This window comes from Capsulimonas sp., assembly GCF_039929585.1.
GTDB lineage: Bacteria > Armatimonadota > Armatimonadia > Armatimonadales > Capsulimonadaceae > Capsulimonas.
The window spans coordinates 1-44,085 of the sequence record NZ_JBDSQY010000279.1 but is presented as its reverse complement, the minus strand read 5'-3'; the positions used below and the strand labels follow the sequence as shown (position 1 = coordinate 44,085).

Genomic DNA, 44,085 nt, shown 5'->3' with positions numbered 1-44,085 from the left:
TTCCAGGCCGTTGCGCCGCATCCACAGCGGCGCGCGCCGCACCCGTCCCGCCGCCATCTCGAACGAGCCGCCGACGCCGATCGAAACCGGAACCTGAAGCATATCACGGTTGGCGGCAATCCATTTTTCCTGCTTGGGCGCGCCGAAGGCGACCATAAGGATATCGGGCGCGGCCGCACAGACGGTCTCCCGAATTCGCGCCTGCTCCTCTTCCGTTCCAAACGTTTCGAACGGAGGACAATAAGTTCCGCAGATGTTCGCTTTAGGGTATCTCGCCAGCACCGCCTGCTTGGCTCGGTCGGCGACGCCGGGCACGCCGCCGAGGAAGAACAACTTCAATCCCTGCTCGTGCGACGCCTTGGACAGCTCCCAGAACAGATCGCTGCCGGCGACGCGCTCCTGGATCGGACGCCCACTCTTCCCAGAGTATAAGCGAGAGAGCCAGACGACCGGAGCTCCGTCCGCGAGAACAAGATCTGCGGCATGATAAACTTCGGCGAAGGCGGGATCCCGGTCCAGCATGACCAAATGGTCAAGGTTTCCGGTGCAGACGAACCGCGCTTTATCGTGCTTGCGCGCCATCGCCACCACTTGCTCTACCGCCTGAGACATCGTTACATTATCAAAAAGTACGTTTGCGATTGGCACTTTCATGTCTTTGAGACCTTCTGCTTCAAGCTCTCCCACATATCCTTGGCAAAAGCCTGCATAGAGGCGTGGTTCGCCTCCGCATTGGCTTCATTCGTATCGAGAGGGCACATGAATCGGAGGAAATATACGGGCGTCCCCTGCTGTCCGATCAGCGCGCTTTTCAGCATCGCGAAACGGATCTGCGTGGGCGAATCGATGATCTTGCCGTCGACGACATACACATAAAGCATATCTTGCGACGGACCATTGGGATTGCCGACAGCGCGGCACGATCGGGCGGCGATGTTCGCGCCGGGAATTGCCTCGGTATGGTCGTTCTCCAAACGCCACCCGGCGCCGACCAGGCAGGAGCGAGGATCGTGAAGGGCGCTGCGATCCGTTCCGCCGATCAGGACAAAGTCGATGGGAACGGCGCCGCCTCCCTCATAAGCTCGTTCGATGACATCTCCGCTGCCGAGCGCCTTCGTGACTTCCGGCGGCATGACGAGATCCTTGCCAGCCGTGTAGCCGGCGACGGAATGCGGCACCTCGGCGGACGCGACGCCGATGAACTTGGGCGGCCGCGGCACGCTCCACACCTTGCTGGTGAGCAGAGCAGCCGCGAAGATTATTACTAGAAGATAGGCCATCCGGCGAACTTGCGACATCCCAGTACCTTTGCCAGCGAAAACAGGACGATAAAGCCCAAAACGAGGGTAATCATTCCACTCCAATCGTGAAATGTGTGCGCGGCGTCCGCGCTAATGCACTCGCCGACAACTCCGATCAAGGCGATCCGCACGGAGTTAATTACCAGACTGAGCGGCAGGCTCAGCAGGAAGATGCCGGCGCGCTTGATCGGCGAGCCATCCACGAGATAGGCGAAGGCTCCACTGAATGTCAAAAGGGCGAGAAGTGTTTTGAACCCCGAACAAGGAACGTCGACGAACAGAGAAAAATTCTCCATCTCAATGACACTCCCATCCAAATGGGTGTTAAACGTCAGCAGGTGCAAAATCTTGTTCGCAAAAACCGTCGACATCATCTGAATGCGCAGGGTGGCGTCATTCAGGACTGGCCCAGGCAGAGGCGCCATGAAGGCGAGAAAGGCCATCGGAATGGCGACCACCTTGACTAACGCGTTGCCGCAAACGAGCCAGATGGAGCTCCAAACACAAAGCAGGAAGGCGCTCGACATGATCGCGAACATATCGCGTTTGATTGCAAAAACCAATAAGAATAGCGACGGCAGCAGCACCACGAAAGCGAAGTAATTCGGCTTCTTGGGAGCGGCGGCGATCGCCTCGCGATGATGCCAGAGCATCAGGGCGACGAAAAAGGGGATGATAGGGGCGTGGGCGTAATAGGATTCCGGCTTAGTGAACTCATAAGCCCACCAGGACAGCAGAGGCCACGCCAGCCAGGCAAGCAGGGCTGCGGCGGCGGCGAACGGCGCGACCGTGCGCCAATCGATTTTGCGCCAGTCCAGCGAAGGCGCTCCGGAGGAGCCGCCGTCGACTGCTTTCAACGGACCATCATTCGGTTGTTCAAAAATTGTTGACATTCCACTAGCCTATACGCAATTTCTGTGCCAAGCGTCACAGAAAATAGCAATCTTACCAGGCAGGGACTAAAAAGCGAGGCAACGACTGCATTTTGACTACACCGTTGCCCCGCGCAGTGTTCACTCCGACAGGCGAAAAACGCCTCGCGCCTTTTGTTGTGCGCGTGGCGTTCCCAAGCCAGGAGCAAGACTTACGCCGAGAGGCGGGACGCCTTGCGGCCACGGAAGGCCAGAAGCGCCAGACCCATGCCGCCGATCAGGAACGCAGCCACGGGGGCCGGTTCGGGGGATGGAAGCAGAGGAGCCGGATCACTGTCGAACGTGCCCGTGCCCGAGGTGGAGAAGGGAACAAAGTTGCCCTTGCCACTCGCGAGGTTACCAGAGGTCTTGACGGCCAGCGCGCCACCACCTGTAAGGTTCGTCAACGATGTGAACGAGAAGTTGAAGTCTTGCTCAATCGTGTGGGTGAAGTTCAGGAAGTCCGAGCTGTAGTTGACGGAGTCGCCAAGACCGGTGTCGCCACCGAAGCTCAGCGTGCGTCCGCCGATGCGGCCCGTGAGGGCGCCGGTGGAAGCCGTTGTCGTCAGCAGGTTCGTGCCGGGGATATTGCCAGCGGTGATTGCCGTGAACGTGAACGTGACGTTCTTAAGCTTCTGCATGACGGAAACGCCAGCCGGGCTGCCGACGAGGGCAGTGCCGTCCGCCTTGGTGACAACGCCATTAACCTGCCCCGAGAACGACAGCAACGCTTTGATTGACGTGCCAGACGCGCCGTAAGCATTCGGAACCTGGTACGTGAACGTCACAGGGATCGTCGCAGATACGAGCGTGAAGGTGCTGTTCGGACCCGCCGAGTTGGTGTACCGGAACGGATTCGCAGTTCCGCCACGGAGACTAAAATCCGCAAACGTAACGGGAGTCGCAGTTGCGGGCGCAACACAGGCGGCCATGACAGCGGTAGCTGCAAAGACGCCGGAAGCGATTTTCTTGAGATTCATAGTTGTTTTCACCCCCCCTCAGTTGTGGATGCAATGCCGGCTCGTGAGAGCGGTGACGGACTTTTCAGCCCATCCGGCATTTCAGCAGGCGATGCGAGGGTAACATCGCCCGATTATTTAGATAGCAATATTCATGCCAATCTTCCTTAGAAACGCCCGAATCAAAATAAGTTTATATTAAATTTTATTTGGTTCGAAACGCTCGCCAGTCAGATCCACTAATAATATACACCATGTTTCTGGGAATCAAGCGTTAATATCGGCTAGCTTACATAAAACTCGCACAACTAGCAGGGAAACATAGGGTTACTTGCCGGCGTTGGCCATTTCGGCTTCCCGGAAGTACGCCTTGTACCGCTCGATGTTGAATTTCGGCTTCGCTTCTTTGTACAGGCGGAGGATCATCTCCTGGGGACCAGGCGCTTTCGCCAGCCGCGCCTGGCGCTCCACCTCGGCGTGGATCTTCGACAACGGCGGAACGGCGGTCGCTTCGCTTTTATTCACCTTGAACGTAATGAAGTTCTTTCCCAGCTGAATGGACTTGATTTCACCCGGCTTCATGCGAAATACGGTCGCGCTGATCGCATTCTTGTACTGCAGGGGCAGCGCATCCATGTTGACCTTGAAACCATTGACACCGACCACATGCAGCCCTGGCTGCCGCGCGATCACGTCCTCGCCCAAACCTTGCTTGAGGTCGGCTTCGGCGGTGCTGGCGTCCTGAGAATTGTCGGTGACGACCATGGTCGTCCCAACCTGCATCGGCAGGGTGAACTGCTTTTTGTTCTTCTGGTAAAACGCCTGGATCTCGGACTCATCTACGGTGACGCCCTTGAGACGCAGGTTCTCCAGAGAAATATCCGTCCCCAGATCCTGTTTGAAGACCTGGAACTTCTCCGGCTCGGACTTCTCATCGGGCAGCAACTGAGGCGAACGGCGCTGCAGCTCCACTAACCGAGCGGCGATGTCGGCGTCCGTCGCCGCAAGGCCGGCGCGTTTCGCGGCCTGCCCAACGATCTTTGAGTAAACCATCTTCGTCAGGACCGGCTTGCCGGACTGGAATTCCAGCGCATCCTGGAATTCTTTCTTGGTTATGGATGCGCCATCGAACGAGACGACGGGACGAGATGTCGAATACCGAGAATAGAGAAGACCATTGGCGATGAGCGACGCCACGAGAAGAACGGCGAGAATGCCCGTAAGGTACTGCTTCATTGGAGGATATACCTAACCTTGTTTGAAATGATCCAGCCCTGAGGCTGGCGGCGCGTCAACGTACATACGTCGGCGATTATTAGTTCGTTCCCTTGCTCCGCGCCGGCGCGGGGAAGGCGCCTTCGGACTGCGCCGAGGAAACGCCTTCGCGCAGGGAGCTGGCGATGCTGTCGGCCCACCGGTCCAGGCTGGCGTTGTCTTCCAGCCAGCGGCGGCCCGCTTTGGCGAGACGCGTTCGCAGCGGTTCGTCTTCACGCAGACGCATGATAGCTTCGCGCCAGCCGGCGACGTCTCCGGGGGCGACGTAGAGGCCGGTTTCACCGTCGATGATGACGTCGGTCTGGCCGGTGGTGCGCGTGGCGATCACGGCTTTGCCCATGGACATGGCTTCCAGAATGGTGGTGACACCAGCCTGGAAGTCGTTCTCGTACAGCGGAACGACGACGAAGAGGGACTGCGCGTACAGGGTCCGCAGGTCGCCGTATTCGTAGCGGCGGGCGTCTACATTGGACGGCAGCGTCCGGTTTTCCGTCTCGTTCTGGTGCTTGGACCAGGGCGAGGACGCCGCGAGCTTCACTGAAAGATCGGGCATGGTCGAAACGGCTTCGATTAGGGTCGGATAGTCGCGCCATTCCAGACCCGCCGAGGAAATTTGGTTCTCGATCACCGGAACGTCTGCGAGCGGGCGATAGAACTGATCGTCGGCATGAAACGGAATCAGGCGCAGCGCCGAGCCGGGAACGCCGAGCGTCTGCAGCGCGAAATCGTACTGCGTCTGCGCGTAAACAAAGATGCGGTCGATCTGCTTATGCGCCTTCGCCGTGGTAAAGAAGATCCGCTTCTTGCCGGTCGAAAGGCGATGCCCAATCGTCACATGCCACGGACGGCTCGGCGCCGTCTTGAGCAGCAGAGCTAGCGGGATTGAGATGTTCTCCCCGTTGGTGAACACAGCGCCGTAGGCGGAGCGACGCACGAACCCGGCCATCGCCATCCCCGCGTCGCGTCCGCCCTTGAGCGCGGCCTTGACCAGCGGATTTGTGTCCGCATCCAGTTCGGCGTATCCGTAGAGTTCCGCCGTATCGCCCTGGGCCTCCAGACGGTCGGCCAGGGCGTAATAATCCATCGTCGGATGCCGGTCCACCGTCTCTGGACGCGCCTTCAGCACGCTCGGGATCAGCAAAAGTATCTTCATGCGCTCAAGCCGCCTTGCGGGCGACCCCTTTCACCACATCCACCAGTTTTCGATAATTCGTCGCCGCGTCGAAGCGCGAGAGCGCGGATTCCCGCGCGCGCACACTCATCGCGGCCCGCTTTTCATGGTCGGTCGCAAGTTCCGTGATCGCGGCGGCCAGCGCATCGGCGTCGTCCATCGGCACGATCAAGCCCGTCTCGCCATGGCGCACCGCTTCACTCAGAGCGCCGACGTCGGTCGCGATCACCGGCAATCCAGCGGCCAGCGCCTCCATGACGGCCAGCGGCAGGCAGTCCCCCCGTGATGGGAAGACAAACAGATCCGCCTCGGCGAACCGCTCCAGCAGCTCCGGCGTATTAGGTTTGACTCCCCGGTAAACATCGACGCCGTCCACGCCGTCGCCGACGCCCTCGGTGATCGTCACGATCTTCAGGCGGGCGTTCACCTCGGCGGGCAGGCGCTTGAACGCCTCCAGCAGCGTATCTCCACCCTTGCGCGGGAAATCGCCGCCGACGAACAGCAGGTTGATCGGCCGTCCCTCGACCGAAGCGCGCTTCGGAAAATCCCAGCGCGCGGTGTCGATCCCGGGCGGGATCACCGTGACTTTGTTCGCCGGTACGCCATAATCGTCCACCAGGGATTGTTTGGCCCACTCGGACCATGTCACCAGCGCCTTGGCGGCATGGAAGGCGCGCTCATTGAGCTGCTTTTTCAGCGCCTCCACGCGCGCGTTGCCGCTGGGAACGTGACCGTAAAACGCGCCCAGGGCGTCGTATTGCAAAGGCGTCGCGTCCAGAGAAACAACCGAAGGCGCGCGCCGCATCAGCGATTCCGAGAACAGCGACGTCACCTGCGTGTGAAACAAAATGGCGTCGATCTTGCCGATGTGCGGCCGCAGTCCCAGCAGCGCCCCCAGCGAAGCGCGGGCGGACCAGTTCGATTTGATGAACGGCAGTTTCGTCCACCACCCAGGCGTATCGTGATAAGGCAGGTCGATGTAAATCGGTGTAACGTCACGGTCATCCTCAAGAATACGTTTGAGGTTTTGGGCGTGCGTGACGTGACCGAGCGAATATTCGAGAGCAAATGCAAGGTTCATAAAAAGGCAGTCGATGGGCGAGTGGGAGCGGTGTTCAGCGCGCTTTCATTATAGCGCAAGAGTGCGGGATTTCAGCGGCGAGGAGATCCTCGGCCACTTCATCCCAGTAATGACTGCAAGACTCGTGCCAAAAGCATTCGATCCGAGCATGGGGCCTTTCAAGACAAATCGCCGGAAGCGGCTGCTTCCAGCGATTTGTTCGCGAGCTTATTGCCCGTCTTGTCGTCGATCCGAAGTTACTTCGGGAACGCCGTCAGGACTTCGAAGCCCATGTTATCCCAGTGCCGCTCATCCGAGAACGGGCGGTAGTTGTACCAGTACGGGTCGAGCTGCTGGCAGATCAGCTCCGGACGATCGTTGCCGGTGTGGTACACCTGATGCACGAAGTAAACCTGCATTTTGCTGAACGGGATCGGGGTCGTGATCGGTCCGTCCCACTCCACGACGCCGTTCTCCACGAGCCGGTAGCGATTCTGCGTCAAGTACAGGTCGAACTTGTGCCGCTTGTCCAGATCCCTCATGTCGCCGTTGATGCCCGCCACATGATTGATGTTGACACGGACATTGGACTGCAGGATGCTGGTATAGGTGTTCAGCACCGTCTCCACACCCTGCACGCACTGCTTGGCGTCGCTCCGTTCCTTGCCAATTTCCCAGCGGAAGCGGTCGCCTGATACTGTCGGCCACAGTCCGCCATCCAGCTTCGCGGGATGGATCAGCGGGTCGCCCGCCGCGCCGATCTGCACTTCACACCATCGCCGTCCATCGAAGTGCGCGTCAACCTCGAAGGTCACATGCAGCACCCGGCCGCCGGAGATGTCTGCGGTCGCCTTGGGGATCATGGCGAGCGTGGCGTTGTTGTTGTGCAGTACGTCCGTCTTGTGCGCCGTGCCTCCGTCATAGACCGTATCCATGAAGTGGTTGCTCATGAAGAACATCTTTGTGTAATCCATGTCGGCGTCGTAGTTACGGATCGTCCACTTGTCGTTGGCGTATTCCTTCACGTACTGATTGGTGGCGTTCGCGGGGCCGTCATGATTGGCGGCTGCGATCGCCGGGTCGATGGTCTGCATTTGGACCAGCGGCTTGGCGTTCCGGAAGTTATCGAAGAACACCTGCGAGCCCGTCAGCACGACCGCCTTCGGCGTGGCGTGGAAGACTGCGGAGCGAGCGATGACGCGAGGCAGGTTTGACGGATCGCCCTGGCCGTTGATCGCGACACTCATAACGCCGTTCATCGCCATGGCGCCCGGCCCCATCGCGCCGTCCATGATCTGGAACGGTCCGAGCTTGTCGACCGCTTCGACCACGAGATCGGCTCCGGCGACAGGGTCCAGACCGTTCATCTCGATGCTCAGGCCGCCGCCGCTGTACTTCATGGAGCCGCTGTTCGCCGCGTTGTAGATGCGATAGTCCACCGCGCCGGGAACGGCGTTGAAGAAGATCACTGCGCTGTCGTCATTGGCTTTGACCGACGTGACTTGCACGACGCCGGGAATCACCGGCAGAGTATTGGCCGCGACCGTCACCGAGACGGGAGTGCTGCCGCTGGTTTCAGGATAATCGATGACCGCGCTATAGGCGCTGATTTGATATTTATGGACCTGACCGATGCTTACGTCCTCGTCGAAATATGACAGCGACCAGATGCCCGAAGCGATCGCGACACCGTCACGATACACATTATAGAAATCGTCCGCGCCGTTGCCAAGCCAGGTCAAAGCAACGCGGGGTTTGCTGTTGTTCCATTGGGAAACAGCCTTCACCGACGTCGGAACGACCAGAGGCTTCGGAATGTAGTTCAGCGCCACGCCGGGCGCTTTCGCGCCATAGGAGAAGGAGAGCGAGCTCGGAATGCTTTCCATGCCCAGCATATCCACCGCAGTCACGGTATAGGTCAGGCCCTTGCTGAACTCGCTGGTCGCCAGCTGATAGCTGGTTCCGCTCACGCCAGCCGCGATCAGATCGCCGTACTGATAGATGTTGTAAGCAAGCGCGCCGGCGACGGGAGACCAGGCGAGAGAGTCGGTCGGCGCGCCGACCCACATGTTCTTCACCGCAACATTGGCGGGCGGAAGCAGAACGTTGCCGGGTCCAGCGTTCGCGGTCAGCGGCGGCGACGGGGCTACGGCGATCGCGGCGTTCGAGTTGGCGCTCTGGCCATACTTGCCGTTGGTTCGCACCGTATAGGTGTAGGTATTTCCGCTCTCGGTGCTCATATCGATGAGGCTGGAGCCGGAAAGCGCATCTTTCAGCAGTACGTTATTGCGGTAGACCGAGTAGGAAACAGCGTTATCGACGGTGTTCCAGCTCAGGATCATATGCGGCATCGGCTGACCAGTGGTGGAGCAGCTCACGGCCCAGCGGGGCTGAGCGGTAAGGGACGCTGGAACTTCGGTCACCGGGTTGAACAGAGCGGCGACGATGTTTGAGAAGGCGGTCTCCTTCGTGGCGTCCACATAAGCGCTGATCTTGTAGTAGTGGACTTTGCCAGGCTCGGCGTTGCGATCCAAAAACGTCAGTGGAGACTGGCAGGCAACGCGGACATCATCACGGTAGATATTATAGTACGCCGCATTGTTGACTGTCGACCAATTCACGCGAACGCCGATGCCCGCCGGAGTATCCTCCAGCGCGGCGGTCAGTGAGGCCGGCCCAGCGACCAAAGCTCCCCCGGTCAAGTTAGTCTTTGCCACTGGCGCTATATATTGCGCATAAACGATGCTCGAATAGTTGCTGGGCTTGTCGCCGACGAACGCGGTAACCTTGTAAGCATGACGGGTCTTCGGATCGGAAGTCGTGTCCAGTAACGTGGTCGTGGTGGATGTGGGGCAGGCAATGCGAAAATCATCCCGGTAGACGTTGTAGTACTTTACGTCCTTGACGGCCGCCCACTTCACACGGATGCCCTTGGTTGTCGTAGTGGTTTCCGACTGTGCGCTGATGGACGCAGGGCCAGCAACACGAATAATGGTTGTATTTGCGGCAATCGGCGCCGCCAATGTCGATAAGGAAAACGTGGACGCTCCCCATGTTAACCCTGTGAGGACCAGGGCGCTTCGCAATTTCATTTATATCTCCAGCGCGTCTTATGGATGCGCTATAGCTTCGATTTTAAAGGAGGCGATGAGGCCTCCAAAAAGATCATCGGAGCTTGTGGGGAGATTTTTAATGGTATGAATACAAAACCAGTATAATTGCGTACAGTAATTAAATCAGGGTGAACGGAGGGGCGTTTAGTCGCACTAAAAAAGATTGCAAACATTTAATTTGCATGCTTGCTCTCTTTTAATTAACCAACTCATGTTACGCACAGACTGCCCGGCGATTAAAATCGCGGCTAGAAGTGCACGATGTCGCCCTCCGGCGACCCCAGAAACGCATTCGAAGACGTTCTGCTGGAGTGCCCGGAGGGGCACATCGTGCACTTCTAGCCGCGATTTTAATCGCCGGGCGCAGTTTGCGTAACATGAATAACTAAGGCTGGGCGTGAGGGGAGAGCAGACGGCGCATCGGCTTGGCGCCAAGCTCCTGCTGCGCGCTCTCCAGGTAGCGGACGTTGTAGATGATGCTGAGGGCGCCGATCGCCGGACCGGCGCGGCCGGCGCGGTACGCCATCGCGGCCCCGGAACGGAGCAGAGAACGGATCATTGGGCCAAGCGGAGGAGCCGTCATTACGACCGAAGCGATCAAGCGAGTCGGAAGACTGCGGCCGTGATAGCTCTTACGCACCACGTTCCAGTCGACATCGCCCGCGCGCGCGCGCACCACGTCCAGCTGCCCGTACGACGCCGCGACATTGAGCCAGCTGTCGAACGTTCGGAAGGGACGATGCACGCCGTCCGCCTTGGGATCGAAGACAAAACGAACGCCGCGCTCGCGCCGCATCCGGTGAGCCAGCTCCACGTCTTCCTGGCGCTTGAAGTTGACATCGAACCCACCCACCGCCGTCAGATGCTCGCGGAGCAGCGATGCGTTTCCGGTATAGAAATGCTGAGGGCCGGCGGATTTCCAGACGCCAGTCACCAGATTGGTGTACTGCTTCTGCAGCATCGCATGCTCCCACGCGATCCACGGCGGCTCCGCCCGGCGGCGTTCCGGGTCGGGGGACATCGGACCGATCACCACGACCTTTTCGTCCTGAGCGTGGTGCGCCATATGCGCGGCGAGAAATTCCGAGATCGGCTCGACATCGTCATCGATAAAGACTATGATTCGGCCGTGCGCCTCCTGAATTCCCCGGTTACGCGCGCGCGCCGGCCCGCCGTTTTCCTGGGTAATCGGGCGCAGCGCATAAGGCGCCGTGCGCGCGTACTCTTCCAGAAACACGTCGGTGCCGTCGGTCGATCCGTCGGAAACGACGACGACTTCGAAATCGTCTACTGGATGGGTCTGCCGAGCGAGGCCGTCCAGAGTGACTTTCAGACTGGCTTTTCGGTTGTATGTGGGAATAACGACGGAAATCGTGGGCATGGGTATTGCAGTTCGTTTTTAGATTTGAGAGGCGCGTCTAGCCGAGATGACGGCCGACCGTCGCGGCAAGGTCCGCGTAGGACTTAACGCCCGTCATCTCCTCCATGGAGAGCGTCAGGCCAAAGGCCTCCTCCACGGCGGACATCAGCGTCAGATGGTTGAATGAGGTCCAGGAGGGCAGCGTCGCGGGCGACGCCGTACCCTCAATCTCTTCGGCGTCCACGCCCAGGGTCTCGGCCACAATGTCTTTCAGTTTTGTCTCGTTATCGATGGTCAGCATGGTGGTCTCCCTTTGGTGTCTCGTAGTGCTATCGGTTAGCGGATGAGCGGATCGAACCGCTCCATCGTTTCCACGCCATCCGGCGCTGGTTCGCTGAAACGGCGGATGACGGCGGCGGCGGCGGCCTCCACGGGCATGGCGTCCATACGGCCCATCGGCGTATTGGTCTGGTCGGTCAGCAGGCGCGGCGGGCGGACGATGAGCGACTGCACGGAGGGCTGCTGCGCCTGAATGGCGCGCGTCATTCCCTCAATCGCGTATTTCGCGGCGACATAGTGCGGCCATTCCGCCGGGACCGTGCGCACGAACTCAGAGGAAATCACCACATTCCAGCCCTTACGCTCGGCGAGCAAGTCGATAAACGCTCCCGCAGGGGCGCTCACCAGCGCCACGCTCTGCGTGATAAACTCCTGAAACCGGCCCAGCGCCTCCGGGGCGAAGGCCAGCGCCCGGATCGGAGGGCAGGCATTGCAGATCAACATGTCCAGCCCGCCTCCATCTTCCTGGATTTGGGAGCACAGCGTTTGCAGCCAGGTAATGTCGGTGGCGTCGCCCTGCACGAGTTCGATCTTGCCGGGCGCTTCTCCTGCTTGACTTCGCACGGCTTCCGCCTCAACGGCGCTATGCTGGTATGCAAGAAGGACCCGCGCGCCCTGCAGCGCCAAGCCCAGCGACAGGGCAGCCCCGAAGCCCCGGCTGCCTCCAATGACCAAGGCCGTTTGCCCCAGCAGGCGCGGCTCATTCGGAAGAAGAGCGCGCAGACTATCCGCCGAAGATACGGGCGACTCGGGGCGGATCAGCGATGCGGCCTGGCCGCTCGCCAACGTCAGCCCACCAGCCTCCACATCGAGCGCAATCTTCAGGAGCTGAAAGCGCGGATCAAGAACCAGAGTTCTGGCCCGGTAAACAAGCGGAAATGACGGCGTTTCGGCTGGAGTCTCGAATGTCAGTCGAAGACGAGAGAATAACGCCGTCTTCCCCGGCAGTTCCATTCCGATCAGATAGCTCGACCATACCAGGATGGCGATCTGCAAGGGCGAAACGCCTTTGCGCCGCAGTCCCCAGCGATCGATCAATGCGCGCAGTTTGGCGAGGGCGGGCGTGTAATTCCCAGCCACCACGATTCCCCCCGCAAGCACGGCTTCGGTCCACTCCGACGGCTCGGAGCGATGGACGCCTGGCCTCTCAGCCGGCCACTCTTCGCTCTCCTGTTCGGAGGGCTGAAATGTAAAAACGGCAGTGAGAACCATACGGCCGGCGTCGAACACGTCCACCGTCGTCTTCTCAGAGGACTTTTCCGTGACGACTGTCTGATATTCGATATCGCGCAGCAGAGGACTATGGAACGTAAATAGCACGCCGGCAAGACACTCGCCGTTCCGGTCGCGCGTGTGGCCGAGCGCCGCCAGCGCGCCCAGGATTCCAAAGACGACCGGCTCGCCGAACGCAGTTTTGCGCGCATAATCCGCGTCCATGTGCATCGGGTTGACGTCATGGCTCGCCGCGCTGAAGAGATCGAGATCGCTTTGGGTGATTTTCATGAGATTTACCTCCCCTGAAATCACGCACGAGAAATCGTCAGCCACTCAGGATACGCATATGCGCTCGCGTCTGAGTTTACCGCAGTCTCCCATGCGCTTACGTTTTCGTCGCCGGCGATCACGCCGCTCGGCGTCCAGCCCTGTTTATCATAAAAGCCGGCGGCGGGGGCGTTTTTCGCCGTGGGCGCAAACAGTCCGCGCATCATGGACGCGCCGGCGGACGCCGCTTCCGACAGAAGATATGTCAGCAGAGCGTCTTCGACCCCGCGTCCCAGCACACGGCAGCTCAGCAGAAACGAGTCGATCTCCCAAACGTCTACGCCCTTTCGGACCAGAGCGACGCCGGTCAGGCCGCTGTCGCCGAACCGGTCCGAGACAGTGCTGGAATAGACGCCCCACCCCGCCGTGTCCTCGGACATCGCCGCGACCTGCTGCTCGGTGTAACGACGCGTGGTCATGTTGAATTGATTGGTTTTGTTGATCAGCTGCGCGATGCGCGGAACCGTAAACGGCGTCGCGGGCGACAGCGCCGCGACGATCTCCAGGCTCCGCAGGTAAGCGGTAACGTCGCCGCCCTCGGCGGTCGCCGTTTCCTCCAGCTGCCGCCGCTCCGCCTGCTCCTGATACTGCTGGGCGCGCTTGCGGTCTTCATCCGTCAGCGACAGCACGTCAAAGACGTCCAGGCCAAGCAGCGTGCGCGTGTAGAACGCCGGGTCCTTGGGAAGCTCCACGGTCAGAACGTCGGGAAGCTGCTGCCGTACTAATCCACGCTCGGCCGGGTTGTCGTCTAGGAACACCAGGCTATCCAAGCCGATGTTGAGCTCACGCGCGATCTCGGCGATGTTCGTCGCCTTGTCGCTCCAGTTGATGCGGACGGCGGCGAAGTGCTCCCGGCGCAGGACCATATCGGGATGGTTCTCGAATACCGGCCAAACATCGTCGGGGTTGTTCTTGCTGCACACGGCGAGGATAATCCCACGGCCGCGCAGGGCCAGCAGGGCGCGCTGAAAATCGCGAAACGCGTTGCCCGGAGCGGCCTGCCCGCCGATCTTGATATTGTTGATCCCATCCTCGCCGATGACCCCGCCCCAGAGCGTGTTGTCCAGGTCCAGGACGACGCACTTGCGCCCCAGCCCCTTCAGCGCCTTGACGATGCGCAGATACTCGGAGGCGATCACCGGCAGGAACGTATCGCTGAAGGGCATGCTCGCCATGTACCACATGCGATCGTCGCGCACCCGGTCCTTGCCGTGCCGGGCCTCGACGCGCTCTTGATCCAGCAGCGCCGTGCGCGGGAAGCGCTCGTTCACGAGTTCGACGATCCGCGCATTGATCGCCTGAATGCGATCGCGCTGGCCGCCGATGGTCTTCGCATCCAAAACGCCGAAGGGTGAATAATCGGGAACGGAGAAGGTGTGGAGGACGACGGTCGCGCTCGGCGCGCTGCGCGCGGCGGCGGCCAACAGCTCGGCGATCTGATTGACGCCGGCGGTCCGCTCGGCGGCGATCTCCTCAGCCGTCGCTTCCGAGTCGGAGACCGTGCGCGGGAAGAGCTCGGCGGTCCCGATCGAAATCGCGATCAGGTCCGGCTGGAAATCATAAAGAGGGCTCTGGGGCGGCAGCAAGTCCTGCGCCCATTGATTGAAGTCGCTGACATAGGCGGGGGCGTGCAATCCCGCGCCGGCGCAGGCGACGCGCAGATGCGACGCGAGCGAGTTCAGCGTGCCGGTCCCGGTCAGGGCGATGCGCAGGGTTCCCCGGCGCGACGGCGGCGGATCGGCGTCCCACGCCTCCCACTGCCGCGCGGCGGACATGATACTGGAGTGTGTGGGCGACAAGGCGACAAATGCATTCAGCAAATCTGCCGCTTCCATACGGGCGCCCTGCGCGTTCAGGATCTTCAGCAGGCCGTTGACGGCCGCCCAGGAATCCGGAAGCTGAGCGAGGGCGGCGCGGAACATCGGCTCCGCCGCAGCGGCGTCTCCCGCGCGCAGCAGACCCTGCGCCTGCTTCAGCAGCGCCGACGGGTCCACGCGCGCTTCTTCCGTAAAGTTTGAAATGTCCGGGGTAATTGTCGTTTGAGTGGTCATGATCGTTATTCCTGAAATCGCGCAATCATGTGAGGCAGCGACGGCAGTCTCAGCGATTGCCGAACGGCAGCTTTTGCTGTTCGGTCGCCGGGTTGCCGGCGGCAAGAGTGTTCGCCGTGACGTTCTGAGCGACGACGGATCCGGCGGAAATGACGCATCCCTGTCCGAGAGTGACCCCCGGCAGGATCAGCGCCTGCATTCCGACCCACGCGCCGCGCTCCACCACGACGGCTTTCGGGCTGACCACCGGGTTCATGCGCTGCGAGCCGAACCCCATGGCGTGCGTGGCGGTGTAGATCGTCGCCGCCGGACTGATGGAGACCTTTTCGCCGATCGTGATCTCCGCGTCAAGGCCGAATGTCACCCCCGGCGCGACGATCGCGCCGGATGCAATGTGCAGCCGCGCCGCGATATTGCCGCTCCCGATCAGCTTTGGCGAGCCCAGCAGCGCGACGCCCGGAGCGATGTCGCACCCGGCCATCCGAAAGAACTGCGTGCGCAGGCTCGTTGCGGCGAAGTCCGGCAGCAGGCGCGCGAGGCCCGTCCAGAACCAGATCCGAGGACGAAATACACCCAGAAGGCCACGGCTCTCACGAGCCATCCGCTGGGAAATCCGGCGCAGCTTGCCAGCGCCGGGATTTGATGGAACTGTTTCGATACCGCTCATGAAGTCTCCGGCGCCTTATCAATCGAGCGAATAAAGCGGGCCGGCACTCCGCCCACCAGGGTTCGGGGAGCGACGTCCTTGGTCACGACGGCGCCGGCGGCGACCACCGCGCCCTGTCCGATCGTGACGCCCTTCAGCACCGTGACGCGCGCCGCGAGCCAGACTCCATCTTCGATCACGACGGGGCGGCCTTCCGGAGAAACTTTATGGTTTTCGACGCTGTGAAAATCGTTGTCCATGATCAGTGTATAATTGCCGATTGCACAATCCTTGCCAATCCGGACCGAAACGGACGCGCCGATCGAAACTCCCGCATTGATATAAGTCCGATCGCCGATAATGAGTTCCGCAGAGCTTCCCGCCGCGAGCTCCACCGGCACATGTGTCGCCCGGATCGTGACTTTATCGCCGATGACGATCCGGCCGCGATTATGCACCTGCACCTGGCCCGCCACGCGAATGCGCTTGCCCACCTGCGTGCAACGGCGCAGCGAATATTTCGCCCATGCGACCTCGCCGACTTTTTCGAGCGTATGCCAATTCAGCTTCATCTTATTTCCCATAAACCTTCATGAAGGCGGAGAGCATGTGCTCTTGGGTCAGTTGCGTACGAACATACTCGATGGCCGGCGCCTGCGCCGCACACCGCGCTTTCGGATCGATCATGAACGCCGCCCAGGCGTCCGCGAAGGCGGCGCTGTCGTCGCGGCCGGCGACCACCTGCGTCCGCGCGACATCCGCCCCCAGCACGTCTTCCAACCCGTCCACGTCCATGGTCAGCAGCGGCAGTCCTGAGGACCAGGCTTCAAGCATCGCGATGGATTGTCCTTCGTAATGGCTCGCGCTAACGAACAGGTCGCACTGCGGCAGGATCTCCCCGACATCCTTGCGGCGTCCGGCCAGATGAATATACTTCGCAATTGGCTCCGTTTCCGGATTCACGACCTCGGATTCCGGACCATGGCCAACGATCAGCAGGCGCCACTTTTGGGCCAACTCCGCCGTTTCCGGGCGCTTCAGCAGCAGCTTGAAGGCTTCGAAGATCGGACCAAGCGGCCGGCGGTCTCCAAAAGATCCGACATAGATCGCGACCAGGCTGTCTTCCGGAAAGCCGAACTGCTCGCGGATGCGGCGGCGAGCTTCCGGGCTCGCGCTGGGCGCATAAGCGACCGGATCGATGCTGTTGTTGATAACGACGCCGCGACCGATGCGATGCGGCAGATGCTTTTCAAACCGTTTGGCGTTGCCGCTGCTGACATAGGTAAACGTCTTCACCTTCGTATCCAGCAGGCGAAGCAGTTTGCTCATCAGGGACGGCGGCGCCCACATCAATGGGTTGTGCTCCGTCCGAATGACTGTCGGCACGCCGGACAGCATCGCCGCAGCGATGACTTCGAGGCCCCAACGGTAATTAGGACAGTGAAAATGCACAAACTCCGGACGGATTTTTTGGAGATATCGCCAGGTGTCGAAGGCGTTCTTCAGGGGATTTCGGCGGCCGTGGATCTTGCCGAGGTGATAAACATTCGGCTCCAGGCGCTTCCACGTCTGTTCGTACTGGTCCTGCCGGTTTCCCGCCGGCAGGAGCGCCGTCACCGGCACGTTGCGGCGGGTCAATTCCTCGGCGATATCGAGCACGATCCGCTCCGTTCCGGAAACGATAGTCGTCAGCGGAATCAAGCAGACTCCGCTGCGAACGGTGTTGCTCATCTTAGGTTGTGTCTCCGGATAATGGCGGCGTCACTGTCCCGCGCGCCGCACCCGCTAGGGTGGATGCGGCGGCGGCGGACATCTCGCCGACGCGGTATTGTCTTAGACCGGCGCGATAAACAGGCGGCGCTCAACATCGAGCGGCGTGCGCATGCTCTGCTTGACTCCAGCGGTAAAGCCGCGCAGGTATGGGATCTCATCGTTATTCGGGCGCCGCAGCAGCCACTTCGCCGACGCTTTGACGGCCTTGCCGAACGCCAGCTTGAACGCGGCCCGCGCCGCCCACTTGTCGCCGCAGCGCGCATGCTTCACGTAGAAGGCGGCGTCGCCGACGCCGTAATCGTACATGACCCGTCGCCAGCGCTCGGGAGTACGGAAGGCGCGATGGTACAGCAGCATGCTTGGCCGCAGACCTGCCTTCGTCCCCAGGCGGCGCAGGCGATAATCCAGGTCTCGCTCCTCGGCGGCGTAGAACGGCGCGCCGGGCCCAAGCAGCGGATCGAAACGCGCTCCATCCGGGAGGTTCGCCAGGACGCTGCGCTGCATCGCCATGTTGGCGCCCATGCCGCCCGGCTCTTCGTCGCGCAGATAACGCGATTCCTTGAAGGACCATGCGGGAACACAGATATCCTTCATGCCCTTGAGCACGGGGGACGGCAGGACCGGTCCGAACAGGACATCGGGCGCGTTCGGATCGGCGTACTCTTTCGCGATCGCCTGAAGCCAGGTCGACGTGGTTTCGCAGTCATCATCCGTGAAGGCGAAGATATCGTACTTGGCTTCCTGCATGCCAATGTTCAGCGCCAGGGTCTTGCCGACGGTTGTCGTGGGGATATACCGGAGGACAGGATACTCTTTCGCCAGGCGTTCGGCGTGCTGTTTCGTCAGTTCGTTGGTGCTCTGGTCGATCAGCAGCACTTCGAACTCCGGATAGTCGTTCTTCAGCACGCTCGGCAGACAAAGCTCGACATCCTCAGGCCGATTTCGAGTACAGATGATCACCGAGATTTTCATTGCGGAACTCAAATTATTCTCCATATTCAATAGGGCCGCCGCATCCTGCGGCTTGCGCCTCATGCGCCTTTGACGCTCGGCTTCCGAAATCGGCCGGCAAGAGTTAGCAGCAAGCGCTTATCTTCCGGCGTCAGACATTTCAGCGCCCAGCACAATGGGATGTAAAGCAGCAGGGCCGGCAAAAGCCATAGCAAATCTTGCTTGCTATGGATAAAATAGAACGAGATCACGAGAGGGAGCGCCGCGACGGTCGCGCGCGCTAGGATGGCGATACGGCGCCAGTCGAATAAGCCTTTGGGCAGTGCGAAAATATAGGCAATTACCATATATGCTTCGATCACGGCGTCCGAGAACATCGCGCCGATAGCGCCGTTGTGCATGGTATGCTCTGTCAGCAAGATACAGCCGCCGCAAAGCGGCACGCTGATCAGCGCCGAAACGCCGGTAATCTTGCTGAAGACTGCCTGACGGTCGCATGCGATCAAGACGGTTCCCACAGCGGCGCTCAGGAACCAGAGGATAATCGCCCACCCCATGATCACCAAAACCGGAATACTCGCTTGAAACGCCGGGGGATAGTGCAGAATCGAAAGGATCTGAGCGGGCGCCATGATCAGCAAAATGGCGAACGGAACGACAAGGATGAAGATCAGGTTGAACAGGCGCGCGGACGACGCTTTGAAGCCTTCCATGTCCGATTTATACAGACGCGACAGGGTCGGCAGCATCGCCGTCGTCAGCGCGACGGGGATCATCATCGTCGTGCCGCCAAGCCGCTTGGCAAGGCCGTACCATCCGATCGCCGCCACGCTGCTGAGCTTGGACAGAAGCAGCGCGTCGCTTTGGCCGTAGACCGCCGTAAAGATCGCGCGTGTAAAAAACGGCATTCCGCCGACGATGAGAAATGTGACAGCCGGCCAGCTGACTCGCTTCACGGCAGGCCAATAAGGCCGAAACGCCGTCAAGTTAATCCCAATCGAGATCACCGTACTGATCAGGCCTGACGCCACAATCACCCAGATCGGCGCTTTCGCGATGACCAACGCGATCGTCACGACGGACGAAACACACTTCTCCACGATCAGCGAAGCGCTCTGGCGCGGGATCTCTTCCAATCCCCGAAGGCAAGATCCCAGCGCCTCGTTGATCATCCCCAAAAAGACGACGCACAGCGCCGCGAAAATAATCCGCTGCAGCGACACGCCATAACCCAGCAGATGCGCCGCTCCCATGGCGATCGGCAGAAAGGCCAGGCCGAGTACGGTTCTGGTCGCCAGGGAAGCGATCAGAAGTTCTCCCGTCCGGCTATGGTCGCGCGCAATCTCCTTGACCAGCGCGGTGGAGGCGCCCAGCGCGATGAACAGGCCGTAGATCGACGCCAAAGAGCCAGCCAGAGTAATCGCTCCGAGGCCGACATCGCCGACATAACGCGGCAGATACATCGTGACAAGAAACGTCAGGCCCCAGCCGACAAGCTGGGTCACCATCGTAACGAATACGTTCTTCGTGACTTTCCCGACTTGACTCACTGGCCGATCCTCTGCAAATCTCCGGAGGCAGGTACGGTCTCGCCCGCGTCCCCCTCCTGCATCTGCTTGAGGCCGGGGATCGCCGCGAGGACGCCCGCCCAGGAGCCAACGAACATCATGTCGCGGAAGTTGGACAGCTGAAGATCAAGCAGTCCGAAGATCATCAGCATACCGGTCGCCGTGAGGGAGAACATGGCGAACGCCTTGGCGTGCGGAGTCGAGGCGGCGCTGCGGACGATCCGGCAGCCCGCGAATAGGATCGCGCACACCATACACCAGAAAGCCACGAAACCAATCGTTCCCACGCGCATCCAGACCCAGAGGATCTGGTTGTGCGTCATGATGTCCCACCAATCGTATTCTTTACTGATGTCCGCAATCGGAACGAGATGCAGCATCCGTTTGCCGTATCCATAACCGATAACCGGCGAGACCTTGACAGTGCCGATCAGGTCCGCATTCTCTGCATCTCGATAAGCGTTTGAGAGCATGTCGCGCTCATCGGGAGCAAACTGCGATTTGATGGCGCGCGCCGGCTGCGCGTAAAGGCTATCGCTGTTCTTAAATGCTTGATAGTAGCCGAGGCCAAGAATTCCTCCGACCACGCTGAAGATCGCAATCCACTTGCGCCGGGCCGGGAAAGCCGCGTACGCTGCGGCGAGCAGCATGGGGATTACCACGACCATGGCTGCGGTCGCCGCACGGCGGTTACACGCCAGGTTGCCCGTGACGACCAGCGGCAGCAGGATCCACATAAAGGTCCGCATCCGCTTGTCGATCTTGCAGACGATCAGGATGACCAGAAACACGGCGAAGCAGTCGAAAAAGAATGCTTCTTCATGCGAGCCGACGCCTTGGTCCGGCAGGGGCTGCCCCGCGATTGTGACGTAACGCCGGAACGTATAAAGAACGCCTTTGAGCGCGATCGACAGGACCATGATCCACTGGATCGTCTTGATCTGACGCACATCGCGGATGGTGTTCACGGCGAAGAGATAGGCCAGCAGGAAGTAGAACTGCGACCGAACTTCCTGCAGCGAGATCTTGAAGTCGCCGCCGCTCGTCATTCCGTGCAGCCATCCAAACGCCACGAACAGCATATAAATGGCGATCGGCCAAAACAGCGTTCCCGTGCGAAATTCGACGGTTTGCGAATAAACCGCGCGTATCAGCGCAATCGCCACGGCGAGCAGGATAAAGACTTCCAGAAGGTTAAGGGGAATCGCCTTGAAATTCGAGTGCGTGTAAACTTGAACGATCGTGTTGAAGTTCCAGAAGAACGGCACATGCCCCGTGATCTCATCCGTGTATTTGGACGGCCCTGTTTCGAACAAACAGATCGCCGCCAGGAGCATATACATCGGGAACGACGGATACCGCCACATCAGCACCGGCAGCATCACGACGATCAGTACGACCAGAGGCAGGATCGGATTGCCGAGACTGACGCCCGCGAACGCGCCAGCGGCGACCAGAGCCAGCAGCGCGCCGCCCATCGCGAACCGCCGCATGCGCTGGCGCTGCGCCTCTACGTAATCGTCGGCGGAAGGCGCGCTGTGTAATGAGATTTTAGGCGTTTCGATCATAAAGTTTAAATCGGCGTCACTTCGCGCCGCGCGAAACGCGCAGCAGCAGGCTCGAATACGGCGGCAGCGTCACCTGACAGCGTCCGCCCGGAATGATTTGAGACGGCAGCGTTTCCAACGCCACCGGGTCCGGCTGATGACGGTACGCCCAGAGTTCTGCTCCCGTAGCGCCCGGGCCGGGCGGCGGCGGCTTTGGAAGCGGGATGACCCGCCATCGGCGCATCGTGTGCGTCCCGGAAGCCAGCCCAGCGAACTGGACCGGCGCCGTCACCGTCGCTTTGGGCATCTTGTTGACCAGCATCACGGTTGCGTCGCCCGTCGCGCTGTCAATGGCGGCGTACACGGACATCTGGTCGCCGTTGGCGCTTGCGGCCCGAACGGACATGTCGCCAAATCCGTGACCGAAACCATCCGGATTGCGATACAGTTTGAACGCCAGATATCCGGCCGATTGGTCCGTGGGATAGGCCCAGTAACAGGCCATATCCAGACCTTCGCGCCCAAATACCCCCAGCGCGTCGGTAACCGCCAGCCCTCCGTTGATCGTCTGCGCGGAGCCGAAGTTCCATTCCGTCAGCCCGATCTTCGTCCCCGGATAATTCTCCGCCGCCCACTGCTTCATCCGGGGGATCAGCGTGATCTTTTCCGCGATCCAGGATTCATCGGTATAAGTCGGATCCCACAGCGAGCGTACGGACCGAAGCCGACGCGCCCGAGTATCCTTGTCCGTACCGCCGCCCATGTACAGGCCGCTGCCTTGCGGGTAGTAATGGATGTCGAGGACATCCAGCGACCGGCGGCCGGTCTGCTGATCGTGCGCGCGCACTTGCTTCAAAAACCATGGCAGGAACGGCTGGTCGCCATGCGCATTACGGTCCGCATGGGTGTGAAAGTTGTCATCCCCCCGGTCGAGTGGTGAGTATTGATACCCCGTCCATCCCCAGGAAACCGGCCCGGTGATCTGAGCCGCCGGATCGACATCCTTGACAGCGTCCGCGTACTCCGTAAAATTCTTGACGATGTCGTCGTAGCCCATGCGCGCCGGATGCACGTCGGTATGCGTGGCGTCCCAGAGGTCGGGCTCGTTGTCCATCGCATAGTACCGCACGCCGCTATGAGACGCGTCGCCGAACGTGCGCTTCAGATGCGAAATCCATTCGTCCTGGAAGACCGGCCCCACCGCGGATGGAGGGTCGGCGAAGGGCGCGCCCTTGCGCGCCTTCGAGGGAACGCTTGTCAGTTGGCGGTTTCCCGCCGGATCGTACCCCGCGATCGGTCCATCCGCAAAGCCCTCCTGGAGCGGCGAGCCTCCGGCCTTCGGGACATTCAGCGAATAATGCGACGTATTGCTGTCCGCCGCGACCCAGCCGATCGTCGGCACCGTGAGCATCGTTTGCGTCGAGGCGGCCAAATTGGCTTTGATAAAAGCGTCCGCCGCCGAGGACGGCCCGATAAGGCTCTTATCACCGGTCGCCCACCGGTTGCGCCAGCCCCAGTCCCGCGCCGCATTGACCGCATTTCCCTGCGCCCAGTTGTATCGGCTCTTGTCGTTGCCGCCCCAGCGATTGATCCCCAGGCGCAGGTCCGACAGATACGCGGGCGAAGCGAAGGCCATTCCGTAGATCATCGGCGAAATCGGATGATGGTCAGCGGTCAAGTCCACGGTTGCGGCGACGGTCGCCTCCGTAGGCGCTGGTGGCAGAGACAGATCCGGCAGCAGCGAAATCTGATCCACGGACAGCGGCGGGATCTCCTCGCCGCGCGCCTGTATCACCAGGCCGCTCATACGCGCGCCATGCGCCGGAAGGTCGAAATCGCGCATCGGAATTCGCGCCACGCTCCAGCCGTTCCCCGCCGGCTGGCAGTACTTCTCCAGCGGCAGTTTTTTGCCGAACTTGCTGCGTCCGTCCACGATGCAGAGATCCAGAGGCGCGTTTCCGTGAACGTAAAGCTCCACGGTCCCGTATCCGAGCAGACCAATCGCGCTGTGCTGCAAGTACAGCCCTTTCCAGGGCTTGGGCTCCAGCAGGATCGCCGATGCGCCGCTGTAAACGTTCTGCGTCGAATGAAGATCGCGCTTCATCCACGACCAGTCTTGCCAGCCGTTCTTCAGCCCGTCGTCATAGATTACCAGCGGTTCATCGGCGCGCTCGCGGACTTCGTAAGCGGCAAGAACAGCCTGCGTCTTGGAATCTTTGTATTGGTGATACCAATCGCGCAGGGTCTCACGGATTTGGTGACGATGGCGCACGCCGTATACGCCGCCCGCCAGCAGAATGGCTCCCAGGGCATACGCGATCCGAGCTCTCTTTTTCACGATTCCCCGTTTCGGCCCCAAGCTTAATGCCGGATATAGTACCAGCCCACAACGGCGCAGATCCAAACAATCATCGCCAGCCAGTGGCGCGGCGTGATCTTATCCGTCGTGAGACCGAGAAAGACCGCAAAAAATATGATGGGCAGAACGATGTTCACTCGGACTTGTTCTCCAAGGATGAACCGCCGGCGGCAGACCCCGCCGGCGCTATCGGTGCGCGCTCAGTGCGCACCCACTCTCCGGCCGCCGCGCCGGCGCCGCGCTTTCGAAACGGCTTCAGCGCATAAAGGCAAAGCTTCCAAATCGCGTAAGCAGGCGCTTTCCCAAGTGCGGCGAAGGCGGCCTTCGGCGCGTCGGCGACCTTCAAGCCGATCAAAATATAAGCCAGAAGCCCCAGGAAGTTCAGCGCCGCGATCAGCGCCCACGCCTTAGGATGCGGCAGCAAATGGAGGAGGATCGCCCCAGCAACCAGCGCTCCCCAAAAAACGATCAGCGCCCCCAGCTCCGCGAGGGGCAGGATCATCAGGTCGATCGCGGCGTCGCACAGCGCCAGACTGCGCTTTCGAAGCCCTTCGGCCAGCAGCGGAAACGCCTTCTCGCGCAGCAGGGCGTACCGGCCGCCTTCCCATCGCTCCCGCTGAGACGCCGCCTGGTCGGCCGTGGTGGGCATTTGCGCCATAACTTTGGCGGTGGGAACATAGCCCACAAGAACGTTGTGATGACGAATTAAATCCAGACCGTAGTCGATATCCTCGGTGACGCTGTCGCCCCGCCAGTGCGCCGTTTCCAGCAGCTGGCGGCTGAACGCCATGCCATTGCCCTTCAGGCCGACGCCCAGCCCCAGCCATTCCCGGCCGAGCGGCTTGACGTGGTTGAAGAGATCCAGCGCCCCCGCCATGAGGGCGGCGCGCCAGCCCTCGTCCACATTCAGGGCGCCGTAGCGGCCCTGCAGAGCGCACAAGCCTTGCGGGTCCGAATCTAGGACGATGCGGCCGGCCATCACTTCCAGGAAATCGGGCGCAACCCAGGTGTCCGCGTCGACGATCACAAAGGCGTCGGCGCCGGACTTGTCGGCGAGCAGAGAGGCAAAAGCCCAGTCCAGCGCATAGCCCTTGCCGCGCTCTTCCAGGTTCGTGCGCTCCATCACCGTCGCGCCCAAATCGCGCGCGATCTGGGCCGTCGGATCGGTGCAGTTGTCAGCGATGACGACGACTTGAAAAAGATCTTTGGGATAGGATTGGCGCTGGAGACTATCTAAGGTCGCCGCGATCACCATCTCCTCGTTATGCGCGGGGATGATGACGGCGAAACGCAGGGTCGGGGGTTCCGCATTCTCCAAAAGATGCCCGTCGCGGTCCGCGGATCGGCTGAACCTTGCCGCCGACGCCGCCGCGAGCAGAATCAGGAGATAGAGAACGCTCCCGGTCGCAACGGCGCCGGCGATTCCGAGGACAATGGAGACGAGGAGTTGCATCACGAAATCAGACCTTTGTCAGCCGCTTACGCAGCCATTGGGGCACATAGGAACGAGTGCGGTTGAGGACGACGCCGACGACCTTATCGCGGCCGAGGGTATCGATGGCGCTCGCAACAACGTCGGACGGGGTCGCTCCCGCGCGGGTGACAATCATCAGACCGTCGACGTGCCGGGAAAGCGGCAGGGCGTTGTCCGACGAGACTGCGGGCATATCCACGATGACGACATCGAACGAATGGCGAGCGGAGATCAGCATCTTCGCGACACGCGGCGAACGCGCGAGCTTGGAGGCGTTGCGCGGAACCCGACCTGCCGGGATCACCACCAGATTATCGCAGCCCGAGAGCTGCAGGGTCGGCACAACACTGCCGGAGTCTTCCAGCGCGTCCACCAGTCCGGAGCCGGCGGAGACGCCGAGGCGGGAGCCCAAGTCGTCCTCATTCATGCTCAGGTCGATGAGGCAGACTTTCTTGAACGTGTCGCGACTGATGGTCATCGCCAGATGGAGGGCCGTGGTCGTCTTGCCTTCGCCGCGAACGGCGCTGCAGACACCCAGCACGTAGGGACGCTCAGCGCCCATCGCATCGTCCGTGATCAGCGTGATGTCGCCAATGCCGGAGACCTGGCGCTCCAGAGACGCATAAAGATGCGAAAACTCCATGGGAGTGCGCTCGACGCGCAGTTCGATCGGCGCCGACAGGGTCGGCGAGGTTTCGGGCTCCAGGCGGCTCAGGGCCGCCACATCGTCTTCATTAAGCAGCCGGCGTTGCCAATTCCCCACGGAAATTTCCTGTCCCGAGCCCGGTTTCATCGTACTCATATCTCAGTCCTCTCGCGCTGGGCGCGGATGTCCGATCGCGCAGAGCGCGGATCTTCGGAAGGCGGCGACTAACTGTCCGCCCTCGACGTCATGGCCGGGGAGGGAGCGGCTCCGGAAGCGCCGAGCGCGCCCTTCGCGCCGCCCGTTTCTCCCGCGATGCGCCGTCCTGCGGGACCGGCGCCGCCGACGGAGGGCAAATTGAGATCGGAGCTATCCGGCAGCAGAGCCAGGACGGGGACGCCCAGCAGGCGCTCGACGTCTTCCGGATAGCGCAGGGAGCGGTCAGCCCACTCGCTCAGCACCAGGAGCAGGCCGCCGATGATCAGACCAAGCACGATGCCGCCAACGAGCATCGTCAGCTTCTTGACTTTCCCCATGGTCGGCTGTGCGTTGATATAGCCCAGCGGCGTAATGGTGGAGCGCGCGGAAATCCGGGTGAGGTCGCCGTCAATGCGGACGTTCTCGCGTTTCATGCGCAGCTTTTCGTACTGATCGTGCAGCAGGCTGTAGTCACGCGTGTAGGCGTTCAAGATCCGCTGGATGCCCGGCGTTCTCTGCACGCGAGCGCTGTACATCGCGATCGTTTTGTTCAGATTTCCCAGCTGGGACGACTGCGTTTCTCCGGTGATGCGCGCGTCGGTCAGCTGCTGATTGATGTTGATATACTCGGGATTATCTTGCGTCTTCTCGCCGATGATGCCCCGAGTTTCCGGAGTATGGTTGCGCAGCTTCGCATCCCATTGACTTTGCAGGCTCGCAATCACCGCGTTGGCCTGCTGAACCTTAGGATGGTTCGGGTAGTAATCCGCGAGCTGTCTATCGCGCTCGACCTTGGCGTCGTTGAGCTTTTGCAGCAGCGGCGATTCGGCGCTGGTGCGCTCGATGACGCTGGTGGGCTTAATCTGCTTCAGCCGGGCTTCCAGGGCGCCGACGCGCAGGGCGCTGTCCTGCTGGGCGATCTTTACGTTGTCGCGCTGAGCCATCAGGCTGGCGAGCTGGCTGATATCGGAGTTCTGAATATCCGGGAGGTGCGCCGGGTCGCCGCTGCGATACTTGATGACGGCTTCTTCCGCACGCTCCATCTGAGCTTTGTACTGTGCGATCTGGACATCCAGGAACTGTCCGGCCTTGATCGATTGCGCGGCTTTGTCCAAGCCGACTTCTTCCGCATAGCGATTTTGCAGGGCCTGGACGATCTTTTCGGATTCAGTGGGATTGTCCCAAACCAGCGTGATGGCGAAGGTGCTGTCGCTCTGCGGCGAAGAGCTGAGGTTCTTTCGAAGCGCGGCGTAGCGGGGATCGGCCTTCGCAGGCTCCAGGCTGATGGGCGTGGCCAGATGCGCTTCTTTCAGCGCGTTATCCAAGAAGCCTCCCGGGAGGTCATCGTTGGTAAGATCCTGGAAGTGGTTGACGTTTTCCTGAGCGAGCGAAGTCCAGCTATTGCTCTTCTTTTCGCCCAGCGCGACCGCGACACGATCCACGCTCACCTGAGTGAGTGCGGTCGCCGTGTAGGTGTTCGACTTGGTGGTGATCGCGGCGACGGTGACGCCGACGACGATCAGGACCGAGACCAGGAACAGCCAGCGGTGACGGAAAAACGAATCCGCGATACGCAGCGCCACCGGATTCCTATGGGACATCGAGTACTCCTTGGGCGTCCCCTGACAAGAATATGGTAGTTCAGGAAGACGGCTTTAATTGCTTAGTGGGCGCCGTCACCCGAGAGGACGGCGGGGATGGTTTTCAGCAGAATGTGCAGGTTCAGACCGATCGATTGATGCTGAATATAGTGAAGATCGAGCTCGACGCTGCGCTCAAACGAGATGTTGGCGCGTCCGGAGACTTGCCAGAGGCCGGTGACGCCGGGAATGACGGCGAGCCGCTGCGCTTGGCGCGGCGTGTAGAGGGCAACCTCGCGAGGCAGAGCCGGCCGGGGGCCGATCAGGCTCATGTCGCCTTTGAGAACGTTGAAGAATTGCGGCAGTTCATCGAGCGAATAGCGGCGCAGGACGCGTCCCACGCGGGTGACCCGAGGGTCATTACGCATTTTGAACACCGGACCGTTCCGCTCATTTTGCTTTTCCAGCTCATTTCGCAGCGCCTCGGCGTTGGGAACCATGGAGCGGAACTTGTAAAAGGGAAACTCGACCCCATCTTTGCCCACGCGGGGCTGGGTAAAGAGGATCGGGCCGGGGCTGTCAAGTTTGATAAGAGCGGCGATGATGACGAATACCGGAAGAAAAAACAGCAGCATCAAGACACAAAAGAAGATATCAAGCACACGCTGCGTTTTTTGCGTCGTCTGACTGCGCGGCGCGGCCACGCCCAGCACAACGACCTCTCCGCCCGACTTCCCCGCAGTCCCCTCGGGCGCGGCTGGGAAGTTGGTCGGCAGCTCCAGATCGGTTCCGCCATAACTTGGTGTATTCATAATTTCATCGACTCGCTTACGGAAATCGAGCGCATTCGCCTGCGCCTCACAGCACATCCTGTACTGCATATTCCGTGCCAACTGCCTCCGGGAGATGGCGACGAGGCGACAATTCCCCTTTCTATTGTGACAAAATTCACGAAAGTCTTTAGGGCGTCGCCAAATGCAGCGGGCCATCAAGGAGATTCTATTATATCGCAAATTTGGGAATATTGGGAGAAGCGGGCAAGCATTCACACAAAAAGATGCGGAACGCAATCAATTGACGGGTTCATTACATAGACTTTCCTAGCAATAATATGCTTACTCGGTAATGCGGAGTGGCCACATAAGAGAGCCTCCGAAAAGGCTCCCAAATGCCTTAATCACTGTCTATAAATACGGGCCGGCAGTTCACTTTTAGCCCCTTCGACACGCAAAACTGGTAAAATCGCTGTGAAATTATGTGGAGCGGGAGACCATAACCGCCGATCCGTTCCCGCGTCAGGGCAAGATCAAAAGGCTCCAATGCGGCAATGTCCGACGCCTTGTAGTAAATGTCCACAGGTTTCACAAGAACATCGGGGACTTCCACGCCACCCCACAGGTAGTAGGGCTTTGCGGGGTCTCCATCGTACGGCTTATTGCTCTCATCCAGCAGCACACACTTCTGCGGCGACAACGAAGGCATAATAAAATCGCTGGTCATCTGCCAGAACGGCTTGACAATCCGTGGATCGGGTCCAAAGGTTTCCGTCAGAAGCAGTTCTTTAAACACCACGTGCCCAAAAGCACCGATCTCCATCAATCGCCGCACCCTCTCCGACACCGCGATGCCTGCCCCGCCGGCCGACACAAACTCTTCCCCGGGCGGCAAAGCGTTATCGGCGCCCGAAGGGTTACTCACCAATATCACCATTCCTTCCTTGGTTCGCCCGCCATCGCAATAGATTTCCGGAGTAAGAACTAAATACTGCGCTTGGGCTAAATCGTGGTCATCGAAAACGTGCGTAACTCCCATCCAGAATGATCTTGGAACATAAGCCAAAGGATTGATTGGTTTCCACCCCTCCAATGATAGACATGCTAAAACCGCTTGCGAATCTTCAGATGTTGAATCGCCCTCAATGGAAAAGCCGTTCCTTTTTTGTCCAGGCGGATAGATTTTACATAATCTCTCGAAGAGAACATCGCCAACTTCGTCACGCCCGGTATGAATCTTAATGAAGGTCTTCATAATGCTCCCACCCAATTTGTCGGCAGTGGCATTTGCTTATTAACATGTAGCCATTTCATTGCAATATGCCCCATATCTTTGTAGCCCTTACGAGTATGGGCGCCAAGCAAAGAACCTAATCATAGAGATCGCTCTCATCTTCAGCTTCTGTCGGCACATCCAACTGATCTAGAAAAATGGCGGTAATCATATCGCTCCTGCGCGAGCCTTGGCGAAGGCCGAATTGAGTAAGCTGAGATCCCCATTTCGTTAGAATAATGCTGACTTGCTCATCGGTGTACGGAACTCCCAACTGATCCAGCACTTCATGTATTTCATCTAAGGACGGTGTTTCAGTGTTCGCCATAATCTTGCTCCCCTCTCAGTCTAGCCGCACCGGCTTCCAGGCAATCGCCAAGTTCAAAGACTTCGCCATCTGGTAGAACTTCTGGCTCACCACTGGATAAGGCACGCTCCTGCTAAAGAGTTTTTCCTGAGTGTAAGCCAAGTCAAAATCCATGCCCTCCACATCCTCCTTACGGTAGTGAAACTCAGCATCGGCAATCATGGCCCCCGGCAATGAGCGGCTATCGCGAAGGTAGCATTCTCTTGCTGGGTCACCATTGTATGGCTCGCCATTTTCATCCAGCATAATCATGGACGGAGAGAGCGGCGGCATTACAATATCGCTGGTAAGACGCCAATATTTTTTAACGCCCAGACGCGGTCCGCCCTTAACAATCACGGGATGCATTTCAATACCAAGCATTCCTAGGTCGTGAATCTTTTCGGTCACGGTCTCAGACACCAGAATGTTGTTAACATTCGCGCCAGCGTAATCATTGCCAGGTTTGCGCCAAAAAGCAGCATCGACGAGCATTACCGGCTTCCCCTGCATATCTACTTTGAAGGTGACGTCGTAGAGATGCCTGGGAATCAGAAAACGCGCCGCATCCAAATCGGCGTCCTCATATGTTCTTGTGATATAGAGCCTGAATTTTTCGCCGCTTCTGGGATACAAACTTCCAACCGGCGTTGCTCCAGCCTCCTCTAGCATCCGAAGCGCTCTTTGTAAATCTGGATGCTCGAAGGGCAGTTCGAAATCCAGGGTGGAATAGCGAATATATTGCGGGAAGGTCTCAGAGATATGGTTGTATGCATCTGGTGAAATATCCCCCGTGTCAAAAACGCTAAGACGAGCTTCTGTTTTCATAGTTGGTTTGTCTACCTCTTAATAAGAGTGTACCAGCTCCTGCCATATGAGATTTTGACTTAAATCCCCATTTGCGCCGCCGCCGCCCGAGCAGGTATAATCCCTTCTCTAGTAAGATCGTGCAAATTCATCAAACTGAGGAGACAAGCTGTCTGCTGCGCCTTAGGCGCAGGGGCGGCGAGCAAGCTTATGGGATCCGTATTAGTGACCGGCGGCGCCGGGTATATCGGCAGCCACACATCGAAATTGCTGCTTCAGAAGGGCTACGACGTCGTCATCTACGACAGCCTGGAGCTGGGGCACAAAGAAGTCTTGAAGTACCTTCCGGGCGCGAAGTTCGTCCAGGGCGATATCGGCGACGGGCAGTTGGTGGCGGACACGGTCAAGAAGTATGGTGTCGACTCCATGATCCACTTCGCCGCGTATGCGTCCGTGCCGGAGAGCGTGGGCGATCCCGTCAAGTATTATCAGAATAATATCGTCAAGACACTCACGCTGCTCGACGCCATTAATAGCCAGGGCGTCAAGCATGTGCTGTTTTCGTCGTCGGCCGCGACCTTTGGCGAAACCCAGTATGTCCCGATCGACGAGGACCATCCCCAGAAGCCGACCAATCCGTACGGCCAGACGAAGCTGGACGCCGAGTACATCCTGCACTGGTACGATGTCGCCTTCGGCATCAAGAGCGTCGCCCTTCGCTACTTCTGCGCCGCCGGCGCCGACCCGGACGGCGAGCTGGGCGAGGATCACACGCCGGAAACGCACATGATCCCGCTGACCCTCTTCGCGGCCCTGGGCCGCCGCCCCGACATCAAGATCTTTGGGACCGATTACCCCACCCATGACGGCACCGGTGTCCGCGATTACATCCACGTCACCGACCTCGGCCACGCGCACATCCTGGGCCTGGAAGCCCTGAAGAACGGCGCGGACTCGACGGCTTATAACCTGGGCAACGGCAAGGGTTACTCAGTGCGTCAGGTGATCGAGACGGGACGGAAGGTCACAGGCGTCAACTTCACCGCCACCGAAGCCCCGCGCCGCCCCGGCGACCCGGCCGAGCTGGTCGCCTCCAGCGCCAAGATCGAAAAAGAGCTGGGATGGAAGCCGCAATACGGCGACATTGAAACCATCATGCGCACGGCGTACGAGTGGTTCGAGAAGCATCCCAAGGGATACGCTTCGGAATAGTTCGAAAAGCCCGCCGTCCATTGCATGGACGGCGGGCAAAATTTTCCCCATGATCAAAATCGAACACTTCGCCGAGCCGGGAAAGCCGCCCCTGACTTTGGACCCAGCGCGGATCAGCGATGCTCTGGAAAACCCGAACGGGATGGTGTGGCTGGATTTGGAAAGCCCTTCGAAAGAGGATTACCAGCTTCTCATCGAGGAGTTCCAGTTCCATCAGCTCGCCATGGACGATCTGCGCCAGAAAGATCAGCGCGCCAAGGTGGTGGACTATGAGGGATACACCTTTGTCGTCATGCACGAGCTGCGTCCGGGAAAGGATCGCCAGGATCTGAACTGCCCTTGCCTGGAGCGCGGCGCCGAGGTCAACACCTTCACGGGCCAGAACTTCTGCGTCACCGTTCATGACGGCCCCTCGCCCGCCGTGACGACCGCCCGGCAGCGCTGGGAGGCAAGCCGGGAGATGCAGGACCATGGTCCCTACGCCTTCCTTTATCTGATCCTCGACTCTCTGGTCGATGACTACTACCCCACCCTGGACGCCTTCGACGAACGGATCGACTTACTGGAAGAACTCGTCCTCAAGCCCGCCGACGAGGAAGTCGACCTCGCGAACCGCAATGTGACTGCGGAGGAGCAGCGCAAGCCGCTCAAAACGCTGCTGGGGGTGCGGCGCGAGCTTCTGGAAATGCGGCGTTATGTCGCTCCGATGCGCGACGCCATCAACACCATGCTGCGCCATGTCGAAGCGATGCAGGACCCGGAGCGCGCCGGCGAGCAGCGCCGCGCGGACCGCGCCCGCGCTCTCTACGCCTACTATCAAGACGTCTTCGACCACACCATCCGCATTGTCGAAACGATCGATACCTATCGCGATCTGCTTTCGGGTACTCTGGACGCGCATCTGGCCGTCGCCTCCAATCGTCTCAACGAGATCGTCAAGGTCCTCACGAGTATCTCCATCATTATGATGAGCTGGGCCACCGTCAGCGGCATCTACGGCATGAACTTCGAGCACATGCCCGAACTTCACTGGCATTATGGCTATGCTTACGTGTGGGCGCTGCTCGTCGCAATCACCATCGGCGAGTTCATTTATTTCCGCAAGCGCAAGTGGCTCTGAACCTGTCCCGTTGGCGGAATAAGGTAGAATACGCCCATGCGCTCCCTCCTCTCATTTTTCAAAGGGGTTAACTCCCTGCTCGTTTTCCTGCCGATCAGTATCGTCCTGCATTTCCTGCACGGCGTGAGTCCCATGATAGTGTTCGCCACGGCGGCGCTCGCCATTGTTCCGCTCGCGGGCCTCATGGGGCACGCGACGGAGGAGCTGGCGAAACGGCTGGGCAGCGCCATGGGCGGCCTATTAAACGCGACTTTCGGCAACGCGACGGAGCTAATCATCGGGATCTTCGCGATCCGCGAAGGCCTGATCGAGCTCGTGAAGGCATCGATCGTCGGCTCGATCATCGGCAACATTCTGCTGGTTCTGGGCGCGAGCATCCTAGCCGGCGGCCTCAAGCACAAGGTCCAGAAGTTCAACCAGGACCAGGCCGAATCGCACGCGATCAACCTGCTGCTGGCCACCCTCTCGCTGGCGGTCCCGGCAATCATCGCCTCCCACTACCACCAGCGCAACAGCGCCGGCAACAACGACATTGAAAATCTGTCGCTAGCCGTCGCCGCCGTCATGCTGCTCACCTATCTCGCGTCCCTCTTCTTCTCGCTCAAAACGCACGAAAAGATCTTCCGGAGTATCGAGCCCGAGCACGAAGAGCCGCCGCAGTGGTCCAAGAAGCTGGCCTTTCTCGTGCTGGGGATCGCCACCGTGCTCGTCGCCATCGAGAGTGAGTTCCTCGTTAAGAGCGTCGAAGGCGCGGCCAAGTCCATGGGCGTCAACGATGTCTTTATCGGCATCATCATCGTCGCGATCATCGGCAACGCGGCCGAGCACTCCACCGCGATTTGGATGGCTCTGAAGAACAAGATGGACATCACGATCAACATCGCGATCGGCTCCTCTATTCAGATCGCCATGTTCGTCGCCCCCGTGCTCGTCTTCGTCAGCCTGATGCTCGGCCACCCGATGACATTCATCTTCAACATGGCCGAACTCGCCGTCATCGGCCTCAGCGCCATCATCGTCGCCTTCATCGCCACCGACGGCAAATGCCACTGGCTCGAAGGCGCCCAGCTCCTCGCCGCCTACGTCGTCATCGCCCTCGCCTTCTACTTCCTGCCGGGGTAGGCGCAGCGAGCTTAGGCAAGCAGCGCAGAAAGACAAGATATGAGCCTCGAATACCGAGTGGAGTTTGTGCTTGGGTCACGAAAGCCGATTGATGAAGTACTGCGCGACGCCCCACATTTTGCACGTTACGAAGAGCAGTTCAAGTATTACGAATACCGCAGCGATGATAATCAAGACTTCAGCAAGATGCCGGATGCGTACATGAAGGTTAGAGACTGGGGTCTCTATTTGTCCGATTGTGGAGATAGAGCCGTCTTCAAGGATCTGCTATATTATCTGTTTTGGCACGTCAATGGTCTGGGACAGAAATTTGTTATTGACGATTTAGAATAACACGAGAGCTCTCCCAGAGGTGACAAGCGCCCAAGGGAGTGTATACAGAGGAGCGCCGCATGGCTCAAAGCGACACGCTGGTTCTGATCGGTCCGTCCAAATCCGGTAAAAGCACGGTCGGCCCATTGGTCGCGGCATCGCTCGGAATCCCCTTTCTCAGGCTCGATATCATCGATCTGGCGCGGGAGCACGCTTCATTTGACAACGAGCTCGCCAATAAAGCATCCGCGATGGGAGGCGTCACGGCCTGGTATCAATACCTTTTGCCTTTGGGCGTCGAGGCTTTAGAATACGCGCTTTCGGATTCTGAACCAGCGGTGATCGAAGTGTCGCGATGGTATCCCGACCCAAATGACGCCGACCTTTTCGGGCGCGTTCGAACGGCGCTCTCCCAATTTTCGCACGTCGTGATGCTGGCTCCGACCACGGACCCCAGCCGCAGTTTCCAAATCCTCAAAGAACGCTGGACGGCATTGCTCGACGGCGTCGATATGAACCTCTATTTCCTGCGCCATCCCGCAAACTCCATACTCGCCAAGCATACTGTCTATACGAAGGGGCGCACTCCGCAAGAGACACACGAGGAGATAATACTTCTGCTCGATTCCGTTCCCGGAACGATCGTATTCATTGGTCCGATGAGTGCGGGAAAATCGACCCAGGCGCGCCTGCTCGCCAGAGCGCTTAACCGCACGCGGATCGGGCTGGACGAGATTCGATGGAATTACTACAAGGAGATTGGCTGGACCATCGAAGCGCAGCGTGAGGCGGCGAAGGCGGAGGGAATGGCGGGCGTACTGCGCTACTGGAAGCCGTTCGAAGCGCACGCCGTCGAACGCGTCCTGGCCGACTACCCGAACGCCGTGATCGATTTCGGCGCCGGCCATTCCGTTTACGACAACGCTGATTTGCTCGCGCGCGTGCAGACTGCCCTGGCCCCCATCCCCAACGTCGTGCTGCTCCGGCCAAGCGATGACCACAACGAATCACTCCAAATTCTTGAAGCGCGCGACTCTATTCAAGTCGATGGCATGGATGGGAATTTGTTCTTCCTAAAGTCGCCGGAGGCGCCGGCAACGCACATCATCGTGACGGAGGGCAGAACGCCGGCGCAGACTTGTGATGATATCATAGCAATGATCACTCAAAGCTAAAATTCACGGATCAGCTCTAATTACATTTCCCAACACCGATTACACTGACAAACCAGAGCCTGCAACTTTATTAGCCCTGCCCTGTCTCACTAAGTATTGAGCAAACTCCCAAAGGCAATTAAAGGCGACCGCCCCATGTCCGACATCCAAGATTCCGTCGATCTTTTGATCGAGAAAGCCCACCTCGCGATCATCCGCATGGACACATACCGTGCGCGAACGCTCTTGAAAAAGGCGCTCGAACTGGACCCCATGCACACAGAAGCGTCGCGGATGCTGCAAAGCCTGCCATCGCCGCAAAACAGTCAGCCACGGATGGCTGGGGAGACGGAGCACGACTTCGCCGCCCGGATCGCCTACCGAGCCGGCATTGAGGAGCGCGCCCGGTTGGACGGCGATCCTTGGATACCCGCTCAAGACCGGCAGCCGTCGCGGTGGGCATACGGTCCTTTTGGCCCCTATTTAAAAGCAGCCCGAGTCGCCTTATACATGCTGGCGGGTGTTCTCATCGTTATGTATTTGCCTCTCGGCAAAATACACCCAGACACAATTCGCCATGTGGCGCATCTCAGCGCACTCACGTCTATTCTTTTCGGCGCACTTCTCGGATTTGGGGGTTCGTTTCTGCCGGCGTCGCCGCCACGGCGACTGCGAAGGTGGTAGAAAAAAGGGCTTAACGAAAAATTATGGCCCCGGCGGCAGCGGCCGCTCGACTTTGATGCGTGGCTCCGTCACACGAAGCGTCAAAAGTAAACTCACCAAAGCAAGCACGGCGGAGAGCGCGAAGCCGACACGGTAGCCGTGGGTGAAGGAGGCGACGGCGCCGCCAAGGAGGGTGGCGACGGTGCGCGGGAGGGCGGTGACGACGTTGGCGATGCTCATGTAGAGGCCGATCTCGTGCGCTTCGCTGGCGAACTCCATCACGATATTGGCGGCGGCGATGTTGCTCGCCGCCGCCAGCAGGGCGAGCAGCACGAAGACGGCGTAGAACTCGACCGGGGCGTGCGCGATCAATGCGGCGATAGGCGCCAGGACCGCGCAGACGGAGGCCGACAGCAGGACGACTTTGTTGCCCGCGCGATCCGCCCAGGCGCCCCACCCCAGGCCGCCGAAGGCCGTCACACAGATCATCACGCCGGTGAACGCGGCAATGGCGGCGGTGTTGGCGCCAATGTCGCGCTGGGCGTAGAGGATGTAGAACGGCGTGACGCCCGCCGCAAGCTGAAAGGCCGTTTGGGCGTAGAGGTATTGCCGGAAACTATGGTTTCCCTGCAGGACGCGCTTAAGCTCGCCGGCGAACGGCGGATGCGCGCTTTTGTCCACGACGACCGGGCTGTCCGGCTCGCGCAGCAGCCCCAGCGGGAGCACGGTAAATGTCAGGATCAGGAACCCGATCAAAAATCCCTTGCTGTATCCCCCGGGAAATCCCCCGTTCGGACCCGAAAGCAGATGGCTCAGCAGACGCTCCACCCCAATGCTGAGCACGCCCCCGATCCCGCCCGCGACGCCGTACAGCCGCCCGCGCCAATGGCTCGGGATCGTCTTACCCACGGCCATCCAGTAGGCCGGCTGGTTCAATCCCATCATGGTCGCATGAACCGTCAAGCAGCCGAAGAGCGCGGCAATCATCCACTGTGGATGCGACACGCCGAGGATCAGAGTCAGCGGCGCCAGGGGCAGCAGGGCGAAGCGCTCCAGCAGAGCGATCCAAAACAAAAACCCCCGCACCCGCCGACGGCGGCTCAGATACGGCACGACCAAAAATCCCGGCAGCGTGATCAGCAAGTTCATCAGCGCGGGAACGCAGCCGACGAGCAGATCCGACGCGCCCAGATGCGCCAGAAAGACCGGCAGGATGATAGTGTTCGAAAAGAACGCCATCCCCAGCGGCCAGCCAATCGAGTCGATCACGCAGGAGAAAAAGTTATAAATACGGTCTCCGCGCGAAGCGCCGAGAACCTGGACGTCACTCATCTCCGAAATATCTTTCCGTAAGTAAAACAGGCACACTCAAGGTGTTAATAATCCAAATTATCGATTACGAAGCGTTTATCGCGGCAAGACGCTTAAACACGAAAACGAGGAGCGCTCCCATTAGGATTGAGCCGCAGAGTCCACACTTGCCCTGCCAGGATTGTATTCCACGCAGCCCCAATTTGATCCCGACAAATGTCAATATAAGTTCCCCAATGAGCCAAAAGCCCCCGATAGCAACAGGGTTTAACGCCATTGTGAAGGCAAAACTCAACGCAAGAAATACGGCGCACACCATAGTCAGAACGACGCTCGTAAGAAAACAACGAAGCGCGTATACGCCCGCCTGCTGTTTTTCGGAGTGGGAAGGAGAAGGCTCCTCAAGCGCTGTGGGCGGCGGCGGCCCCACATCCTCTGAATCCTTCATATGGTTCATCCCTTATCAATCGGCTTTGTTGATGGCGTCGATTCCAGCCACCACGATGGAAACAACCATGATCGCCATGAGCATGGAGCCAAAAAGCCCGCATTTTCCCTGCCAAGATCGAACCCCACGCATTCCATGAGCAACGCCTGCAAATGACAGTGACGCTTCCGCAATTAGCCAAATGACATGGGTCACAATATCTCCTATGCCGGCGATGCAGAATAAGACCCAGACGATTACCAGAACCACGCTCGTGGCAAAACAGCGGAGCGCGGCAATACCTGCCTTCGGCTTGTCGGGCGGAGACGGAATCGGCTCTGGAGAAATCGATGGCGGCGGCGGCCAAACGTTATTCGCATCACTCATTTCGCTTTTCTCTTTCTAATCTCCATGCAGACCGTTGCCGCCTAACACGGACATGAAGTACAGAGATGGAACGATGACAACAACCAATATTAGGCACGAGCCCAAGAGGCCCACTTTCCCTGGCCAAGAGTCTGCGCCTTTCCAGCCATACACGAAACCCAGTACAGCGCAGACAGCGCTCGAAGATATGTAGAAGTAAGCGTTATCGCCAAGACCATGGAGAAATATGGGCGCCACTACAACCAACACGCTCAACAGAAACAATCGAAGCGACCAAATTCCTGCGGCGAGAAGGTTTCTCTGCTGTCGCGAGATCTTTTTCGGATTGATCGGGGAAGGCAGACTTACGTCATTCGGATCGCTCATTTGGATTTGTCCTCGTTTATCCGCCGACAAAGTATGGCGATTTGCTTGTCGCCCATGCGCGTCAGCACAACCGTCATTTCGTCCGATCCCTTGAGCTTGAGCTGTTTGATCACGGCTTCGGGATCGTGCGGCACGCCGCGCTTCTTGACGACGACGCGGCCGACGCCGCGCGCGTTCAATGCTTTCTGCAGGACCTTGAAGTGGTAGGCAAAGCGCTCCACGATCTCATATGCCGTTGCGAAGGGCGTCGGGAAAAGCTCGGGGGCGATGAGATAGGCGATCTGCGGATCGACGGGCGCGGCGTTCAAATCGTGCGCCAGGGTTCGGATCAGATGCGCGCGGATCACGGCAGGGTCTGGTTCGTAGAGATAGCCGCCTTCGTCGGACGGCGCGGGGGGGATGAAATCGGTGTCTTCGTCGGGCGCTCCCGCGAGCGCTTGCACGCCGTCCGGACGGAGCACGGTAGCGCGTACGGCCTCGGGAGCACGCAGGCGCCCCGTCCAGAAGAGGGATTCTTTGCACTCGCCTTCGTCGGAGAGAAACTCTAGCCCCGCGTCCATTTGCTCCGCGACGGAGTGATCGATGCCTGGCGCGAGTTTGACGCCGATGTGCTCGATCCCTCGATCGCGCAGATCGTTGACGAGGGAGAGCGGCGGCGAGTAGTCTTCGGGGGAGACGACGCGGCGTTTGTCCACACGGCGGGCGGGGTCGAACCAGACGGCTTCGGTGGTTACTGGGAAGTCAATGGCGTCGGCGCAATGGACGGCGATCTTCGAATCCAAGTCCAGCGCCCGTGCGTTCTCGGCGGCGAATAATGCGCGGGCGGGATCGCGCTCCACGACGGTGACTTGCAGCCCGGCGCGGGCGAAGGCGATGGCGTCGCCGCCGACGCCGCCACAGAGGTCAGTGAGGGATATTATTCCGACAGATGCAAAGCGTGCGGCGTGATATGCGGCCGCGCCGGCGCTCGACGCCTGCTCCAGAGCTTCGCCGATAAAGTACATACCGGCAGCTGATTCCCCGAACTTACGCACGCCTTTGCGGCGCGACGCCGCCATCTCCCACGCCGCTGCCGCGATCTCCGGCGAGGCGGACTTGCGCAGGCGTGTCAGCGCCACCACCGGCTCGGCCTTCGCGGCCAGTAATACGCTTGCTTCGGCCAGCAGCAGGCGTCCCGGTTCGGTCAGTAAATATCGTGCGGTGAGAAGTTCCATAAGAAGAGTCTATTGTAGCACGGAGCTTGACATCGCGCATGAAGCCTAAGCAAGCCGCCAGCGCGTGGAAAAAATTCGGGTATAATCGGGGCAGCAATACAAACATATGCTCGAAAGCAAACAGTAGACGCCGCCTTCCGGCGCACCGACGCAACGCGACGGGCGGTCAATACGCCCCGTTTTCGAGAGCCGCCCAACGCGGCGATAGCAAGGACAATGATGGCTAAAGGATTGACGGATCGACAGCAGGAAGTTTTCAACTTCATCGTCGCATTCGTGGAAGAAAAAGGATACCCGCCCACCATACGCGAGATGCAGCTGGGACTGAGCATCGGCTCCCTGCGCGGCGTCACGATTCACCTCGACGCGCTGCACAAAAAGGGCTTCATCGAGCGCCTTTCCAGCAAGAACGGCCCGCGCACCTCCCGCGGAATCCGCATCCTGGCGCGCGTCTCCGAACGCTCCGCCGACGAAGTCAGCGGCATGGTCCGTCTGCCCCTAATCGGCGCCATCGCCGCCGGTACGCCCCTGCTTGCTACCCAGAATATTGAAGACATCATCCCTGTCCCCTTGCAGCTTTTGAAAGCCTCTCACCAAGAGTGCTTCCTGCTGCGCGTCCAAGGCGAAAGCATGACCGGCGCGCACATTCTGCCCGGCGATCTCGTGATCATCCAGCCACAGATCACCACCGAAAACGGCGACATCGTCGCCGCCCGCATCGGCGAGGACGCCACCGTCAAACGCTTCCGCCGCCACGGCAACCGAATCGAATTGCAGGCCCAGAACCCCAACTACGCCCCCATCCCCCTGCGCAAATCCGACGACGCCGCCATCATCGGCAAAGTCGTCGGCCTGCTGCGGGGATATGTAGGATAAAGTGCGAGTCCTCTTTGGGTAAACAATCAAGCATTAATATCGGCGTCAATCCTCCGCCTCCCATTGAACAAACTATCGCCATTCTGCTTGACGCAGGATGGCGATGGTTTGAAGACCAAGTTTGCTATCAAATTGGGGACGTTTGGGATCAGGAGCCGGCTCCTCTCGTCATGTGGCCCGATATCGCCCATTTACTAGAGGAGCAAACGACAGCGGGAGCAGACGTCTCGATCTCCCTGCAATGGGAAGATGAAAGCACGCTTCCCATCGATTTCGGCTTCCATAATGATGCACGCGATGACAGCCAAACCATTCACGTTTATATTGGTGGGATTATCTCCCATACACTTTGCGGCAATTTCACAGACTACAGTTGGTATCTCACGCGAACGGTGTGCCCCATGATCAACGCAGGCTATAACGTCTGGTTCGTCAACTGCGAAGAGAGCTATTAATTCGCCAAAGCACAGAATTATATCGCACGATCTTCGCGCACCGTGAGACGATTAACGAAGCAAGCTGATCGCCCGGTCAGCGTCGGCCACCGTTAATCCCACACGCCCATCGGTTTGTACGAAGGGATGACCGCACTCGGCGATATCGAAAGCGTTGTCGTCCAGAACCACATACGCCTCCACATCCTCGCAAGTCTCCAAGTAATGTGCGATCTGCTGACCCCGATTCTTGCCCCCATGCTCCACGCAATCCCGCTCCGTATGCCCGATGATTTGCAGCTTCGACGTGACTCCGTGCGTGCGCAGCAAGTAGCGCAGGCCGGCGAGGGTCATCAGGGCGGGGTACTCGGGACCGTCTTCCATGGTAAGATAACGCCAGGAGCTGGTGAGCACCACGACGGCGCCTGTTTCATGGATGAGATGGTTGAAGTGGGCAACGCATTCGGGCTTGATCGTGCTGCTTTGGGCGGCTTCGTGGAACGTTCGGTCGTTCAAAACACCGTCGATATCGAGAAATATCAGTTTCATAGTTGGATCCCAGCGCCGTTCGGTGCAGGAGTGGGCGGGATGAATCGCGAACAAGGAATCCGAGAGAACTTTTCAAAGGACAGAGTATGACAGACATCGACACATTGATTGAACAAATACGCGAGCGGGCGCAGGACGACAGCCGAGCGACCGATGACGGACGCGCGCCCGGCAAAGTCGCCGCGCCGCCCGCCACGGAGGCGGAGGTCTCCGCAGCAACCGTGCAGCTTGGCTTCCTGCTGCCTTCTTTCCTGCAGCGGCTTTACAAGGAAGTCGGCGCGGGCGGCTTCGGCCCCGGTCACGGCCTCTTCTCCATCCTTCTCGAAACCGATACGCTCGCGGATCAGTACAAAGCGCGGCGCGAGCCGGGCAAGGACCGTCGGCCGACCAACTGGCCCGACGGGCTGCTCCCGATCGTCGACTGGGGCAGCGGCATCCTCTCGGCCGTCGACTGTATGAAAGCGGACTTGCCCGTCGTTCGACTCGACGCCAATATGCCCAAGGTGGATGTGCTCACCCGCGTTCCGTCCGAATGGCATTATGAGAAGGCGGGGCGGATTCCCGAAGCGTGCTGGCTGGAAGCGGCGTCGCTGCAGCGCTGGCTCGAAGACTGGATCGAAGGCCGTCAGCTGTTCTACCGCGCCTATAGCCTCGGAACGCTGGATGTGGATTTGGAAGGCGACGACGAAGCGGAAGAAGAAGACGAGGAAGAATAAAGTGCGCGCAAGCACAAATTTCGTGCGCAATGTCCTTGACAGGCGAAATTGTTATGTGCTATCCTAATCTCCGACAGAGTTAGTCGGAGATTCACCTCCGCACTCGTCCGATTAGGAAAATGCGCCCCCAGACGCTTGCAGGCGTCCGGGGGCGCGGAGCGGGATGTGATACGATCTCACCCTCTGCCAGAGGTATCGTACCCCAAACCCCTCCTCCTGTACAACCCATGCGCGGCGTCGTGGCGCCGGCTTATTCTTGCCTGCCCAAAACGCCTCATTCATGAGGCGTGTCACGCCGGCCCGAGACGCGACGCCGCGCATGGGATCGTTCAGATAAGGAGATCACATTGTCACGAATACCTTCCGCCGCCCGCGTACGGGCCGGCTTTACTTTGATCGAATTGCTCGTCGTGATAGCCATTATCGCGATTCTCGCATCGATACTCTTTCCCGTCTTCGCCCAGGCCCGCGACAAAGCCCGGCAGACCAGTTCGCAGTCCAACCTGCGTCAAATTTCCCTCGTATTCCAGATGTACGCGCAGGACGCCGATGAGATATTCCCGCCGGCCTCCTACTCCGGCGCGCCGGGCGTCACGCACCCCGACAACCTCGGCGCCTACCGCTGGCCATGGCTCACACTGCCCTATGTCAAGTCCATGGCGCTCTACCGCTCGGCTTCGGACACGGGAACGTACAGCACCTATCGCGACACCAACGATCCCAACTATGGCTACTACTGGGGCCTCTTCCCATCCTATGGATATAACTGGCGCTACCTTGCTCCCTCCACCCAAGATTCGGGCGGAGCCACCGTCGCCGTCATGAGCGACGCCGCCAGCACATCCTACAGCCGTGGCGTCTCCCTGGCGGTCGTCCAGGCGCCCAGCAATACCATTCTTCTCGCCGACACCACCTGGGCGCCCTCCCCCGGCCAGACGCAGCTGACGCTGGGTTACTTCCTGATCAACCCGCCGCAGAAGTGGGCAGGTTCGACACCGCTGACCAGCCTGTCGTTCGGCTACGTCATGCCGCGCCACCAGGGCAAGGCGAATGTCGCCTTCGCCGACGGTCATGTGAAGTCCATGAGCATCGGCGCCCTTTCCAATGAGGCGCTCTGGAGCGGCCAGGGGGTTTAGATGGCGCGCCGACCGATGGACTGGCGGCACTACACCGCCGCCGGCATCTTTCTCATCGTCCTCTGC

Annotated in this window: 41 protein-coding genes; 10 read left to right on the top strand and 31 right to left on the bottom strand. The window is 59.7% G+C overall.

Annotated elements, in window-relative coordinates; genetic code table 11:
* From ABIZ35_RS21125 to ABIZ35_RS20995, 27 genes are all read right to left on the bottom strand, one after another.
* Positions 1–654 (bottom strand): WecB/TagA/CpsF family glycosyltransferase (locus tag ABIZ35_RS21125; protein ID WP_348221909.1); only part of this gene is annotated, 654 nt, incomplete at its 3' end.
* Positions 651–1,298 carry an exosortase-associated EpsI family protein gene (locus ABIZ35_RS21120; protein ID WP_348221908.1) on the bottom strand — a complete coding sequence of 216 codons (648 nt, stop codon included), beginning with the start codon at positions 1,296–1,298 and terminating at the stop codon, positions 651–653. The genes ABIZ35_RS21125 and ABIZ35_RS21120, both read right to left, overlap by 4 nt.
* Entirely contained in the window at positions 1,265–2,194 is a 930-nt protein-coding gene (locus tag ABIZ35_RS21115) for an exosortase/archaeosortase family protein (RefSeq protein ID WP_348221907.1), read from the bottom strand. The genes ABIZ35_RS21120 and ABIZ35_RS21115 overlap by 34 nt, the downstream gene beginning before the upstream one ends.
* Positions 2,195–2,385: 191 nt before the next feature.
* The gene (locus tag ABIZ35_RS21110) at positions 2,386–3,192 is read right to left on the bottom strand and encodes a hypothetical protein (RefSeq protein ID WP_348221906.1); all 807 of its coding nucleotides are present in this window, start codon (positions 3,190–3,192) and stop codon (positions 2,386–2,388) included.
* Positions 3,193–3,498: 306 nt separating this feature from the next.
* Positions 3,499–4,407, bottom strand: a complete 909-nt coding sequence (locus ABIZ35_RS21105) for a peptidylprolyl isomerase (protein WP_348221905.1) — start codon at positions 4,405–4,407, stop codon at positions 3,499–3,501.
* A 79-nt stretch (positions 4,408–4,486) separates the two neighbouring features.
* Positions 4,487–5,599, bottom strand: a complete 1,113-nt coding sequence (locus ABIZ35_RS21100; protein ID WP_348221904.1) for a glycosyltransferase family 4 protein — start codon at positions 5,597–5,599, stop codon at positions 4,487–4,489.
* Between the two features lie 4 nt (positions 5,600–5,603).
* Positions 5,604–6,698 (bottom strand): glycosyltransferase family 4 protein, encoded by a 1,095-nt coding sequence (locus ABIZ35_RS21095; protein WP_348221903.1) that lies wholly within the window; start codon positions 6,696–6,698, stop codon positions 5,604–5,606.
* Between the two features lie 236 nt (positions 6,699–6,934).
* Positions 6,935–9,769 carry a hypothetical protein gene (locus tag ABIZ35_RS21090; RefSeq protein WP_348221902.1) on the bottom strand — a complete coding sequence of 945 codons (2,835 nt, stop codon included), beginning with the start codon at positions 9,767–9,769 and terminating at the stop codon, positions 6,935–6,937.
* A 406-nt stretch (positions 9,770–10,175) separates the two neighbouring features.
* On the bottom strand, positions 10,176–11,171 hold the full coding sequence (locus ABIZ35_RS21085; RefSeq protein ID WP_348221901.1) for a glycosyltransferase family 2 protein: 996 nt from the start codon (positions 11,169–11,171) through the stop codon (positions 10,176–10,178).
* Positions 11,172–11,208: 37 nt separating this feature from the next.
* Entirely contained in the window at positions 11,209–11,451 is a 243-nt protein-coding gene (locus ABIZ35_RS21080) for an acyl carrier protein (protein WP_348221900.1), read from the bottom strand.
* Between the two features lie 35 nt (positions 11,452–11,486).
* The gene (locus ABIZ35_RS21075; RefSeq protein WP_348221899.1) at positions 11,487–12,992 is read right to left on the bottom strand and encodes an SDR family NAD(P)-dependent oxidoreductase; all 1,506 of its coding nucleotides are present in this window, start codon (positions 12,990–12,992) and stop codon (positions 11,487–11,489) included.
* 20 nt (positions 12,993–13,012) lie between these two features.
* Positions 13,013–15,082: an HAD-IIIC family phosphatase gene (locus tag ABIZ35_RS21070; RefSeq protein ID WP_348221898.1), complete on the bottom strand. Its 2,070-nt coding sequence runs from the start codon at positions 15,080–15,082 to the stop codon at positions 13,013–13,015.
* A gap of 49 nt (positions 15,083–15,131) precedes the next feature.
* A complete protein-coding gene (locus ABIZ35_RS21065; RefSeq protein WP_348221897.1) occupies positions 15,132–15,749 on the bottom strand; it encodes an acyltransferase in 618 nt (205 codons plus the stop codon).
* A complete protein-coding gene (locus tag ABIZ35_RS21060) occupies positions 15,746–16,300 on the bottom strand; it encodes an acyltransferase (protein ID WP_348221896.1) in 555 nt (184 codons plus the stop codon). The genes ABIZ35_RS21065 and ABIZ35_RS21060 overlap by 4 nt, the downstream gene beginning before the upstream one ends.
* Before the next feature lies 1 nt (position 16,301).
* Positions 16,302–17,459 (bottom strand): glycosyltransferase family 4 protein, encoded by a 1,158-nt coding sequence (locus ABIZ35_RS21055; protein WP_348221895.1) that lies wholly within the window; start codon positions 17,457–17,459, stop codon positions 16,302–16,304.
* A 102-nt stretch (positions 17,460–17,561) separates the two neighbouring features.
* Positions 17,562–18,485: a glycosyltransferase family 2 protein gene (locus ABIZ35_RS21050; protein ID WP_348221894.1), complete on the bottom strand. Its 924-nt coding sequence runs from the start codon at positions 18,483–18,485 to the stop codon at positions 17,562–17,564.
* A 47-nt stretch (positions 18,486–18,532) separates the two neighbouring features.
* On the bottom strand, positions 18,533–20,002 hold the full coding sequence (locus ABIZ35_RS21045) for a flippase (protein ID WP_348221893.1): 1,470 nt from the start codon (positions 20,000–20,002) through the stop codon (positions 18,533–18,535).
* A complete protein-coding gene (locus ABIZ35_RS21040) occupies positions 19,999–21,588 on the bottom strand; it encodes an O-antigen ligase family protein (RefSeq protein ID WP_348221892.1) in 1,590 nt (529 codons plus the stop codon). The genes ABIZ35_RS21045 and ABIZ35_RS21040 overlap by 4 nt, the downstream gene beginning before the upstream one ends.
* Positions 21,589–21,604: 16 nt before the next feature.
* Positions 21,605–23,905, bottom strand: a complete 2,301-nt coding sequence (locus tag ABIZ35_RS21035; RefSeq protein WP_348221891.1) for a glycoside hydrolase family 44 protein — start codon at positions 23,903–23,905, stop codon at positions 21,605–21,607.
* 23 nt (positions 23,906–23,928) lie between these two features.
* The gene (locus ABIZ35_RS21030) at positions 23,929–24,063 is read right to left on the bottom strand and encodes a hypothetical protein (RefSeq protein ID WP_348221890.1); all 135 of its coding nucleotides are present in this window, start codon (positions 24,061–24,063) and stop codon (positions 23,929–23,931) included.
* Positions 24,060–25,379, bottom strand: a complete 1,320-nt coding sequence (locus ABIZ35_RS21025) for a glycosyltransferase family 2 protein (protein WP_348221889.1) — start codon at positions 25,377–25,379, stop codon at positions 24,060–24,062. The genes ABIZ35_RS21030 and ABIZ35_RS21025 overlap by 4 nt, the downstream gene beginning before the upstream one ends.
* 7 nt (positions 25,380–25,386) lie before the next feature.
* On the bottom strand, positions 25,387–26,202 hold the full coding sequence (locus ABIZ35_RS21020; protein ID WP_348221888.1) for a CpsD/CapB family tyrosine-protein kinase: 816 nt from the start codon (positions 26,200–26,202) through the stop codon (positions 25,387–25,389).
* Positions 26,203–26,270: 68 nt separating this feature from the next.
* Positions 26,271–27,842, bottom strand: a complete 1,572-nt coding sequence (locus tag ABIZ35_RS21015) for a hypothetical protein (protein ID WP_348221887.1) — start codon at positions 27,840–27,842, stop codon at positions 26,271–26,273.
* Positions 27,843–27,904: 62 nt separating this feature from the next.
* Positions 27,905–28,633, bottom strand: a complete 729-nt coding sequence (locus ABIZ35_RS21010; protein ID WP_348221886.1) for a sugar transferase — start codon at positions 28,631–28,633, stop codon at positions 27,905–27,907.
* 361 nt (positions 28,634–28,994) lie between these two features.
* Positions 28,995–29,849, bottom strand: a complete 855-nt coding sequence (locus ABIZ35_RS21005) for a hypothetical protein (RefSeq protein WP_348221885.1) — start codon at positions 29,847–29,849, stop codon at positions 28,995–28,997.
* Positions 29,850–29,964: 115 nt separating this feature from the next.
* Positions 29,965–30,195, bottom strand: coding sequence for a hypothetical protein (locus tag ABIZ35_RS21000; RefSeq protein ID WP_348221884.1), 231 nt, complete (start codon positions 30,193–30,195; stop codon positions 29,965–29,967).
* A gap of 15 nt (positions 30,196–30,210) precedes the next feature.
* Entirely contained in the window at positions 30,211–31,041 is an 831-nt protein-coding gene (locus ABIZ35_RS20995) for a hypothetical protein (RefSeq protein ID WP_348221883.1), read from the bottom strand.
* Positions 31,042–31,230: 189 nt separating this feature from the next.
* Between ABIZ35_RS20995 and galE the strand changes: the two genes are divergently transcribed.
* From galE to ABIZ35_RS20965, 6 genes are all read left to right on the top strand, one after another.
* A complete protein-coding gene (gene galE / locus ABIZ35_RS20990) occupies positions 31,231–32,232 on the top strand; it encodes a UDP-glucose 4-epimerase GalE (protein WP_348221882.1) in 1,002 nt (333 codons plus the stop codon).
* Between the two features lie 49 nt (positions 32,233–32,281).
* Positions 32,282–33,352 (top strand): magnesium/cobalt transporter CorA, encoded by a 1,071-nt coding sequence (gene corA / locus ABIZ35_RS20985; RefSeq protein WP_348221881.1) that lies wholly within the window; start codon positions 32,282–32,284, stop codon positions 33,350–33,352.
* Positions 33,353–33,388: 36 nt separating this feature from the next.
* Positions 33,389–34,474, top strand: coding sequence for a calcium/proton exchanger (cax, locus tag ABIZ35_RS20980; protein ID WP_348221880.1), 1,086 nt, complete (start codon positions 33,389–33,391; stop codon positions 34,472–34,474).
* Between the two features lie 39 nt (positions 34,475–34,513).
* Entirely contained in the window at positions 34,514–34,807 is a 294-nt protein-coding gene (locus ABIZ35_RS20975; protein WP_348221879.1) for a hypothetical protein, read from the top strand.
* A gap of 59 nt (positions 34,808–34,866) precedes the next feature.
* Positions 34,867–35,961, top strand: coding sequence for a shikimate kinase (locus ABIZ35_RS20970; protein WP_348221878.1), 1,095 nt, complete (start codon positions 34,867–34,869; stop codon positions 35,959–35,961).
* 135 nt (positions 35,962–36,096) lie between these two features.
* Positions 36,097–36,624 (top strand): hypothetical protein, encoded by a 528-nt coding sequence (locus tag ABIZ35_RS20965; protein ID WP_348221877.1) that lies wholly within the window; start codon positions 36,097–36,099, stop codon positions 36,622–36,624.
* Positions 36,625–36,645: 21 nt separating this feature from the next.
* On the opposite strand, the gene ABIZ35_RS20960 is transcribed toward ABIZ35_RS20965, so the two are convergent.
* From ABIZ35_RS20960 to ABIZ35_RS20950, 3 genes are all read right to left on the bottom strand, one after another.
* Complete coding sequence (locus ABIZ35_RS20960) at positions 36,646–37,935, bottom strand: MFS transporter (protein WP_348221876.1); 1,290 nt, start codon at positions 37,933–37,935, stop codon at positions 36,646–36,648.
* A 442-nt stretch (positions 37,936–38,377) separates the two neighbouring features.
* Positions 38,378–38,728, bottom strand: a complete 351-nt coding sequence (locus ABIZ35_RS20955) for a hypothetical protein (protein WP_348221875.1) — start codon at positions 38,726–38,728, stop codon at positions 38,378–38,380.
* 362 nt (positions 38,729–39,090) lie between these two features.
* Positions 39,091–40,308 (bottom strand): class I SAM-dependent methyltransferase, encoded by a 1,218-nt coding sequence (locus tag ABIZ35_RS20950; RefSeq protein ID WP_348221874.1) that lies wholly within the window; start codon positions 40,306–40,308, stop codon positions 39,091–39,093.
* Positions 40,309–40,524: 216 nt separating this feature from the next.
* Between ABIZ35_RS20950 and lexA the strand changes: the two genes are divergently transcribed.
* Positions 40,525–41,184 (top strand): transcriptional repressor LexA, encoded by a 660-nt coding sequence (lexA, locus tag ABIZ35_RS20945; protein WP_348221873.1) that lies wholly within the window; start codon positions 40,525–40,527, stop codon positions 41,182–41,184.
* 14 nt (positions 41,185–41,198) lie between these two features.
* Positions 41,199–41,639, top strand: coding sequence for a hypothetical protein (locus ABIZ35_RS20940; RefSeq protein ID WP_348221872.1), 441 nt, complete (start codon positions 41,199–41,201; stop codon positions 41,637–41,639).
* Positions 41,640–41,690: 51 nt separating this feature from the next.
* On the opposite strand, the gene ABIZ35_RS20935 is transcribed toward ABIZ35_RS20940, so the two are convergent.
* Positions 41,691–42,167, bottom strand: a complete 477-nt coding sequence (locus tag ABIZ35_RS20935) for an HAD domain-containing protein (protein ID WP_348221871.1) — start codon at positions 42,165–42,167, stop codon at positions 41,691–41,693.
* An 86-nt stretch (positions 42,168–42,253) separates the two neighbouring features.
* On the opposite strand from ABIZ35_RS20935, the gene ABIZ35_RS20930 reads away from it, so the two are divergent.
* Both ABIZ35_RS20930 and ABIZ35_RS20925 read left to right on the top strand, forming a co-directional pair.
* Entirely contained in the window at positions 42,254–42,883 is a 630-nt protein-coding gene (locus tag ABIZ35_RS20930; protein WP_348221870.1) for an SMI1/KNR4 family protein, read from the top strand.
* Positions 42,884–43,230: 347 nt separating this feature from the next.
* Positions 43,231–44,019, top strand: a complete 789-nt coding sequence (locus tag ABIZ35_RS20925; protein WP_348221869.1) for a prepilin-type N-terminal cleavage/methylation domain-containing protein — start codon at positions 43,231–43,233, stop codon at positions 44,017–44,019.
* The last annotated feature ends 66 nt before the right edge of the window (positions 44,020–44,085 follow it).

What these genes read in the sequence shown, in the direction of transcription:
- ABIZ35_RS21120 (WP_348221908.1), bottom strand. Translation starts at nt 1,298, where the DNA reads ATGTCGCAAGTTCGCCGGATGGCCTATCTTCTAGTAATAATCTTCGCG.
- ABIZ35_RS21115 (WP_348221907.1), bottom strand. Translation starts at nt 2,194, where the DNA reads ATGTCAACAATTTTTGAACAACCGAATGATGGTCCGTTGAAAGCAGTC.
- ABIZ35_RS21110 (WP_348221906.1), bottom strand. Translation starts at nt 3,192, where the DNA reads ATGAATCTCAAGAAAATCGCTTCCGGCGTCTTTGCAGCTACCGCTGTC.
- ABIZ35_RS21105 (WP_348221905.1), bottom strand. Translation starts at nt 4,407, where the DNA reads ATGAAGCAGTACCTTACGGGCATTCTCGCCGTTCTTCTCGTGGCGTCG.
- ABIZ35_RS21100 (WP_348221904.1), bottom strand. Translation starts at nt 5,599, where the DNA reads ATGAAGATACTTTTGCTGATCCCGAGCGTGCTGAAGGCGCGTCCAGAG.
- ABIZ35_RS21095 (WP_348221903.1), bottom strand. Translation starts at nt 6,698, where the DNA reads ATGAACCTTGCATTTGCTCTCGAATATTCGCTCGGTCACGTCACGCAC.
- ABIZ35_RS21090 (WP_348221902.1), bottom strand. Translation starts at nt 9,769, where the DNA reads ATGAAATTGCGAAGCGCCCTGGTCCTCACAGGGTTAACATGGGGAGCG.
- ABIZ35_RS21085 (WP_348221901.1), bottom strand. Translation starts at nt 11,171, where the DNA reads ATGCCCACGATTTCCGTCGTTATTCCCACATACAACCGAAAAGCCAGT.
- ABIZ35_RS21080 (WP_348221900.1), bottom strand. Translation starts at nt 11,451, where the DNA reads ATGCTGACCATCGATAACGAGACAAAACTGAAAGACATTGTGGCCGAG.
- ABIZ35_RS21075 (WP_348221899.1), bottom strand. Translation starts at nt 12,992, where the DNA reads ATGAAAATCACCCAAAGCGATCTCGATCTCTTCAGCGCGGCGAGCCAT.
- ABIZ35_RS21070 (WP_348221898.1), bottom strand. Translation starts at nt 15,082, where the DNA reads ATGACCACTCAAACGACAATTACCCCGGACATTTCAAACTTTACGGAA.
- ABIZ35_RS21065 (WP_348221897.1), bottom strand. Translation starts at nt 15,749, where the DNA reads ATGAGCGGTATCGAAACAGTTCCATCAAATCCCGGCGCTGGCAAGCTG.
- ABIZ35_RS21060 (WP_348221896.1), bottom strand. Translation starts at nt 16,300, where the DNA reads ATGAAGCTGAATTGGCATACGCTCGAAAAAGTCGGCGAGGTCGCATGG.
- ABIZ35_RS21055 (WP_348221895.1), bottom strand. Translation starts at nt 17,459, where the DNA reads ATGAGCAACACCGTTCGCAGCGGAGTCTGCTTGATTCCGCTGACGACT.
- ABIZ35_RS21040 (WP_348221892.1), bottom strand. Translation starts at nt 21,588, where the DNA reads ATGATCGAAACGCCTAAAATCTCATTACACAGCGCGCCTTCCGCCGAC.
- ABIZ35_RS21025 (WP_348221889.1), bottom strand. Translation starts at nt 25,379, where the DNA reads ATGCAACTCCTCGTCTCCATTGTCCTCGGAATCGCCGGCGCCGTTGCG.
- ABIZ35_RS21020 (WP_348221888.1), bottom strand. Translation starts at nt 26,202, where the DNA reads ATGAGTACGATGAAACCGGGCTCGGGACAGGAAATTTCCGTGGGGAAT.
- ABIZ35_RS21015 (WP_348221887.1), bottom strand. Translation starts at nt 27,842, where the DNA reads ATGTCCCATAGGAATCCGGTGGCGCTGCGTATCGCGGATTCGTTTTTC.
- ABIZ35_RS21010 (WP_348221886.1), bottom strand. Translation starts at nt 28,633, where the DNA reads ATGAATACACCAAGTTATGGCGGAACCGATCTGGAGCTGCCGACCAAC.
- ABIZ35_RS21005 (WP_348221885.1), bottom strand. Translation starts at nt 29,849, where the DNA reads ATGAAGACCTTCATTAAGATTCATACCGGGCGTGACGAAGTTGGCGAT.
- ABIZ35_RS21000 (WP_348221884.1), bottom strand. Translation starts at nt 30,195, where the DNA reads ATGGCGAACACTGAAACACCGTCCTTAGATGAAATACATGAAGTGCTG.
- ABIZ35_RS20995 (WP_348221883.1), bottom strand. Translation starts at nt 31,041, where the DNA reads ATGAAAACAGAAGCTCGTCTTAGCGTTTTTGACACGGGGGATATTTCA.
- galE (WP_348221882.1), top strand. Translation starts at nt 31,231, where the DNA reads ATGGGATCCGTATTAGTGACCGGCGGCGCCGGGTATATCGGCAGCCAC.
- corA (WP_348221881.1), top strand. Translation starts at nt 32,282, where the DNA reads ATGATCAAAATCGAACACTTCGCCGAGCCGGGAAAGCCGCCCCTGACT.
- cax (WP_348221880.1), top strand. Translation starts at nt 33,389, where the DNA reads ATGCGCTCCCTCCTCTCATTTTTCAAAGGGGTTAACTCCCTGCTCGTT.
- ABIZ35_RS20975 (WP_348221879.1), top strand. Translation starts at nt 34,514, where the DNA reads ATGAGCCTCGAATACCGAGTGGAGTTTGTGCTTGGGTCACGAAAGCCG.
- ABIZ35_RS20970 (WP_348221878.1), top strand. Translation starts at nt 34,867, where the DNA reads ATGGCTCAAAGCGACACGCTGGTTCTGATCGGTCCGTCCAAATCCGGT.
- ABIZ35_RS20965 (WP_348221877.1), top strand. Translation starts at nt 36,097, where the DNA reads ATGTCCGACATCCAAGATTCCGTCGATCTTTTGATCGAGAAAGCCCAC.
- ABIZ35_RS20960 (WP_348221876.1), bottom strand. Translation starts at nt 37,935, where the DNA reads ATGAGTGACGTCCAGGTTCTCGGCGCTTCGCGCGGAGACCGTATTTAT.
- ABIZ35_RS20955 (WP_348221875.1), bottom strand. Translation starts at nt 38,728, where the DNA reads ATGAGTGATGCGAATAACGTTTGGCCGCCGCCGCCATCGATTTCTCCA.
- ABIZ35_RS20950 (WP_348221874.1), bottom strand. Translation starts at nt 40,308, where the DNA reads ATGGAACTTCTCACCGCACGATATTTACTGACCGAACCGGGACGCCTG.
- lexA (WP_348221873.1), top strand. Translation starts at nt 40,525, where the DNA reads ATGATGGCTAAAGGATTGACGGATCGACAGCAGGAAGTTTTCAACTTC.
- ABIZ35_RS20935 (WP_348221871.1), bottom strand. Translation starts at nt 42,167, where the DNA reads ATGAAACTGATATTTCTCGATATCGACGGTGTTTTGAACGACCGAACG.
- ABIZ35_RS20930 (WP_348221870.1), top strand. Translation starts at nt 42,254, where the DNA reads ATGACAGACATCGACACATTGATTGAACAAATACGCGAGCGGGCGCAG.